Consider the following 45,256-nt stretch of genomic DNA (forward strand, 5'->3'; position numbering starts at 1 on the left):
TCTAGCTTCGTCGGCAGCGTCAGATGTGTATAAGAGACAGCCCCAGCCCCATCCACCACCGTGATGATGATGGTGATGATCATAATGGTGGTGTCCTCCATGATGATTATGTCCGCCATTATGATGGTGTCCTCCATGATGATTGCGATAATACACTCCGTTATTTTCTATATAATTCATTATTCACCTCTCCCTTTCAATTTCCTCACTTTAATATTGTATGAATAATACGGATCTTGTTGGTAATCTGGATAATAAGCATAATTCGAGTAATATGGATAACCATATCCGCCATGACCAAATCCTCCAATTGGACGACCATACATTTTATTCATCCCTTTTGCTATATAAAGTGAAATTTTAATCGGCGCGGGCTTTGTCCCTCCCCCACTGATTATTAGCCCAAATCAATCGGGCATTTATGGACAATCATTTCCCGCCTAACTTCCTTGCACTCATCGAATTTTGAGATGGGATTTTTACTACCCAGCAAATAACGGGATAACAACGTAACAATATACTGTATGTAGGACAAATGCGGAAAGTATAGGACAAATGTCTATATTTTGTAAAAAAAACAAAACACTTTATAATAAGGATGTCAGATTATATCTTCTATTTAAGAAGTCTATATTTAAGAAAGATTAGAGGAATTATATAGAAATGAAGAAACCTATCGTTCAATTATTATTAATATTTACAATCGTATCTATCGTTCTTTTCCTATTAAATACATCGGTTATTTCGTTATATACGTTTGTCGGTGCTCTATGGTCCATCACAATCGTAGGAATTTCATTCGTTATTTTTATAGAAAATAGATCTCCCCAAAGTACTTTAGCTTGGTTTTTAGTATTAGCACTTCTTCCCGTTGTAGGTGTACTTTTATACTCTATTTTCGGGCGTAGCCGTTGGAGAAGAAAAAAACATCTCCATCGTTCAGAAGAACAAAGAAAATTATTCCGCGAAATATTAGAAGGAAGACGACTAGAATTATCACTCACAGTCCCATTACATGAACGTTCCATACGTTTAACAGAAGTCGTACAAAAATTTGGAGGCGGGCCTGCCGCAGATAGAACGACGACAAAACTTTTAACAAACGGGGATCAAACCTTTTCAGAAATTTTGCAAGCAATCGAGAATGCAAAACATCACATACATATTCAATACTATATTTATAAATCTGATGAGATTGGTACAAAAGTACGAGATGCTTTAATACAAAAGGCAAACGAGGGTGTTATTGTACGCTTCCTTTATGATGGACTCGGAAGTAATACGTTAAGACGACGATTTTTACAACCTATGAAAAAAGCTGGAATTGAAATTGTCGAATTTGACCCTATTTTTTCAGCTTGGTTACTGGAGACAGTTAATTATCGTAATCATCGTAAAATCGTCATTGTAGATGGAGAAATTGGTTTTACCGGAGGGCTTAACGTAGGTGATGAATATCTTGGTCGCTCAAAAAAATTCCCTGTTTGGCGTGATAGTCATTTAAAAATAGAAGGAAAAGCATTGTATAAATTACAAGCCATCTTTCTAGAAGATTGGCTTTATGCGTCTAGTGGATTGAATACTTATTCTTGGGATCAATTTATGAATAGACAATACTTCCCAGGAAAAGAAATTCTGGATGCAACAGGTGCGGTGCAAATTGTAGCAAGTGGACCAAGCTCAGATGATAAAAGCATTCGTAATACATTACTAGCTGTTATGGGCTCAGCCAAAAAATCTATTTGGATCGCTACACCATACTTTATTCCGGATCAAGAAACTTTAACATTATTACGCTTAAGTGCAATATCTGGCATAGATGTACGCATTTTATATCCTGGTAAGAGTGATAGTATTATTAGCGATCAAGCATCTCAATCCTATTTCACTCCACTTTTAAAAGCCGGTGCTTCTATTTACAGTTATAAAGATGGATTTATGCACGCAAAGATTGTACTCGTTGACGATAAAATTGCAACAATCGGAACAGCAAATATGGATGTACGTAGCTTTGAATTAAATTATGAAATTATTAGCGTACTCTATGAGTCAGAAACCGTTCATGATATTAAACGCGATTTTGAAGAAGACTTTAAACACTCTACTGAAATTAAATGGAACTCATTCCAAAAAAGAAGTATCAAAAAAAGAATATTAGAGTCCTTTATGCGACTGATTTCTCCTTTACTATAAGCAATCAATGTGATATTGATTGCTTTTTCTTTTATATTTCCCCCTTCTCCTTTTCTTTGCATACCATATTAAAACAAGTTATCATAAGATGTATTACTTTATGAAAATAATGTTAGGTGGGAAATACATGTTAGAACAATTTCATATACATTCTGATTTAAAACAGCAGCTTTCTACAATTCATGAAAAGAATAAACAAGAAGCTGGTGAAAATGCTCATTTAATCGGTACTAAAATATATAAAGCATCTGATAACAGCATTATCGAAGATGCTATTACGGCACTTCTTCTTGGCAAAAATATTCTATTAAAAGGACCAACTGGTAGTGGTAAAACGGTACTAGCGGAAACTCTTTCTTCTTTATTCCAAAAACCAATGCATAGCATTAACTGTTCTGTCGATTTAGATGTGGAAGGTATTTTAGGATACAACACATTACAAACGAAAGACGGGGCATCTGAAGTTACGTTCGTTAACGGTCCTCTTATGAAAGCAATGAAGAACGGTCACTTCCTATATATTGATGAAATCAATATGGCAAAACCTGAAACGTTACCACTTCTTCACGGTGCACTAGATTACCGTAAAATGATTACAAACCCATTTACACAAGAAGTTGTATACGGTGATGACGAATATCGCGTAATTGCTGCGATTAACGAAGGTTACGTTGGGACAAGTGAACTAAACGAAGCATTAAAAAACCGTTTTGTTATTATTGAAGTTCCTTATATTCAAGGTGACACATTAAAAGAACTATTACTATCTGAATCAAAATTAAATGATGTTGCAACAATTGAAAAGTTCGTTGCATTTGCAAGCGACCTTATGCCTTTAGCTCGTGATGGCCGTGTAAGTGAAGAAGCAGCAAGTATTCGTGGTATTATCGACGCATGCGATTTAGGTGTATATATTCCTGTTATGCGCGCTATTGAGCGAAGCATTATTGCGAAATTAAATGATGAAACAGAACAAATGACTGTCCGTGAATTAGCAGAAAGTTATTTCTTTGAGGGATAATTCATGAGACAAATTTTTAGTGACAAAAAAATTGATGCGTCGCTGTTTCTACAAATGGAAAACTTAATGTATGCCCTTCTAAAAGAAGACGATGCCTATCTTGAATATGGCTATAAAGCATACTACGACGAAATTGAAAAAAAGGTTGTCATTAGTCACTTTTGGGATGATCGAAAAGAAGAAGATACAGTAATCGGATTAAAAAGCGAAGTGTTCTTAAAAGCACTTGGTAATAAACATTACTCGGACATGGCTTTAATTCGTTCTTACGCGATTGAATTACAAGAATCGCCCCTAAAGAAGTTCTTAACACAATTATTTGTTCTATTAGAAGATTTACGTGTCGAGGAAATCGTAAAAAACTTACGACCTGGCACGAAACATATTTTTAAACGCCGAAAAGAAATGTACCGCAATTACTTCGGCTCACAAAATGAAATAAACCGCGTTCGTAACTATCACGGTGATCGTCTATTTTGTCTATGTTACCTTTCATTAACGAGCGATAAATATGAAATGTTTACTAATGAATATTTCGAGCAAATTGAAGTAATTTTGCATGAGACATTCCAAGCCCGTAATACGGAAGATATTATGTATATCGTTGAGAAAATTCGCTACCGCTTAGAGGAGCTTCTTGAAAATGATATGCTTAACAATTATTTCGGACATGCTCCGCTTTATTTATCTGTCATTGCAGATGAAAAGAACTGCCGCGTTGAAGATTTAGCAAATGATGATACACAGCTCATAGATGACGATGACAATAAAAACAAAATGGATGAAAGCTTCTCCACATGGCATCGTGAAAATAAAAATAACGAAAACGAGAACTTTTTACGCTTTGAATTAGAAAGCGGAACAAAAACAAACATGATGGGTGATACTGCTCGTGAATCAGAAGATGGCGATCAAGCACTTGGTTCTGTACAAGGTACTTCTCAAAAAAGTACACAATCCAACTTTGATGGTGCTGATACAGAAGAAGCAAGAGCTTCACACGCTTCTAGCCAAAGCGAGGGTGCATATGGTAAGTATAATGTAGGTGCCTCTCATACATTTAAAGAAGCTCGCAAATCAAATCCTGACGAGAAAAAAGATTACCAAGCTATCAAATCAGTCGTTAATAAAGATGTAAAAGAATTAAAGAAAATTATCGAAAAAACGATTGAAAATAAAACGAATGCAAATAGTGATAAATACTACGGAAGACTTCGGAAGAAATTCCTTCGTATTTATACTGAAAAGCAGCCGCGCATGTTTTATAAAAAAGGACAAGAATCGCAAGAGCTCGACGTTGCATTCCAACTATTAGTGGATTGTTCTGGTTCTATGTATAACAAAATGGAAGAAACGAAGAAGAGTGTTGTCTTATTCCATGAAGCGTTGAAATCTTTAAAAATCCCGCACGCTATTAGCGGATTTTGGGAAGATGCTTCTAGTGCTAAACCTGAAGATAAACCGAACGTTATCCATGAGGTTGTAAATTATAAAAACTCAACGTTACCAAACGTTGGTCCAGAAATTATGCAACTTCGTGAAGAAGAAGATAACCGCGACGGATATATTATTCGTATCGTTTCTGAAAAGCTTGCGAAAAGACCAGAAAAACATAAATTTCTATTAGTCTTCACAGACGGTGAACCTTCTGCCCTAGACTATCAACAAGACGGAATTTTAGATACGCATGAAGCTGTGAAACTCGCTCGTAAAAGTGGTATGGAAGTAATCGGTATCTTCATCGAAGAAGGCGAAGTGAAAGAAGCAACTTATCAATTAATGAAAAACATTTATAATCATCACTTCTTAGTTGCAAATCATGCTGAAGATTTACGATTGAAGATTAAACCATTGCTGAAAAAACTATTACTGAAGACGATTGAATAGAAAAAGGAGCCTTTTGGCTCCTTTTTCTCGTTCAATTACTTTTTTTCTGGTTGAAACTTGTATGGAATAGCTACTTCTAACAATGACTCGAATCCTCCATCGTAGAATGGGAATCGTTCATTTGCGATTGTTCGCTCCACCCACTCTATCGCAGAAATTTCTCCCTCATCTTCTGCATGTACCTCGCCCGTTAGTACTTTCGCTCGAAATGTAAAAAGTAGTGCGTGATTCCCGGATTCTTCAAAGAATTTTTCATTGATTGCAACAAGTCCACCTGCCATAGCAGTTAAACCTGTCTCTTCTTTTACTTCCCTTACTAGAGCTTCCTCTAACGTCTCACACTTTTCAACAGCCCCGCCTGGCAATGACCAAACGTTTTGTTCTACATTATGTACCATTAATATTTTATCTGTTTCTTCGTCATGTATTAGTGCATATACGACATCAACTCTTTGCATGTTGCTTTTCTCCTTCAATTAACTCGGCCATTGTAAATAAGGAATGCAACTGCAATCCATCTTCTAATAAGTTATCTCTCCATTCTTTTGTACGATCAATGACACCTAGTACATGTTTCACATTCGCACCTAATTCTCTCAAATCTTTCGTGCTTAATAATATTTGACCACCTGTCGTGATAACATCTTCAACAACACAAACATTTTTCCCAGTAATAACAACGCCTTCCGCTAGCTTACATGTACCGTATTTCTTCGCTTCTTTTCTTACAAATACAACTGGTATACCTGTTTGTAAAGATAATGCTGTTGCTACTGGAATTCCTCCCATCTCTAAACCCGCGAGTACTTCTGTCTCAGGAGGAATGAGCTCTTTCAATTGTTTAGCAATTTCTAATAACAGTACTGGATTAGATTCAAATAAGTACTTATCAAAGTATTGATTTGATACTTGTCCTGATCGAAGTTTAAATGTTCCCGTTAAACGTGATGTATTGTAAATTTCCTTTGCTAACTCCCATTTCTCCATTTTATCTCTCCCCTTTATGCACAAATTAACTCATTTTATCACATTTGTAATTATTTGTATATTCCTAAAATACAAATAAAAGGGCCGATTCCTAAGAATCGACCCTTCCTATTAATTCATCACTAACTCAGCTGTGAGCTTTTTTTTTAACTTAGCCAACATGTCCGTTGTCATTTTGTCTAAATCGTATTCTGCTTTAAAGCCCCACTCTTTCATTGCTGCTGTTGCATCAATAGAGTTTGGCCAGCTATCAGCGATTGTTTGACGAGCTGGATCTACTGCGTAATCCATTGTAAACGTCGGAATGTGTTTACGAATTGATGCTGCAATTTGCTCTGGCTCGAAGCTCATTGCTGTAATGTTGAACGCATTTCTATGCACTAGCTTACTTGAATCAGCTTCCATTAATGAAATGATCGCTTGTAAAGCATCTGGCATATACATCATATCCATGTACGTTCCTTCAGCAATGTATGAGGTGTATGCACCTTTTTTAATCGCCTCATAATAAATTTCAACTGCATAGTCAGTTGTTCCGCCTCCTGGAGGAGCTACGTAAGAAATTAAGCCTGGGAAGCGTACACCGCGCGTATCAACGCCAAACTTTTGATGATAATAATCACATAGTAATTCTCCTGCTACTTTGTTTACCCCATACATCGTAGTAGGACGCTGAATTGTATCTTGTGGCGTATTATCTTTCGGCGTTGATGGGCCGAATGCACCGATAGAACTTGGCGTGAAAAACTTACAGTTTAATTCACGAGCTGCTTCTAATGCATTTACAAGTCCACCCATATTTAAATTCCAAGCAAATAACGGATTTTTTTCTGCTGTTGCTGAAAGTAAAGCTGCTAAATGAATAATTGTATCTACTTCATTACGCTTTGCAATATCATGTAGTTTTTGCCCATCTGTTACATCTAACGTTTCAAATGGACCAGACGTTACTACTTCACTATCTGTTTCACGAATATCTGTTGCAATAACGTTTGATGCGCCGTATACATCACGAAGTTTCATTACTAGTTCAGAACCAATTTGCCCTAAAGAACCGGTTACTAGAATTTTTTTCATTTTCCCCACTCCTCATTTGCAAGCTATTCAAAAGATGTCGTTACTTAAATGATGCCCATTTCTTTCCCTACTTTTTCATATTTAAGAATTGCTTCATCTAGCATTTCCTTCGTATGAGCTGCTGTAGGCATATTACGAACGCGTCCTGTTCCTTTAGCTACAGTTGGGAACACGATAGATTTTGCGTATACGCCTTCTTCATTTAGACGTCTACTAAATTCTTGTGTTAATACTTCATCACCAATAATACAAGGTGTAATTGGCGTTTCACTTTCTCCGATGTTAAAGCCAAGTTCTTTTAACCCTTGTTTTAAATAGCGACCATTTTCCCATAAACGATCGTGTAACTCTGTGCTTTCCATTAAGATTTCAATTGATCTCATGCAAGCTGCTGCATCAGCTGGTGTTAATGCTGTAGAGAATAAGAATGGACGTGAACGAACTTTTAACCAATCAATTAAGTTTTGTTTCCCTGCTACATATCCACCAATTACCCCAATTGCTTTTGATAATGTACCAATTTGGAAATCAACTCTATCAGAAAGACCGAAGTGCTTCACAGTACCTGCACCTTTTCCAAGTACCCCTGAACCATGTGCATCATCTACATATGTCATTAAATCTAGCTCTTCTGCAATCTCAACAATTTCTGGTAATTTTGCAATATCTCCATCCATTGAGAAAACACCGTCTGTAATAACCATTAATTTATTGTAAAGACCTGATTCTTTCGCCGCGATTGCTTTTTGGCGTAAATCTTCCATATCAGAATGTTTATAAACGATGATTTTCGCTCTTGATAGACGACTACCATCAATAATAGATGCATGATTTAATTCATCTGAAAGAATCGCATCATTTTTATCCATAACAGCTGAAATCGCTGCCATATTACAATTAAATCCTGATTGATAAGCAATTGCTGCTTCTGTATGTTTAAACTTTGCAATTGTTTCTTCTAATTTAATATGCAAATCTAAAGTACCGTTAATTGTACGAACAGCTCCTGCTCCAACACCGTACTTATGAATTGCACCAATCGCTGCTTCTTGTAAGCGATTATCAGTCGCTAATCCAAGATAGTTGTTTGAAGATAAGTTAATATATTCTTTGCCGCCAATTGTAATAATCGGTCCATTTGGACTTTCAAGCGGATCAATTACGTTATAAAGCCCCTTTGATTTTAAATCCTCTAAATTTTCTTCTAAAAATTTCGCAAGTGTTTTACTAGACATCGTGAAGCCTCCCATCGTTCATGTAAGCGGATTATTGTCTTAATAGTTCTAATAATCCCTCTACTAGCTTAACACGTTTTCAGAATTTATTATAGAAAAATAGTTTAAAGAAACCGCTTACAAATTTTAATTATATATGATTCATTACAAGAAATCTATCATTTACATTCCATATTTGATAGAATTAAAAAAATATTTAGGGAGGCTTCAAACATGGCATTTACAGAATCTGATGTATATAATAACGAAGCTTTTTTTGAGCAATATATGAAACGAAGATACCGCGAAAATAGCCCCAATGAATCCATTGAAAAGCCAGCATTCTTTCAACTCATTGGTGATGTAAAAGGAAAACAAATTCTCGATTTAGGTTGTGGCGATGCTAAGTTTGGCAAGGAATTATTAGAAAACGGATGCCACTCTTACACTGGCATTGAAGGCTCTCAGCTTATGTATGAAAAAGCTAAAAAACAACTAGAAAATAAAAATGGATCTGTTCATTTGATAAACCTCAAAGATTATACATACTCCCCATCTACTTTTGATTTAGTCACATCTAGACTCGCTTTACATTATATTGAACATCTTCATATCATTTTTCAAAATGTGTACAAAACTTTAAAAACAAATGGAACCTTTATCTTTAGCGTTCAACATCCTGTTATTACCTCTTCATTTGAAAGCTTGCAAACGAGTGGTAAAAGAACGAACTGGTTCGTCGATGATTATTTTAAACTAGGCAAACGGGTTGAACCATGGATTGACCAAGAAGTTATTAAATATCATCGTACAACGGAAGAGTATTTCACATTATTACAGCAAGCCGGATTTACCATTATAAATCTAAAAGAAGCTACACCAAATCAAACCTATTTTCAAAGTGAAGAGGAATATGAACGACGTTTACGAATTCCCCTCTTTCTATTATTTTCTTGCAAAAAATAAAAAGACGATGAATCCCCATCGTCTTTTTTCGTTATCTCATTGCTTGAGCAACTTCTTTAACTAATCGTCTTCCTCTTCCGTGCGGGATACATAGTGGTGTTCCAAACAACGGATCCGTACTGATTTGACACTCCATACGGAATACATCCCGAACTAACTTCTGGTCAATAACTTCTTCTGGTTTACCTTGTGCATATATTCGTTTATCTTGAATAGCTACAATGTTGTCTGCATAACGGCATGCCAAATTCAAATCGTGTAATACCATAACAATTGTTCGTTGCTCTGTTTCATTTAATTCGAATAATAAATCTAGCACTTCAATTTGGTGAGTCATATCTAAATATGTAGTTGGCTCATCTAGTAAAATAATGTCTGTATCTTGTGCAAGCGTCATTGCAATCCAAGCACGTTGACGTTGCCCACCTGAAAGAGCATGCACATCCCGCTCAGCAAATTCTGTCATACCTGTTGCTGCAAGTGCCTTCTGTACCATTTCCTCGTCTTTTTCTGACCATTGCTTTAACCAAGTTTGATATGGATAACGTCCTTGCTTTACAAGTTGCAATACTGTAAGCCCTTCTGGTGCTTGAGGTCCTTGCGGTAAGATTGCCATTTGACGAGCAATTTGCTTCGTTTGCATACTTTGTAACGCTTGATTATCTAACAAAATGTCACCATTTGTTGGCTTTAATAATCTAGCTAGTGAACGTAATAAAGTTGATTTTCCACAACCGTTAGAACCGATGAAGATTGTAATTTCACCTTTTGGAATTTCTAAATCCAACTCATCGATAATAATTGTTTCACCATAAGACAGCGTCAAACGTTTTGTCTCCAATGCTTTTTGCATATTCATCTCCCTTTATGAATTCCGACTTTTATAAAGTAAATAAATAAAATAAGGTGCACCAATTGCTGATGTAAATACCCCTGCTGGAATTTCAAGTGGTGTGAAAATTGTGCGCCCAATTAAATCCGCAGCGAGTACTAAAATTGCACCGACAATAGCTGCAACTGGGAGTAATGCACCGTATAAAGAACCAACTAATCTTCGCGAAATATGAGGTGCCATTAAACCAACAAACCCAATCCCTCCGGCAAAGGCAACCGCCCCACCAATTAAAGCTGTACTAAGTAATAACATAAATACACGCGACTTCGTTAAAGGAACACCAAGTCCTACCGCTATATCATCCCCTAGCTCTTGTGCATTTAAATGTCTAGCAGCGATAAAGGATATTACCGTTAAAATGAGAACCCAAGGCGCAAGTACCATCACATTTTGCCATGAAGAGCCGTAAACAGTACCTGTAATCCATACATTTGCTTGGCTCGCTTGATAAATTGGTGCTAATAACATAAATAACGTTGTTGCCGCTTTCGTTAACGCCCAAAATCCAACACCAATTAAAACAAGACTAATCGGTGATAAGCCATCATTTTTCCATGCAAATAAATATACAAAAAGCGCTACAATCGTCGCTCCAGCAAAAGCTGCGAGTGGCATATAATGAATGCTTACTGTTAGCGCATTGTTTTTATCACTAAATATAGCTAAAAAGAGTACAACTGCTACGCTTGCACCACCTGTAATTCCAATGATATCAGGGGAAGCAAGCGGATTTCTAACGAGCCCTTGTAAAATACAACCTGCTACAGCAAGTGCAATTCCTACAAGGATCGCAATTAAAATACGCGGCATACGAAACTTATTTACAACCATATTTGACATCGCATCGCCATTTCCAGTAATCGCTTGCCATACGTCATAAGGAGCAATCTTCATATCTCCCATACCTGCACTTGCAAAAAATAATCCTATTAAAATTACTAATAAACTCACCAAGACGAGACTAGCTCGTTTATACATTAAAAACGAGAATCCATCTTTTCCTATACGAAACGGGATATACTTCTTCATTTGCTAAGCCCTCTCTTACGTGCAATATAAATAAAGAATGGGGCCCCGATAAATGCTGTCATAACCCCTACTGGTACTTCTTGTGGCATAATGACATATCTTGCGGCTATATCCGCTAAGATTAATAGTATTGCACCTAACAATCCGCTATAGGGCACTCTCCATCTGTGGTCAACTCCAACAAGAAATCTGGCAAAATGCGGAGTTACAATTCCTATAAATCCTATTGGGCCAGCAACCGCAACTGAACCACCCGACAACAATACAATAATGAGTAGTACGAATGATTTCATTAAAATTGTTCGTTGTCCGAGACCTTTTGCAACATCTTCTCCCATCATCAATGTATTTACTTTCCCTGCCATCATAAGAGAGGCAATCCATCCTACTAATAAATACGGAAATACAGATTGTAAAATTTCTATTTTTCTTCCTTGTACAGATCCGGCAAGCCAAAACAATACTTCTTCCATTGCCTTTTCATTCAAAACAAGCAACCCTTGTGTTAATGATGAAAATAAAGCACTTATCGCGACACCTGCTAATGTTAACTTAAGAGGAGTCGTCCCTTCTTTTCCTAAAGAACTAGAAGCAAATACAAGTACAGCTGCAATTGCCGCTCCTAAAAAGGCAATCCACGTGAAAGCCGATAATGACGTCACGGAAAAGATAACAATTGCTACAACTATGAAGAACGCAGCGCCTGAATTTAATCCAATAAAATCTGGTGAAGCAAGTGGATTCTTAGTTAAAGTTTGCATAAGACAGCCTGCAATGGCTAAACTAGCACCAATACTAGCTGCAATTAACGCCCTAGGCAGACGTACATTTTGAATAATAATATGTTCATTGGAACCATTAAAATGGAAAAAAGCATCCAATGCTAGTTTCCAACTCGTATTTGTATATCCGAAAATAATACTTCCCCAAATACAAATAACGACTGCAATGATTCCAACAAATAATCCAATCCATTTTGCTCGATTTGTTTTTAATAACATGCAGCGTTTCCCCTTCAATGTATAATGATACGTTGTTAGTGTATTTCAACTTAATTCTCATTGTCAACGGAAATGAGAATTATTTTCAGCCATATGTATTGACAATCAAAAGATAAAGGCTTAATATCATGCTTGCTATTGAAAAATATTCTCAACATGTAGGGGGTACATAATGAATTTCATGCGGAAGAAATCGTTTACAGTATTTGTATTTTTACTAGCATTTTCAATGCTTTTAAGTGCTTGTGGAAAATCAAATAACAAAGAAGAATCTACAAAAGAAGATAATAAAAAAGAAGTGGTTACTGTAGAACATGCAATGGGTAAAACAGAAGTTCCTGCTAATCCAAAACGTGTAGTTATCTTAACAAATGAAGGAACTGAAGCTTTACTTGAATTAGGTGTGAAACCAGTTGGTGCTGTAAAGTCTTGGACTGGTGACCCATGGTATCCACATATTAAGGATAAAATGAAAGATGTAAAAGTTGTTGGTGATGAAGGACAAGTTAACGTTGAAACAATTGCTTCTTTAAAACCGGACTTAATTATTGGTAACAAAATGCGCCACGAAAAAGTGTACGAACAACTAAAAGCAATTGCACCTACTGTGTTCTCAGAAACATTACGTGGTGAATGGAAAGATAACTTCAAATTTTATGCAAAAGCATTAAATAAAGAAAAAGAAGGCCAAAAGGTTTTAGCTGATTACGAAACACGTATGAAAGATTTAAAAGGCAAACTTGGTGATAAAGTAAATCAAGAAATTTCTATGGTACGCTTTATGCCTGGTGATGTTCGTATTTATCACGGTGATACATTCTCTGGTGTTATTTTAAAAGAACTTGGATTTAAACGTCCTGGTGATCAAAATAAAGATGATTTTGCAGAGCGTAACGTATCTAAAGAACGTATTTCGGCAATGGATGGCGATGTATTATTCTACTTCACATTCGATAAAGGCAATGAGAAAAAAGGTTCTGAACTAGAAAAAGAATATATAAACGATCCTCTATTTAAAAACTTAAATGCAGTAAAGAACGGAAAAGCATACAAAGTTGACGACGTTATTTGGAATACAGCTGGCGGTGTAATGGCTGCTAACTTGCTACTAGACGACATTGAAAAACGCTTCGTTAAATAAATTTATTCTAACCAGCTCCCCTCTTTTATGGAGCTGGTTTTTTCATTTCACTGAAGTGTCACATTATTTCATTTTGTATTTTTATTCCCAATATGTTATATTATAAAAGTAAATAGAATATATTTTCTCTATATCAGAATAAATATTTTAATCTAAATTTTCTGATTAATCACTATTTTAAATTCGTTTAGAATTCAATTACTACATTTGAAAACGCTTATTATCAAGTTTTCAGGGCAAAATACAATAACGGTTGAAGAAAATAGAACTTTTTTAGAAATTTTCTTTCTATTTCCATATAATTCTATTGACTTCTAAATATTTTGTAAATTAAAATGATTACATAAATATCCGTTATACAGGATTAGGGGGAAACAAAAATGGATGCAGCTTTAAAATTAGACAAAGCTGGAGAGCAACAATCACCAAAAAAACATCCACCAGGGTTATACTTGTTGTTCTTTACAGAAGCATGGGAAAGATTTAGTTATTACGGAATGCGTGGCTTATTAGTTCTTTATTTAACAACGAGCTTAGTAAGCGGCGGTTTAGGCTTTGATAAAGCAGTTGCAGTTCAAATTTACGGTATTTTCACAATGCTTGTATATTTCACACCTATTATTGGTGGCTGGTTAACTGACCACTTCATTACGAAACGACACGCCATTACTATTGGCGGTATCATTATGGCGATTGGTAACTTCGTACTATTTTCAATGAATACGAAAACTGGACTATTTTTAGGATTAGGATTATTAGTTATCGGTAACGGATTCTTCAAACCAAATATTTCGACTTTACTAGGTCAATTATATAGCGACAACGATTCTCGTCGTGATAGTGCCTTCACTATCTTCTACATGGGAATCAACTTAGGAGCTCTTATCGCTCCATTCATTTGCGGTTACTTCGCAGATTACAGATACGGTTTCTTAACAGCTTGTATCGGTATGATTATTGGGCAGATTGCATTTAACTTATTAGCACCTCGTTACTTAGGATCAGCTGGAACAACAGTTGTGGGTAAAAAATCTAAAGAACAAAATGCAAAAGCTGTTGAGAAAAAACCTTTAACACCACAAGAGAAAAAACGTACTGTTGCAATTTTAATTTTAACTTGTTTCGTTGTATTCTTCTGGGCAGGATTTGAACAAGCTGGTAGTTCTTTAACACTTTACACAGATAAGTTCGTAGATCGTACAATTGGTGGATTTACAATTCCAACACCTTGGTTCCAATCTGTAAACCCATTATTCATTATCTTATTAGCATTACCAGTTTCTGCATTATGGATTAAACTTTCAAAAACAAAAAATGGTGATTTAAAAATCCCTACAAAAATGGCTTTTGGTATGATTTTACTAGGAGTCGGGTACTTAGTTTTAACTTTAGCTGTTCTAAAAACTGGTAGCGATGAAGGTAACATTACAATGAAAGCAAACTTACTATTCATTGTATTCACTTACATGTTCCACACAATCGGTGAACTATTCTTATCACCAATTGGATTATCTATGGTAAGTGCGATCGCTCCTGTTAAATTAGCATCATTATTAATGGGTGTATGGTTAGCTGGTACTGGCTTTGCAAACTTATTAGCAGGACAATTAGCTGCTTTCACTCAATCTTTAGGATATTTAGAAGTATTTGCAAGCATCGGTGTTATCGTAATCGTACTAGGATTAGTACTTCTTATGTTCTCTAAGAAAATTGCACATATGATGGAATAACAAAAAGACGCTTCTAAAATTAGAAGCGTCTTTTTTATTATTTTTCCTCTAAAGCCGTCACGTCCACATGAACGCTCTCACCAGGATTAGATACGTCATACACTTGGGCACTCCCCTTCTGCTCATCACAGCTCTCAATCCATACTGGTACGCCCTCATATGTAACGTCAATTCTACTTGAAGAAGATAAGATTTGTTTCACACGTTGCACATCCATACTACTATCCCTCCTTTTGCTTACTACACTCCTTTGTATTTTTTCTTTTCCTTTTAGAATATATTCCGTAAGGCAGCATGTTGATTGATAGTCATTTCTTCCTCACATGTTAATATTTACTCTATCGCTACCTTTCTGACAAATAAAAAAAGACGTATATTCCACACGTCTTTTTCCATAATATTCAAATTTTAAGAAAATAATGTTTTTACTACTGCACTTACTTTATCATTATGGATTTGATAATACACTTCTAATCCTCGTCTCTCAAAGCGTACTACCTTATTTTGCTTTAACTTCGTTAAATGTTGTGAAACCGTTGATTGCGGAATTTCTAATACTTCCTGTAGTTGTGTTACATTACACGTTCCACGTTGCATTAGTTCCATTACTAGGCGTAGACGCAACGGATGCGCTAACGCTCTTAACATTTGTACATCTTCTTCTGAAATACGACATTCGAATTGATTTTGGCTCATAAAGTTCCCCTCATTTTCGTTTTTATTTTCGTTTTTATTTTCTTTTTATTTATTTATATATCTGTTCTTATATTTCCTGTTACGACATAACTTTATCAACCTATAACGCTGAAAATTTTTTCCACCTTCATCAGCATAGAATTCAGGAAAAAATCCTTACTGATTTTGAATATTATACTATATGATATAACGAAAAAGCAAAACAAAGGGCTACAAATACTTTGCTTGCAAACGTTGTTTTATCAGGCTTTTTGTTATATTTTCACCTCATTGAAATGCAAAGTAATGATATTGTAAAATACCGTCTATAATTGATAAACTTCCGTAAAGTAGTTGGAGTATACTTAACCTCTTTGTTACACTAAAAGGAATTTTCAGTAAAAAGAGATGCTCTAGTATTAAGAATTTGCTTCTTATTTTTTATTCATATTACATTTGGCTGGAATGTTATTTAAAACCTCATAATGAAATAAACCACTCCTTCCCCCACTAGATCAAACAGGACAGATAAGTGCAATATATCAAACTTTATATTCGATACAAAAGACGGCATCTACTATACACCTATTGGGACAATGACATATGAACAATATACTCACTGAATAAAGTTTCACTTTAAAAAACGCACTCAAATACATTTAAGTGCGCTTTTTTGTCTACTTTATGAACAAAGCTTTCTTTTAACACTATTATGGAATAATTATACTTTTTTACGTTGACAATAGTGTTGAAGGAGAATATACTAAGCATGTAAGTTGATTGTGAATTGTTTCACAAATAATGTGAATTTCTTCACATAAAATAGATAGGAGTTGTCATTATTATGAGTACTTGGACACAAATTTATGACCCATTAAACAATATTTGGCTATCTGCACTAATCGCAGCACTTCCAATTTTTTGCTTCATTATTTGTTTAGTGGGATTCAAAATGAAAGGTTACATGGCTGGGCTTTACAGTGTAATTGTTGCTATTATTCTTGCTATATTTGTTTATAAAATGCCTACAACTGCAGCAGTAGCATCTGCCGGATTTGGTGTTTTATCTGGATTTTATCCAATTTGTACTATCGTTATCGCAGCTATCTTCCTTTACAAATTAACTGTTAAAACAGAACAATTCAATGTCATTCGTGATAGCATTTCAAGTATTACAAATGATCAACGTTTACAAGTATTATTAATCGCTTATTCTTTCGGCGCTTTCTTAGAAGGCGCAGCTGGTTTCGGTGTTCCGGTTGCTATTACAGCTGCATTACTTGTAGGTATGGGCTTTAATCCATTAAAAGCAGCGGGCATTTGCTTAGTAGCTAATATCGCTGGTGGTGCTATGGGGGCTATGGGTATTCCAGTTACAGTACCTGCACAATTAACTGGAATAGATGCATTAACTGTCGGTCGTCAAGCAGTTTACATTTTGCCATTCATTAGCATTGTTTTACCGTTCTTACTTGTTTCAATGGTAGATGGATTTAAAGGCATTAAAGAAACTTGGCAAGGTATTCTTGTAAGTGGTGTTTCTTTCGCAATTACTCAGTTCGTTGTAACTTACTTCTTAGGCGCTGAACTTACTAATATTTTCGCAGCAGTCATAAGTATGGTCGCTCTTGCATTATTCTTACGTGTTTGGCAACCAAAGTCTTCTGCTAAAGAAGAAAAACAAGAAGAAAAAGAATCTCATACATTCAATCAAATTTTATATGCTTGGTCTCCATTCGTATTCTTAACTGCATTTGTAACAATCTTTAATTTAAAACCAATTAAAGCTTTATTTGCTCCGGATGGTCCATTAGCAAACTTAGTATTTAACATTCAATTCCCTGGTCTTCATAATCAAGTTATAAAAACTGCACCAATCACAAAAGCTGATACACCTTTCGCAGCGATTTTCAAACTAGATGTATTCTCTTCTACAACTACTGCGATTGTATTAGCAATTATCGTTTCACTTATCGTTTACCGCGTAAAAGGTAAAATGGTTAAAGAATTAATGATTGAAACAATAAAAGAATTAAAGGTTCCAGTATATACAATTTGTAGCGTTATCGCTTTAGCTTACGTAGAAAACTACTCTGGTATGTCATCTACACTTGGACTTGCATTCTCTTCTACTGGAAATGCATTCCCTATTCTTTCTCCAATCTTAGGATGGATTGGCGTATTCATTACTGGTTCAGTAGTATCTAGTGGTTCACTATTCGCACCACTTCAAGCAGTAACTGCCGATCAATTAAACATCGTCCCATCTACTCTCGTTTCATTAAACGTAGTTGGTGGCACAATAGCAAAAATGGTTTCACCACAATCCATAGCAGTTGCTTGTGCGGCAGTTGGACTAGTTGGTAAAGAATCTGCTCTATTTAAAACAGTGATGAAATATAGTTTAATCTTCTTAGCTATTATTAGCTTACTTCAATTAAATGCTGTATTTAATATCTTTTAAAAATAAAACACCGATCCAAATGGATCGGTGTTTTTTCACATTACATCTTCTTATTCTTTAATAAAGAAGCACCAGCAATTTCAGGATGCGTCATTTCGAATGGATCTAAAATAATATCCAATTCTTCTTCTGTCAGTACACCATGTTCTAAGCATAACTCCCTAACAGATTTTCCTGTTTCAATTGCTTCACGTGCAATACGAGATGCTGCTTCATAACCAATGTGAGGGTTAACTGCTGTAATAATTCCAACACTTTTCTCAACATATTGCTTCAGCAATTCTTCATTTGCTGTAATTCCTTTAATACAGTATTCACGGAATACACGGAATCCGTTATTCATAATACTAATAGATTGAATTAAATTAAATACAAGCACAGGCTCCATTACGTTTAATTCTAATTGTCCTGCTTCTGATGCCAAGCAAATTGTATGATCATTACCAATTACTTGGAAAGCAACTTGATTAATTACTTCTGCCATAACTGGATTTACTTTACCTGGCATAATAGATGAACCTGGTTGGCGTGCAGGCAATTGAATCTCTGCTAATCCGACACGTGGCCCAGACGCCATAATACGAAGATCGTTTGCAATTTTAGACATATTCATCATACATACTTTTAATGCCGCAGATACTTCTGTGTATGCGTCTGTGTTTTGCGTTGCATCAACTAAATGCTCTGCGCCGACAAGTGGGAATCCGCTAAATGTTCGTAAATGTTTTACCACTTGTTCAATGTACGTAGGATTTGCATTTAATCCCGTACCAACAGCTGTCGCCCCCATATTCACTTCATATAAATGTTGACGAGACTGTTTAATTCTTTTTATATCACGCGCAAGCACGCGGCTATACGCTTCAAATTCTTGTCCAAGGCGAATTGGCACTGCATCTTGTAAATGTGTGCGTCCCATTTTAATGACGTGATCGAACTCTTTTGCCTTTGTACGGAAAGCAGCATGAAGTTCTTCCATTGTAATAAGAAGCTCTTCTAACATCATAAGAGTTGCAATATGAATTCCCGTTGGAAACGCATCATTTGTTGATTGAGCCATGTTCACATGCGTATTTGGACTAATTTTCGCATACTCACCTTTTTCGTATCCCATACGTTCTAATGCTCTATTCGCAATTACTTCATTTGTATTCATATTAATGGAAGTTCCAGCACCACCTTGAATCGGATCTACAATAAATTGATCATGGAACTTTCCGTCAACAATTTCTTGTGCTGCTTCCGCAATTTCTTGCCCAATATCTTTAGCTAAATAACCAGTATCCATATTCGCAAGTGCCGCCGCTTTTTTCACAATTGCCATTGCCGTAATGAGTGACGGATGAATGCGATATCCTGTAATTGGAAAGTTTTCTACGGCACGTAATGTTTGTACACCATAATAAGCTACACTTGGTACTTTCTTTTCACCTAAAAAGTCTTTTTCTATACGTATATCCTTCGTTGCTATCATTTGCATCACCTATACTTTTTTCATTCTAAATCCTTATCTAAAAAAATCCGCCATCTCAAAATACGAGTATTATTCAGAAGAATTTTTCAGTATCCACCTTCACTATATAGCACCTCTTTTGAAAGCGCAAACATTTAATTTTCTATATATCCTTTTTATTAAAGTTTATAGCAAATCATTCTTCTACTTTCTTTATCTCCACTCGTTTAATTTGATGCATATCCTTTTCAAGGACTTTAAAATAAAAGCCATGTTTCTCAATAACATCCCCTTCAGCAACGACTTGTTTTTGTACCATGATCCAACCACCAATTGTATCTACATCATCTGCAACCAAATGTATGCCAAATAAATCATTTACTTCACTAATAAGCACTTTTCCCTCTACAATTTTACATCCTTCGCTTATGTGTTGGATAGGCGGGTGTTCATCTTCATCGTATTCATCTCGAATTTCTCCAACAATTTCTTCTAAAATATCTTCTAGCGTGACAATGCCTGCTGTACCACCATATTCATCATATAATACAGCTAACGGAATTCGCCTTCTTTGCATTTGTAATAGCAAATCATGAATTGGGATATTTTCTAATACTTCAATAACTGGCCTTGTATATGGTGTAATCGAGCACTCTTCCTCTCGATTACCATCCATATAACGAATAAATAAATCTTTTACATTAACCATTCCGATAATCTCATCTTTATCTTCACCAAATACAGGATATCTCGTATATTTTTCTTGCGCAATTACTGTAATATGTGTTTCAAACGGCTCGTCCTCATATAATCCTACAACTTCCGTACGAGGTACCATAATTTCCTTTGCTACTCTATTATCGAATTCAAAAATATTATTTACGTATTTAAATTCCCTTTGATTAATCTCTCCGCTCTCATAGCTCTCCGATAAGATTAACCTTAATTCTTCTTCTGAATGAGCTACTTCATGTTCAGAAGCTGGATGTAATCCAAATAAACCTGTTACGAGCCTTGCCGAACCATTTAAAGCCCAAATAAACGGATACATAACTCGGTAAAAATAAATAAGTGGCTTCGATAATAATAAGCTAACTTGCTCTGACCTTTGTATAGCTAATGTTTTTGGGGCAAGTTCCCCAATAACAACATGTAAAAATGTAATCACTGCAAAGGCAATAATAAATGAAATTGTACTAGCAATGGCAGGAGATAATTGTAACTTTAAGAACAATGGCTCGAGTAAATGTTTTATAGTTGGCTCTCCTAACCACCCGAGCCCTAACGCAGTAATCGTAATACCTAACTGACATGCTGATAAATACTCATCTAAATTTGCAGTTACTTTTTTAGCAGCCAATGCACCTCGTCGTTTTTCAGTAACGAGTTGATCAATGCGACTGCTACGCACCTTAATAATTGCAAACTCAACAGCCACAAAAAAAGCTGTTAATGCAATAAGAATGGCTACCATCAATAATTTTAAAATATCCACATATGTCCTTTAGCTTTCTTAGCTAAAGTTACACCTCCTTTTAAAAAGAAGTTTCACTTTAGTTTCTTCAATTATTAGAAAGCAACCCTATATAAAATTCACCAATTTTCAAACCTCATATAATTCTAAAGGTAAACCGTCAGGATCTTGGAAAAAGACGAATTTCTTCCCCGTCATTTCATCAATACGTATCGATTCCGTCTCAACACCACATTGATTTAAATGTGTCACAGCTTCTTCTATATTTATAACTGCAAATGCTAAATGTCTAAGGCCAGCTGCTTCTGGAAAACTTGGGCGCTCAGGCGGACTTGGAAATGAAAATAATTCTATTTGATACTCTTCTCCTACACATAAATCCAACTTATAAGAATCGCGTTCCTTTCTATATACTTCATTTATCACTTTAAAACCTAATATTCTAGTATAAAAATCCTTTGACACTTCATAATTCGAACAAATAATTGCAACGTGATGCACTTTACATATATTCATGATTTCTCTATTCCTTTCTTTACCAAAGATGCATATTCTCCCTTGAAATGAAAAACATATATAGCAGAACATCTCTTTTAGGGGGCTTACTATGAAATTTATCACTTTTTTTGTCGGACTTATCGTCGTTTTCTTCCTTGCTTATATTGCTAGTAATAATAAGAAACACATTAAATTCAAACCTATTTTCATCATGCTTATTATACAGTTAATTTTAACCTATTTATTATTAAATACAGAAATTGGTCTCATACTTATTCGGTTCATTTCCAGCCTTTTCACAAAGCTACTCGAGTATGCTGCTGATGGTATAAACTTTGTGTTTGGCGGTCTTGCAAATAAAGGTGAGATGTCGTTTTTCCTTACTGTATTATTACCGATTGTCTTTATTTCCGTCTTAATTGGTATATTACAACATTTCAAAATACTACCATTTTTTATTCATTGGATTGGTTTCTTTCTTAGCAAGATAAATGGTCTTGGGAAATTAGAATCTTACAATGCCATCGCTTCCGCTATTGTCGGCCAATCAGAAGTGTTTATTACGGTAAAAAAGCAATTAGCACAAATTCCAAAACACCGTCTTTATACACTTTGTGCATCAGCCATGTCAACAGTATCTATGTCTATCGTAGGTGCCTATATGACGATGATTGAACCTAAATATGTAGTAACCGCACTCGTTCTCAATTTATTTAGCGGTTTTATTATCATACTCATCATTAACCCTTACGACGTTAAAGATGAAGAAGATATTTTGGAAATAAAAGGTGAAAAGCAAAGTTTCTTTGAAATGCTTGGCGAATATATTCTTGATGGTTTCCGGGTAGCCATTGTCGTTGGCGCCATGCTCATCGGATTCGTAGCATTGATTAGCTGCATTAATGACCTGTTCCTCATTATATTCGGCATCACTTTTCAGCAATTAATCGGCTACGTATTTGCACCTATTGCATTTCTTATCGGTGTACCAAGTTCTGAAATTGTCGCAGCTGGTAGCATTATGGCAACGAAGCTTGTAACGAATGAATTTGTAGCAATGATGGATCTTAGTAAAATTTCCAATAGCCTTTCTCCCCGTACAGTTGGTATCATTTCTGTTTTCCTCGTTTCTTTTGCCAACTTTTCTTCTATTGGAATTATTTCCGGTGCAGTAAAAGGGTTAAACGAAGACCAAGGAAATGTTGTGGCAAGGTTTGGGCTTAAATTACTATATGGAGCTACTCTCGTTAGTATTTTATCTGCAATTATCGTAAGTATTATGTTGTAATTAGGTAAAATTTTATCATTTTCTTATCCCTATCTTTTGTATACAATAACGAATAGGTGTCTTATAAAGTGAAACTTTACTCAGAGGGGACTATCCCCCTCTGAGTATTAGCCTTCACCAATCGGGCTTTTACGGGCAGTTAACTCCCACCTAACTTCCTTGCATTCGCTGGACTTTGAGGTGGGAGTTTTACTGCCCGTTAATGCGGGATAAATAATCAAGACATCTATTTTTTATACATGTACAATCGCTTTTATTTAGCGTAAAATATTTTTTATGTGTTTTAATACACCTAGATGTATACACTTTGATAGTTTTAAAGGAGAAAAAATGATGAAATCCGACACAAACAACAATATGCGAGCCAAAAAAGGACGCTCAAAGAAAAAACGCCTACTTTGGTTCCTTCTTATTCCATTACTAATTGTAGCACTTGGAGCAGGAGGTTACTCCTTCCATATATACAGTAAAGCAAAATCCATTTTAAATAACGCTTATTCTGAACTAGGTCGAGGAGATAAATCCAACAAACGTGAAAAAGCAGTTAAACCTATGACTGATAACATTTCCGTACTTATTATGGGTGTTGATGAAAGTGATATTAGAGAAAAAAATTATGGAAAAGCAACTCGTACGGATGCGCTATTACTTGCAACAATTAATAAAAACGATAAATCCGTTAAACTTGTAAGCATTCCACGTGACTCACGCGTCTACATTAAGTCACGTGATAAATACGATAAAATTACACATGCACACGTATTCGGCGGTGTAGACAGCACGATTGATACAGTAGAGAACTTTTTAGACGTTCCTGTTGACTACTACGTAAAATTTAACTTTAAATCCTTTATCAAAATCGTTGATTCCCTTGGCGGTATTACTGTCGATGTTCCTGTTGAGTTTACAGAACAAAATAGTAAAGACGAAGCAAATGCAATTCATCTTAAAAAAGGACGTCAACATTTAAACGGAGAAGAGGCACTTGCACTAGCTAGAACTCGTCACATCGATAGCGATTATATGCGCGGTCAACGACAACAACTTGTTTTAGAAGCTATTGCCGAAAAAGCACTATCTCTTAATTCCATTAATAAAATCGGTGGCCTACTAGATGCTGTCGATAATGATTTAAAAACAAATTTAACTTTTGATGATATGATGACAATTGCAAAAAATTCAATGGATTCAAGTTTAAAAATGGACAAATTTCAAGTGGAAGGTACAGATAAATATATAGATGGTATTTATTATTACGTTCCAAACGAAAAAAGCGTCAATAATATATCGACAACACTTCAAGAACATCTCGGTGTTACGAATAAAAATGAGCATAAAAAATTATAATAAAAAGGCTGCTAGATTTTTCTAGACAGCCTTTTTATTATAATTTTCAACAAATTTTTCATGCATATTGTGACAAAAAGAGACAATTATTACAACAGTGTAACATTTTTTATAAAAACATTACACACACAGTGGAAATAATAGTATACTAGAACTTACATACTGTTATTTTCATCATTTTTATACAAAAAATGTAATACATATATTTATACACAAATTTCTGGGGGGAAATAAATGAAGCTAAGTAAAATACTGATCGGTTCTGCAATTGCAGGGGGCATATTACTTTGTGTAGGCGGTATTGGTGGATATCAATATGTATCCAAATTAAATAATCAATTAAATAACACCGCATTACCAAATACTACGTTTGAAGGTATTTCTCTTGATGGAAAAAATAAAGCAGATATTCAAGCAATTATTAATCAAAAAATAAATGAATTAGATCAAAAATCCCTTACCTACATATTCCAAGATGATAAACAAACTTACATATGGAAAGATTTAGGTATAAATTATAAAGAGAAAGATATCGTAAACAAAATCTTTAAAGAACAAGAAGGAAACGTAATGAGTCGTTACAAAATGCGGAAGCAAGCTGAAAACGATGAATTAAAACGTGACTATAAATTAACACCACAATTAAATACAACAGCTTATGAAACCTTTATAAAAGATAAATATAATGAAACATTAAAAAATCCTGTTAATGCAGAATTAAGTATTGAAGGCTCTACTGTAAATGTTAGTCAAAGTCAAAACGGAGAAAAAATTGATAAAGGCAAACTACGCGATTTAACAAACGAAGCTATTACTACTGGTAAATCAGATGTTACATTACCGGTTACATTAATAAAACCAGAACGTTCTACAGAAGATATACAGAAAATGGGGATTAAAGAAGTAATTGCTGAGTACTCTACTCCAATGGCTGGCCGTAATGGTAATCAATCCTTTAACGTAAATAAATCAGCTAATACTTTAAGTGGAGTTATTGTAGCACCTGATGAAACGTTTAGTTTTAATGGCCGTGTTGGTGTAACTGATGCTGCACATGGTTATAAATCTGCCGCAGTATATTCACAAGGTAAAGTTATACAAAGTGCAGGCGGAGGTGTTTGCCAAGTCAGCAGTACTTTATATAGCGCAGCTTTAAGGGCAGATTTAGGAATTGTTTCTCGAAGTAATCATTCTATGCCCGTAAATTATTTACCACTTGGGCAAGATGCAGCAGTGGCAGACTATGGTCCGGATTTAAAATTTAAAAACAATACAGGTAATCATATTTATATTCAAGCTTTTTCAAATGGAGGTAGTATTACTACACGCATTTTCGGTACAAATACTGGTAAAAATGTTGAAGTTTCTTCTCAAGTAATTAGTAGAACTAATGATAAAATAACAGCGGTTACGTATAAAAAAGTAACACAAAACGGCGAAGTACTATCAAATGGACAAATTTCAAAAAGCGTATATAAAAGTGCCCCAAAACAATGAGATACTATCAAACGGACAAATTTCAAAAAGCATAAAGAAAAAGGCGTAATCTACTCACGCCTTTTTCTTTTGCAGTAATAGTAAAAAAGTTTCAAGATGATCCTTCGTTTCTTCTAAAGACCATATACGATTCCCTTGCTTCGCAGCTAGTACGCACGCTTCTTCCCACGCGTTCTTGTTCTTCATATATACTAATTCATCGCGTAATTTCAAAACAATTTCTTCATCTTCTTGCTCTATAAACTCTGCCATCACGCTTACTATTTCATCCTCATGAATACTTAACGTATAGTATGATTTAAGAAAGTATTGTAATGTCGTATACATATGTACTCCCCCTTCTTATTTGTCAGATGGATAAGAAGTAATAATCTTATATCCTAAATCTCCTGACTTATCTCTCGCTAAAACAGTAACAGTTTTTACTAACTTATCTTTTACATTCATATTTTTCTTTATTACCGTTTTCCCGACCGGGAATGAATGAGTTGTATTTAATACGAGACGAGCCTCTTTAGAATTTTTTAACCAATCTTGAATTTCTTTATCATGTTGCTTCAAACTATCTTTTACAGCTTTCGTCGCTGTTTCTTTATCATAATATGTACTTGCCGCTGATACTTTATCTGTCTTCAAACGATTCTTCAAATCCTCTTCTGATTTACCTACATGCCTTTCAATCGTATGACCATTTTTAGGCGGCCCTTCCATTTCATCTAAAATATTATCACTAATTTTTTCTACTGACGTACCTTGATTCCCTGTTTGTTTCTCAGTTTTTTGTTCTTTTCCTGCACATCCACTTAAGATCAGCATCAATGCCAGTAAACTACTGAAGAAAAGACTATTTATTCGTTTCATCATATCACCTCTTCCATGATTATTATCGTAACTTCACTAAAAGTCAATTTCACAACGAAAAAACACATACATTTTTTAAACCCTTCAGCTATTTTGCTATATTTACCACTCTATCTTCATCAAACCACTGTTTTTTACCTACTTTAAAATATACCCCTATGATTTTCTAATTATTTCCCGAATTAAAACACCATTTAAAACACTGCATAAACCCTTTAAAAATAGGGTTTATGCAGTGTTTTTCAATAAATTAAAATATACCCCCATTTTTATATACCCAATACCTATATACGGTATACAAACGCCGTTCTGTCAACGTTTTCTACATTATGTAAATTTCTCCTTGCCTATCCATTCGAAATATGGTGTAATGCAAAAAAAGATAAAGGATTTTATAATATGGCAGAAACGATTCAAAATTTCCTAACAGAATACTATTCAATCGCAATTCCACTTAGCATCTTAATCAATATCATCATCAGTCTTTTAGGTTTTATCCCTAGCATCTTTTTAACCGCCATTAATATACAGCTATTTGGTGTTACAAATGGCACACTCATTTCGATCGCAGGCGAAGCATTAGGGGCTATTATCTCGTTTTATATTTATCGCATAGGCCTTCAAAAGTTCACTCACGATAAAGTAAATAAGTATCCAAAGGTAGAGCGTCTTCTTTATGTAGAAGGTAGAGAGGCCTTTCTACTCGTTCTATCGTTTCGATTGATACCTTTCATCCCATCAAGTATCGTGACTTTATTTGCAGCTCTAGGGAAAATGTCATTACTCTCTTTCAGTATTGCCAGTACAATAGGTAAAATACCGGCCTTATTGATTGAAGTATATTCGGCATATCATGTTATGAATGGAACAAATGAAGCGAAGTGGATTGTAACAATCGCAGGTTGCATTGGATTGTTCTATTTGTGGAAAAAATGGAGAAAAAAATAAAGAAGGAGCCTATGCTCCTTCTTTATTTTTGAAGTATTTTATTAATATCTATCCCTTAAATCCTTAGTTTACACCAACAGCACTAAATGATTGCTTCACTGCATTTACTTCTGCAGAGCTAGCACCATATAAATCCGCTGCAGCTTGTACTGCACCAGCACGAGCTTGACTAAATGTAGTAGATTGCGTGAAATACTGTGTATTTGCACGGTAGTAAATCGCACCTAATTTATCTTTACCAATACCAGTTACAGTTACACCAGAATGCGTACCGCCATTTGCTAATAAATAAGCTTGCTTGTTAATAATACCACTGTTCGTATGAACCCCACCGTTATCACTAGTACCAGTGTAACGCTTAGAATAATGGTCTGGGTCACCATATTTCGCTGGATCACTCATAGAGCGAAGTGCATCTCCTGCTTTACCAGGCGTGTAAATATCTTCACCAATTTCCCAATCTGGATTACGATTATCATAGTATTCTACTAAAGTACCAAAGATATCAGAAATTGCTTCATTTAGCGCTCCTGATTCATTTTGATAAATTAGATCCGAGCTATTTTCCGTAACAGCATGCGTTAATTCGTGACCAATTACATCAATTCCACCAGATAATGAAGTGAATGTTACACCATCACCATCTCCGTATACCATTTGTGAGCCGTTCCAGAATGCATTATTATACTTACTTCCGTAATGAACTGTTGATTTTAATGGTGCTCCTGCATCATTAATAGAGTTTCTATTAAATGTAGCTTTATAATAATCATATGTTTTACCTGCATAGTAATGAGCATCTACTGCCGCTGCATCATACGCTGCATTGAAAACATTATCTGCATCTACCCATAATGTTCCCGGTAATGTAGTACGATTTTTCGCATCATATGTGAAAATTGTTGCCCCGCGCGTATTATCTTGCAAGTAGTAAGATGATCCAGATAACGTTGTATTAAGCGATTTCGTATCTCCTAATACACCTTTACCAGTTCCCACTTTATTCGTTCCTGTTACTGGCTTTACAACAGCTTTTGCTTCCTGTTTAGGAGCACCTTGCTTAACTGGTGACTTATCTTCATTTGTTACATGATCAAGTTTATTATATTTATTTAACACTTTACCGCTGTCTGCTTCAATGAAATAGTAGTAGTTTCCTGGGCTCGGATCTAAGAAGTTTAGATTTACAACGTATGCATATGTTGTTTCTTCACCGTTTTGATATACATATAAGTCCGCTTTCGGTTCTACCTCATATTTCGGTGTTACACCTAAATCTTGCTGCGCGATTGCAATCGCTTTTGCGCCTTCAATCTTATTTTTATTTTTCAACTTTTCTTTCTTGTCTAAATCAGGTGCAACTGTTCCAGACAATACTTTTAAAGAACCATCTTTACTTACGTGAGCTACTTGAGTAGAACCCCATACAGGTACTCCTTCGTAAACTTGTTGCATACGTACTACTGTTGAATCAGTTACAGCATCTTTTTTCACTTGTTTCACTTTGAAAGAATCTTGCGCACTCTTTTCCCCTAGCTTATAATCACCTTTTGCTGCATTTAAATAATCAAACACAACAGATTCCGCTTTCTTGCCAGTTGCTCCAGTTAGATCACCAGAAATAAACTCAGGCGACTTCACTGTCTCATTGTATTTCTTCGTAGAGAGCACATTTTTTGAATCTGCAAACGCAGAGCCTGTCCCTCCAAATGTAGTAACTGCCATTCCTGCCGCTAACACTAACGCTAAACTTTTCTTTTTCATGAACCTTCCCCCTAATAAAAATTTTTTTGAAAAAGAGTAGTTTCATATTAGCATTATGTTTCCACTATTAATATACTAAAAATTCAAATAATTATTTTCTCAAGTTTTGTAGAATTTTGAGGAACAAATATTGAAAAAAAAGACCTCCTGAATTTGCATACTTAGTATGCAAATTCAACGGTACAGAATCAGTAGTATTCCCTCATCGATCGGAGCTTCAATTCAAAGCTTCAGCACCAAATGAAAAGTGGTTTATCGATATGACGTATCTATTATTTGGAGAGCGTACATTGTATTTATCAACGATTATGGATGCCTTTAATCGCGAAATTATTAGTTATGTCATAAGCGAATCACAAACACTGACATTAGCGATGAAGACATTAAAACAAGCAATGGGAGGGTAAAAAGTAAAAGATGTCATCCTTCACTCTGATCAAGGAAGTATTTATACAGCGAAGGAATTTCAAGCATATATTAAAGAAAAAGGCAATATCACCAGCATGTCCCGGAGAGGAAATTGCCATGATAATGCCGTCATGGAAAGCTTCTTTAGTCATTTAAAAAGTGAAGCTTTTTACTCACAAAAGATAACAAGAGTATCCAACACAACTTTGCGAAAGATTGCGCTAGAATACATTCATTACTACAATTGTGCGCGAATTCAAGAAAAATTAAACCACCTATCGCCTAAAGAATTTAGGCGATAGGTGGTTTAGATGTTTTGATATGTGTCCCACTTTCGAGGTTCACTTCAGTTTTTTATTAAGAGTTTACCACTTCAACTACATTCTCTCCTTGGCCATAGATATCCGATGTCCAAGCATACTGAGGTTCCAATACCACCAATACAGCTATCAAAGCTAAAGCACCAATAATTATTTTCTTCATATTATTTTCCTCCCTTTTCTTCTAATAAATTAATTGCTAATTTATAATAGTTATTACTTTCTCGAAACTCTAATAATTCTTCATGATACCCTGCCAGTTCTAAATACACCATTTTTAAATCCTTTTTATTCTCTGCACCTCTAAAAAATGGGATCGCCTCAACTTCTAAAAATCTTTTATAAACATCTTTAGTTTCAAAGTATTTATACTTAAGTACCAATAGTATATATAGCATACTTTTATACTTTTCATCCCTCTTCGCGACATCTATCCCTTTACTGATCCACTCTTTTGCCTCTTCAAATTCTTTTAATTCTATACACTGTAAAGCAATCTCATACACTGCATCAATATAATTTAAATCCTCTTCCTTCTTATACTGTAAGCATTGCAAATAATAATCTTTAGCCTTTGCATAGTCTTTTAAGTTATAGTACAAAAATCCTAAGTTATTTAAAGCAATAGCTGTTATGCTTTCTTTATCAGCAAAAGAATTTGCCTCTCTCAAAATATTATTATAAATAGAAAGCGCTTCATTATATTGCCTTTTCTGTATATAACTCAATGCAATAAGCAATTGACAATTTATTACATGCCGAAACTTATATTCATTCTTAAATCCTTCCATTGCTAAATTAGCAAAATGTAAAGTCATATGTTCAACTTCTAATTCATTGTAAACAAGAGCTAAATTGAAATATATTCCATTTTCGCGATACCCTTGCTCCTTCGCCATTACTTCCGTTCGAGCCAAGTACTCCAACGCTGTCTTATATTTATGTTGTAAGAAATAATATAACCCTTTGCTATACGTATATAATAATTTCTGGAATGGTGAATACTTTTTATACATCTTCTTTAAGCTTTCTAACTCTTCTTCAACAGCAGGAAAATCCCTTTTCATAATTAAATAACGTGTATACAGCAGTTTATAATAATTTATAATTTCAAAATCCAAAACATGCTTCATTTCACCTTGCAACTCTTCATATATGCGTTCTACTTGTTGCTTGTCCAAATGAACTAGTGCATTCAACCATTCATCCAGCTTCCCCTTCACATCTTCTTCTACATCTCTTAAATCCGTTACAGCAATCTCTAATCTTGCGCAGAGCAATTGTAGAATTTCTTCTGATGCTTCGATCTTTCCATTTTCGATCTTACTTAAGTATGAGACAGAACAAATGCCCTGACATAATTCTTCTTGTGTCATTTTTTGCTGTAGCCGTTTATAAAAGACTTGTTTGCCTATTTTTTCTAATGTTTGTTGCATTGTCCTCCTCCATTCTCATTACCCCCATTACTCTAATAATACATAAAATCTAGAGAAATATAAATTGATAAATGTTAATTTTCTAAAAAATATGCATTATTTCATTTTTTTCTCTCTTGACTTCGCATCAATATCTCTTCTTTGCTACGAACGTCGTAAAATTGGTATACTATAACCAAATTACGGAGGTGTTTTCGCAATGAATTATTATAAAGACGATAGTTATGCCTTACATACAGATTTATATCAAATCAACATGGCTTATACATATTGGAAAGATGGTATTCATAATCGCCGTTCTGTTTTTGATTTATATTTTCGAAAGCTTCCATTTGAGAATGGCTACGCTGTTTTTGCTGGTCTTGAAAAAATTGTAGAGTACATAGAAAATTTCAGTTTTACCGAGAGCGATATCGCTTATTTAGCAGAATTACAATTTGAAGAAGAATTCCTTCATTATTTACAAAATATGAAATTCACTGGGGTTATTCGTAGTATGCAAGAAGGTGAAGTTGTATTCAATAACGAGCCTTTATTACGTGTTGATGCACCACTCGGTGAAGCACAAATTATTGAAACTGCCCTTTTAAACATTGTGAATTACCAAACATTAATTGCAACAAAAGCTGCTCGTATGAAGCATGCTGCAAATAACGATGAACTTTTAGAGTTTGGCACAAGACGTGCTCATGAATTTGATGCTGCCCTTTGGGGAACACGCGCTGCCTTTATTGGCGGTTTCTCATCTACAAGCAACGTTCGTGCTGGAAAACGCTTCGGGATACCTGTAGCCGGCACACATGCTCACTCTTTCGTTCAAGCGTATCGCGATGAATATGTCGCGTTTAAAAAATACGCTGAAACTCATAAAAAATGTGTCTTTCTCGTCGATACATATGACACATTAAAATCTGGTGTTCCAAATGCGATTCGTGTTGCAAAAGAATTTGGAGATCGTATTGATTTCTATGGCATTCGTCTTGATAGTGGTGATATGGCTTATTTGTCTAAAAAGGCAAGAATATTACTAGATGAGGCTGGGTTTACAAATACAAAAATTATCGCTTCTAGCGATTTAGATGAATACACAATTATGCACCTTAAATCTCAAGGAGCAAAAATTGACGTATGGGGTGTTGGAACAAAATTAATTACATCCTTTGAACAACCAGCATTAGGGGCTGTTTACAAACTAGTTGCGATTGAAGATACTGACGGGAAATTAAATGACACGATTAAAATTTCATCTAACCCTGAAAAGATTACAACTCCAGGGCTTAAACGAATTTATCGTATAGTCAACAGGGTTAATAATCATGCTGAAGGCGATTATATTGCGTTAGATTCTGAAGAGCCTGAAAAAGAAGAACGCTTAAAAATGTTCCACCCTGTTCACACATATATAAGTAAATTCGTAACAAACTTTGAAGCACGTGAACTGCATAAAGACATTTTCGTTAACGGTGAAAGAACATACGAACTACCAAGTATATTAGATATTCAAAAGTATAACGAACAGAGTCTCGCTCTATTTTGGGAAGAATACATGCGAACTTTAAACCCCGAAGAGTATCCTGTGGATTTAAGCCAAGAGTGCTGGGATCATAAAATGAATTATATTCAAACTGTTCGTGAACAAGTTGAAAAAAACATCCAAAAATAAACAGAGAAGTTTCCTCCTTCTCTGTTTTTTCAATACTATATGGATATTTGTAAAAAATATATTAAAATAACAAGGTGAATATTTTTTTATTTGTAAAATTTAATATTACGTTATTAAAAACTAAAATAATATTTGATATTATTTTATTGAGTCACTTTCAACAAAATAACCGATAAAAAAGAGGACGCAATTGCGTCCTCTTTTTTATAAATCTTTCACTCTTAGTACACGCATTGCATTTAATACTGCAATTAACGTCACACCCACATCTGAGAAAACAGCTTCCCACATTGTCGCTATACCAAAAGCACCAAGTAATAAAACTAATCCTTTTACACCTAATGCAAATATAATATTTTGCCATACAATGCTTCTTGTGCGTTTTGCAATTTTAACAGCTGTTGCAATTTTTGAAGGTTCATCAGTCATTATAACGATATCTGCAGCTTCAATCGCTGCATCCGATCCTAAGCCACCCATAGCAATACCAACGTCCGCTCGTGCTAATACTGGCGTGTCGTTAATACCATCACCAACGAAAGCAACTTTTTCTTTTCCACGCTTAGCCGCATCAATTTTTTCAATCTCTTCTACTTTTTGTTGTGGTAGTAGTTCTGCGTGAACTTCATCTAAACCTAATTCTTTTCCAACAGCTTCACCAACTGCTTTTGCATCCCCAGTTAACATCACTGTCTTCTTGATGCCTAGTTCTTTTAACTTTTGAATCGCTTGTTTTGAATCCTCTTTTACCTCATCTGAGATAACAATATAACCTGCGTATTTACCATCTACAGCAACGTGAACTAATGTACCTACTGTTTCTGGTTGCTTAAATTCAATATTTTCTTTTCTCATTAATTTAGCATTACCCGCGAAAATTTCTTTTCCTTGCACTTTTACAACTGTACCATGACCAGAAATTTCACTATAGTCTTCAATAGCATTTTCATCGATTGATTTTCCATATGCATTTCGAATAGATTGTGCAATTGGATGGTTTGAATATACTTCTGCAAACGCTGCATACTCTAACAGTTCTTCACTAGTAGTACCTTCACTTGGCTCCATTTTTGTAACTTTAAAGACACCTTTTGTTAATGTACCTGTTTTATCAAAGACGATATATTTCACATCATTCAATGCTTCTAAATAGTTACTTCCTTTTACTAAAATCCCACTTTTGGATGCACCACCGATACCTCCAAAGAATCCAAGAGGAATGGATACGACTAACGCACATGGACAAGAAATAACTAAGAATACTAACGCTCTATAAATCCACTCGGAGAATGTAGCACCTTCTAAAATAAGCGGTGGAATAAACGCCATGATCGCTGCTGTAATAACTACAACAGGAGTATAGTAGCGCGCAAATTTCGTAATAAAGTTTTCTGTCGGTGCTTTTTTACTACTTGCATTTTGAACTAAATCTAAAATTTTTGATACAGTAGATTCACCAAATTCTTTTGTAACTTCAATTGTTAATACACCATTTTGGTTTACAAAACCACTTAATACGTCATTACCAACTTCTACTTCACGCGGTACAGATTCACCTGTAAGTGCTGAAGTATCCATCATTGATGTTCCCTCGACTACTTTTCCGTCTAATGGTACTTTCTCACCCGGTTTTACGATAATATAATCGCCGATTTGTACATCTTCCGGTGATACTTGTTTCGTTTCATTTCCAACCTTTACATTCGCATAATCAGGGCGAATATCCATTAATGAAGTAATTGATTTTCGAGAGCGATTTACTGCAATACTTTGGAATAGTTCCCCTACTTGATAAAATAGCATTACCGCAACAGCTTCTGAATATTGTTGAATTGCAAAAGCTCCTACAGTTGCAATTGCCATTAAAAAGTTTTCATCGAATACTTGGCCGCGAGTTATGTTTCTTACCGCTCTCCAAACGATATCTCCACCTATTAATAAATACGCAAGGACGAATAATGGAATTGTTATCATTTGTGGTAAATCAGCTAAGGCAGCAATTCCTGTCAAAATTCCACCGACTACTAATCGCCCTATCATCTTTTTCACATTTGCTTCACCATGGTCGTGACTATGTCCGTGGTCATGGCCGCTCTTTTCTTCACGAACAACTTTCACATCTGGTTCTAACTTTTGAACGACATTCTTTATATCTTCTACAGTCGATTCTAACTCTCTTTTATTCGCAACTTCTACTCGTAATTTCTTTGATACGAAATCAACAGTTGCTTCTGAAACTGTCGGCATTTCCTTAACTTTATTTTCAATCTTCATTGCACAGTTCGCGCAATCTAAACCTTCTAATATAAAAACTTCTTTTGCAACTTTATTTTTTTGCTCTTCTTGCACTTTAATATGTGGTTCTAACTTTGTAACAAGCTGTTTTGCTTCTGTCACAACTTCATTTTCTTTATTTTGTGCTGTTTCTAAAACCATCGTCTTTGTTGCAAAGTTTACAGAGCAAGAATTTACTCCTTCTATATTCCCAACGCCTTTTTCAATTTTCATTGCACAGTTCGCACAATCTAAACCTTCTAACATCAGTTTCTTTTTCACTAATGCTTCTGCCATCGTTCTCCCTCCTCGCGTTTTTATTCTTCCTCGTTTACGTGTTCAAACGCTTGCTCGAAGATATGAATTACGTGCTGGTCAGCTAACGAATAATAAACGACCTTTCCTTCTTTACGATTCTTTACAAGTTTCGCTTGCTTTAACACACGTAGCTGATGTGAAATAGACGATTGTGTCATTCCTAATAAATAAGCTAAATCACAAACGCACATTTCAGCTTCAAATAATGCATGTAATATTCTCGTACGCGTACGGTCACCTAATACTTTAAATAGTTCTGCTACTTTACTTAAACTTTCATCAGTCGGAATTGTTTGCTTCACTTGATCCACGACTTCCTCATGAATTACCGTTTGAGAACAAGTTTCCTGCGGTGTTTCTACTTTATTTTCAGCCATTATAGCTCACCTCTTTAATTGAACATATGAACAACTGTTCATATATCTTATACTTTTATTATATGAGCGCCTACTCATATGTGTCAATAAAATCCGAAAGATTTTTTTGACAATTCCATTCATATTTCAACATATACATATCAATATTCTCCGCACCTATCATACTCTTCATACAAAAAGGATACACGAAAACTATCGTGCATCCTTCTCTTATTTCCCCTACATTAGCTACCCGTAAAAGCCCGATTGTTGAAGGCTAATAATCAACAGGAGATGAAGAACCCCCACTGATTAAAGTTTCACTGCATCCACAATTAACGAAGCAAATTCTAATGTACCATCTTGATTTCTATGATCAAAACGTTTCGAGCGATAAATAAAACCATCTTTCTCATTCCAATCATTATAATGAAACTTACCATTCTCATCACAGTATTCTAAAATCCTAACTTGAAAACCTGCCGATTCAAACATGGACGTGATTGTTTTATAGTTATGAACGATTTTATGACTTGCTGCTGGATGATCTAATGGCCCTGGTCCACCTACTTGTACACCTTGCTGATATTCTTCATCTGGGAAAAATGCATCTGGCACTGCACAACGAATATATCCACCCTCCGTTAAAAACTCATAACAAATTTTTGCAGCTTCGATTCCTTCTTCGTACGATAAATGCTCCCATACATGTTCCGCTAAAATTGCTGATAAAGAATTAGGTTGAAATTTATCAAGCCAAGTTTCTCTTCGCAATAAATTTAATTCTTCTTCATTCGTATGTAACCAACCAGGGTTATTATTATACTCCTCTGCTCCAACAACCACTTTCGTTTCTAGCATTCCTCTTCTCCCCTTTTTTCATATTCCGACATAAAAATTCGACAATTTAACATTTATTTCCTTCCTTATCCAAAAGAAAAAGCCTTGTGCGCTCCCTAGACGCACAAGGCTTACTATTTTATATCCCTTTAATTAGCTTGATCTAAATTATCCTGCGAACTTCCATCTTCTTTTAAATGACTATGTTTTTTCGAATAAACAAAGTATACAACTACTCCGATTGCTAACCAAACACCGAAGTATATCCATGTTTTTAATGGTAAATTTACCATTAAGAATAGACAACATGCAACTGAAATAATCGGTAAGATCGGTACAAGTGGTACCATAAATCCACGTTGTAATTTCGGATGCGTTTTACGAAGAATGATAACAGTTACACCCACCATGGCGAATGTTAATAACGCTCCAATATTCGCTAAATTCGACAATTCTTTTAAATCGATAAATCCAGCAATTAAAGCACTACCAATTCCCGTTAACCACACTGAAAATGTTGGCGCTTCAGTCTTCTTGTTAATTTTCGCAAAAGATTTTGGTAATAAACCGTCACGGCTCATTGCGAAGAATACACGCGTTGTCGCATAAATGTAAGCGAAAATTACAGCCATAATACCGATTACAGCTCCAATAGCAATTACACCAGCCACTTTATCTTGTCCTACAACTTCTAACACATATGCCATAGCTTCAGGTACATCTAATTCCTTATAAGAAACCATACCTGTCATAACGAGACAAACTACAACATAAATGATTGTACAAATAACTAACGAGGCAATAATACCAATTGGTAGATCACGTTGCGGATTTTTTACTTCTTCAGCAGAAGTTGCTAATGCATCAAATCCTAAGAAAGCAAAGAATACTGCTGCTCCCCCTGCGAACACTCCACTTAAACCGTAAGGTGCAAATGGTATCCAGTTTTCTGGTTTCACGTAGAATACACCAACTGCAATGAATAAAACAACAATACCAATTTTAATTAATACCATTATGTTATTCACACGCTTACTTTCTTTTGTACCTCGTGATAATAACCAAGTTATCACTAAGGTAACGATAACTGCCGGTAAGTTTACCATACCACCTTGCGCTGGAATCGTTAGCAATGCTTTTGGGATTTCAAGTCCCAATCCACTCACTAAATTATTGAAATAACCCGTCCATCCGCCAGCTACTGCGGCAGTCGTTACGACATATACGGATAACAATGTCCATCCCATTAAATGAGCAACAAACTCACCAATTGTTGCATACGAATATGTGTACACACTACCTGAAACAGGGAGTGTAGATGCAACTTCCGCATAACATAAAGCTGCAAATCCACAAACAATTGCTGCAATCATAAATGAAAAAATAACTGCTGGACCAGCATCTCTTGCTGCTACTAATCCAGTTAATACTAGAACTCCTGTACCAATTATCGCACCAATTCCTAGCATTGTTAGGTCGAATGCCCCTAGCGTTTTCGTTAAAGTTTTACTTTTACTTTCCCCTAACAATTGCGTAACGGATTTCTTTTTAAATAGGTTGGCCACGATGAATGCCCCCTTTTGCCAAGAAGAGCTAAGAGGTATTATCTCTTAGCTCTTATCATGTTGTTTTATATATTGTTCGATTTTGTTTTGTATAATGCTTCTATTAGCAAGATACTGTTTCTGCCTCTAATAATTCTTTAGCACCTTTGTACTCTACACCGTGAGCTTCTGCAACAGCTTCAAATGTTACATAGCCATCTAATGTGTTAATACCTTTTAATAATGCAGTGTTGCCTAGGCAAGCAGCTTTGTAGCCTTTGTTAGCAATTTGTACTGCATATGGTACTGTTACGTTTGTTAATGCAAGAGTTGATGTACGTGGAACCGCACCTGGCATGTTTGCAACTGCATAATGAACAACACCGTGTTTTTCGTAAGTTGGGTTATCATGAGTTGTAATACGGTCAGTTGTTTCGAAAATACCACCTTGGTCAATCGCGATATCTACAACAACAGAACCCGGTTCCATTGATTTAATCATTTCTTCTGTTACAAGTTTTGGCGCTTTTGCACCTGGGATTAATACTGCACCAATTACAAGATCAGACTCTTTTACAGCTTCTGCAATATTGTAAGGATTAGACATTAAAGTTTTTACTTGGTTTCCGAAAATGTCATCTAATTGACGAAGACGTTCTGCACTTAAGTCGATGATTGTTACATCCGCACCTAGTCCAACTGCAATTTTAGCAGCATTTGTACCAGCTTGTCCACCACCGATAATTGTTACTTTACCACGTTTAACCCCTGGAACACCTGCAAGTAAGATACCTTTACCGCCTTTGTTTTTCTCAAGGAACTGTGCACCAATTTGTGCAGCCATACGACCAGCTACTTCACTCATAGGTGCAAGTAATGGTAATGAACGGTTTTCTAATTGTACTGTTTCGTACGCAATAGCTACTACTTTCTTCTCGATTAAAGCTTTTGTTAATTCTGGTTCTGGAGCTAAGTGTAAGTATGTGAATAAGATTAAACCTTCACTGAAGTGTTTGTATTCGCTTTCAATTGGTTCCTTAACTTTCATAACCATTTCCATGTTCCAAGCTTCTTCAGCTGTATCAACAATTTTTGCTCCAGCTTCAACATACTGAGCATCTGTGAAACCAGATCCTAAACCTGCACCCTTTTGAATAAATACTTCATGATTGTTACGAATTAAATGTACAACACCAGCTGGTGTCATTGCCACACGGTTTTCGTTGTTTTTAATTTCTGCTGGTACCCCAATACGCATAATGAAATGCCCCCTTATAATTAACAGAAAAAAGAAAGTCTTTTTTCTTTTTGTAATAATTAATAACTTATGTCCTTATTCTAGCATAACTTAAAAGTTATGAAAACGCTAACATATCATTTTTCTAAAGTTTTTATATTTAGAATAGTGTAAATATATAAAACATTGATTCTATTAGGAAGTTCGTTCTATTTCATTATCTATTACTCTATTTTTATTATATCCCTTCAAAATAAGCAGTAATCATTTATTATTTGACAATAATATAACAATGTAAAAACTCCAAATGAAGACGTATACATATACAGTTATTACTTTACACAATATTTTAGAAATATATTCTTTTTACAAAAAACAGCTGCTGGCATTTAGCCAGCAGCTGGATAACTTATAAATAACTTTGAAAACAAATCATCTGTTGTTTCAGTAATTTTATCAAACAGATCACTTTCTTCCGCTTCTTGCTCTTTTAACTCCTTAATTGTTTCACGTGCATCTTCAGGATAATCGGTAATGATACCATCTACGTTTAACTTATAATATGCCTTTAAACTCTCCATATCATTTACTGTCCATACGTAAATTGGCTTATTTAACTTCCTTGCTTCTTTTACTAATTTCTTATTTAACATGTATTCTTCTGCTACATAAAAGTCAGCTTTTACATTCTTTAAGTTAGCTCTACTTGCATACAGTATATATCCTACTTTTATATCTGAATTTGCACGCTTAAACTCTTTAATGAGTGGATAGTGTAACGTTTGAATTACACATTGCTTCTCAAATTCATTATCTTTAATCGCTTTTAATACTTTATTTACAAAGTCTTTTTCGCCCCCATGAAGCTTCACTTCAATATTGAGTTTGATTTTCCCCTTTGCAAGCTTAATGATTTCATCAAGTGTACTTATTTGTCCTGAAAATCCATCTTGACTAAGAGTAAGCTGTCTTAATTCATCCATCGTTAAATCTGACACATGCACATTGGCATTTGCAAGACGTTTTAACTTCAAGTCATGTATAACCGCTAGCTCACCGTCTTTCGTTTGTAATACATCTATTTCAGCGTAGTCTGCTTTTGCATCAATAGCACCTTGCACAGCTTCTTTCGTATTTTCTACCCCTTTTGATATATATCCGCGGTGCGCCATAATAATCGGTTCTTTATACGAATTTGAAATAAACGTTACAATGAAGGCAACGACCATTCCGGCCGTAATAATCCCTACAATATATACACTAATAAATTTCCAACGATGTTTTTGGAAAAAACATTTATCCGCTTTCGTTTTCGAATAATCTAATCCTTCTTCTAATAAAACATCTTCAACCGGAACCTTTTGTAAGTACAATCTTGTTATAGCCATAATATAAAATGGTGTAACGATAAAGCTAAATAAATACAATGTACTTGTTAGGAATACAGAAATCGTTGATTCAGCTAATAAAGCAAATGTTCCTTCTGGGTTTGTAAATTCATACACACCCCATAGACACAATAAATATATTCCAAAAAACACAATATAAACAATTCCTATTGAAATAAAAAACCCTACTAAAAAGAATAGTACTTTAAAAAAGCTTTCTTTTACTAAAGCTGCACTTTTACGCGCTGCTGTGCGAAACGGCTTTTGTTCTAAAACAACAATAGGTAGAACGAAAATCCAGCGAAGGTTCAAATACGCAACTACGGCAAAGAACGTGTAATAGCCTACTTGTCCCATCGTCGTTTTAAACAGTTCTCCTGTAATAAAGTTAGGAATTTGGATTTGCGGAATTAATGCCGTTTCATATCCCATATTTAAAAGAGGTAGCAATACGACAGCATATAAAATAAATCCCGGTAAGCAATATGTGAAAAGCGTAGGTAAGTACGTTACTGTTTTATATAAAATCGGACGTAATTTCACCTTTTGTCTTTTATGAGCGAAATACGAAATAATAATAAGCACCGCAAATTCCGTAAAGATAAGAAACAGTGCTAACAATGATAAAATTACGATTGCCAAAATGCCGTATGGTGTTTTCAAAAATGCTAATAATTCATCATTTGTCGCATTTGCGTAACCACCAAAATACAATAATTTATTAAAAATGATCCCAAACAGTGGAACAAATACAATCGCTGCTAACAATTTATAAGCAAGTTGAAAGGTTAATACATTCCAAAAAGCAAATTTTACTGTTTGAAAGGAATGGCTCATTACTCCTGGTATAGATAGTCTTTTACGGTGTTGCATATATTCCTCCACATTCTAAAACGATATTTGAGATGGATTCCACATTTCCATTTCTAATCCATCTTTTTAATAATAATATATTCCGCTTAACATGAACACTCTTATACATATAATGAAAAAAGTGATGGCTACTTCCCATCACTTTTTTCATCTACTCTATTTTTTCTCTAATCCTTGCCCAAATGCTTTCAAAAAGCTAAAACCGAATGTGATCGCTCTATTGATATCTGGATCTTTTAATACTTTAAAGAAATCCATCACTTTTGTTTTTTTACCACTATTTAATTCATCTGTTGCAAATTGCAATCCAGTAACTAAGCTCGATGTGATTTGTTTTGTTACCTCTGGGTCAACTGAAGATAAAGCCTCTCCTGCCCCCATCATATTGTTCAGTGCATTTTTCACTGGTTCACGATTTAATTGCTCAACAGCAATTTTCGAAACATCTTCTTTCGCAGCAAGTAAACTAATCGCCGCATCTAAAATACCAGCTTTCTGTAATTGCGCTAGTAATTGCATCGTTTCCTCAACTGCTTCACGGTTATTCGCTAATTCCGTGAACAGTTCCTCTGCTAATTGCTGTTTCTTCTCTTCTTCTGTTACAACTTTCTTTTTAATTAACGTAATTTCTTTTGCCACTATCTCCGCCCCCTAGTCCACCAGTGATACGTATTGTTTTCTTTGCCATTTTTGCTGAATTTCAACACCATTTTGTGGATGGCGTTTTTTATCTCGTGGGTTTGAAGATGGTAATGGACGATTTCCTTTTTCACGTAATACGCGCAGTTTCACCATCGTTTGTTTATAAGCTGGTGTACACGTATAAATGTCTGTCGCTGTTCCTGTTAAAATATTAATAGCCTCTTCATTTACTGTCGCATGCATTGGTAAATATAACTCATTTCCCGTTACACGGTCTGTAACAAGTGCTTGTACTTTAATCTTACCAAACGGCGATGCTAATTCTACAAGACCACCATCTTTCACATTACGCTCTTTAGCAAGTTCAGGTGAAATTTCAACGAATACTTCAGATACTTTAGATAAAATACCAGCCGACTTATTCGTCATATTCCCTTCATGGAAATGCTCTAGCATACGACCATTATTTAATAGTAAATCATACTCATCCGGCGCCACAACTGGTGGTACCCATTCATCTAATGATAAACGAGCAAGTTTATCTGGGAAGTTAAATCCATCTACATATAATAGCGGTGTATCGCTACCATCATGGCTACCCCAACATAAACTATTCCATCCTTCTAAACGATCATATGTTGCCTGAGAATATAACGGTGCAAGCGATGCTATTTCATCCATAATCTCACTTGGGTTTTCATAATTCCAATCTCCGCCTAGTGCACGAGCTACTTTTTGTAAAATCCACCAGTCTGGTTTTGAATCACCAAGCGGCTTCAATACTTCATATAATCTTTGAATACGACGTTCTGTATTCGTAAACGTCCCTTCTTTTTCTAAGCTCGGTGCTGCCGGTAAAATAACATCAGCAAAACGAGCTGTTTTTGATAAGAACATATCTTGAACAACAAGGAAATCTAAATTCGCTAAAATATGTTGCACATGGTTCGCATTTGAATCTACTAAAGCCATTTCTTCACCCATAACATACATACCGCGCAGTTTTCCTTCTTCCGCCGCAAGTAACATTGCAATATTATTTAATCCTGGCTCTTTCGGAATCGTCGTACCGTACGCTTTTTCAAATTTAGCACGGAGCGTATCATCAGATACCGCTTGATAACCTGGAAGCCAATTCGGTAAGGTCGCCATATCACAAGCGCCTTGCACGTTATTATGTCCTCTTAATGGGTATGCACCTGCACCGGGACGACGGTAGTTACCCGTAACAAGTAATAAATTTGAAATTGCAGCTGAAGTTGTACTACCTCCTGTATTTTGAGTTACACCCATTCCCCAAAGTACGCAAGTACCATCTGCTTCATATACCATACGAGCCATTGCTTTCAGGTTTTCTTTAGAAATCCCCGTAATTTCTTCTGTGTAATCAAGCGAATACTTTTCTAACATTTTGCTATATTCATCAAAGTTCTTTACATTTTCAGCTAAGAATTTTTTATCATGCCAGTCTTGATCGATAATATATTTCGTAATACCAGCAAGCCATACATAATCAGTTCCTTGACTCGGATGAACAAATATATCCGCACGCTCAGCCATTTCATGTTTACGAAGGTCTGCTACAATTAATTTTTGTTCGTGTAATTTATGAGCACGTTTCACACGCGTCGCAAGTACAGGATGTCCCTCTGTTGGATTCGCACCAACGATAATAACAAGACCTGCTTCAGCGATATCTTTCACTGTTCCAGCATCCCCACCCATACCGACAGTTTTAAATAAGCCGTCTGTTGCTGGAGATTGACAATAACGGGAACAGTTATCTACATTATTTGTTCCATATATTTGACGAGCTAGTTTTTGCATAAGATAATTCTCTTCATTCGTTACTTTCGAAGAAGAAATAAACCCAAATGCATCGCTGCCGTATTCTGATTTGATATGCTGCATGTTAGATGCAACAACTTCAAGAGCTTCTTCCCAAGAAGCTTCAACAAACATATCTCCTTGGCGAATTAATGGCTTTGTAATGCGATCTTCACTATTTACAAAGTCCCATCCAAATTTACCTTTTACACATGTAGAGATACCATTAACCGGTGCATCTGAAACAGGTTGTACTTTTAAAATATGACGGTCTTTCGTCCACACTTCAAACGAGCAACCGACACCGCAAAATGTACAAACTGTTTTCGTTTTTTTAACCTTCGTCTTGCGCATCGCAGATTCCACTTCTGAAACTGCTAAAATACTGCTATATCCTGGCTCTACATCTTTTACAAAATCAATCATCGGATCTAACACATCTGGTTTTAATCCTGTCATAAACCCAGCTTCACCTAGCATTGTTTTTTCCATTAACGCATTACATGGACAAACTGTTACACATTGCCCACAACTCACACAAGACGAGTCATTTATACTTACACCATTGTCCCAAATAACACGCGGGCGGTCTAAATTCCAATCTATCGATATAGTTTCATTGACCTGTAAGTTTTGACATACTTCTACACACTGTCCACAAGCAATACATTGATTTGGATCATACCGGTAAAACGGATGTGACATGTCCACTTCACACGC

General features: G+C 35.4%; 38 protein-coding genes and 2 pseudogenes. 13 read left to right on the forward strand and 27 right to left on the reverse strand.

Features of this window, described 5'->3' with window-relative positions:
• Together JDS92_RS18615 and JDS92_RS18620 are read right to left on the reverse strand one after the other, a co-directional pair.
• A pseudogene (locus tag JDS92_RS18615) lies at positions 1–180 on the reverse strand (hypothetical protein); the annotation flags it as partial.
• Positions 180–326, reverse strand: a complete 147-nt coding sequence (locus tag JDS92_RS18620) for a hypothetical protein (protein ID WP_000274355.1) — start codon at positions 324–326, stop codon at positions 180–182. The pseudogene JDS92_RS18615 and the gene JDS92_RS18620, both read right to left, overlap by 1 nt.
• Positions 327–663: 337 nt before the next feature.
• Here JDS92_RS18620 and JDS92_RS18625 point away from each other — a divergent pair, with 337 nt between their 5' ends.
• The 3 genes from JDS92_RS18625 to JDS92_RS18635 all read left to right on the forward strand — a co-directional run bounded on the left by JDS92_RS18625 (position 664) and on the right by JDS92_RS18635 (position 5,101).
• The gene (locus JDS92_RS18625) at positions 664–2,193 is read left to right on the forward strand and encodes a cardiolipin synthase (RefSeq protein WP_199632312.1); all 1,530 of its coding nucleotides are present in this window, start codon (positions 664–666) and stop codon (positions 2,191–2,193) included.
• Between the two features lie 127 nt (positions 2,194–2,320).
• Positions 2,321–3,214: an ATP-binding protein gene (locus JDS92_RS18630; RefSeq protein ID WP_000892990.1), complete on the forward strand. Its 894-nt coding sequence runs from the start codon at positions 2,321–2,323 to the stop codon at positions 3,212–3,214.
• Between the two features lie 3 nt (positions 3,215–3,217).
• Positions 3,218–5,101 carry a vWA domain-containing protein gene (locus JDS92_RS18635; RefSeq protein WP_098711634.1) on the forward strand — a complete coding sequence of 628 codons (1,884 nt, stop codon included), beginning with the start codon at positions 3,218–3,220 and terminating at the stop codon, positions 5,099–5,101.
• A gap of 35 nt (positions 5,102–5,136) precedes the next feature.
• Here the strand turns inward: JDS92_RS18635 and JDS92_RS18640 are convergent, their stop codons facing one another.
• The 4 genes from JDS92_RS18640 to JDS92_RS18655 all read right to left on the reverse strand — a co-directional run bounded on the left by JDS92_RS18640 (position 5,137) and on the right by JDS92_RS18655 (position 8,400).
• Complete coding sequence (locus tag JDS92_RS18640; RefSeq protein ID WP_199632313.1) at positions 5,137–5,559, reverse strand: NUDIX hydrolase; 423 nt, start codon at positions 5,557–5,559, stop codon at positions 5,137–5,139.
• Positions 5,546–6,088: an orotate phosphoribosyltransferase gene (gene pyrE / locus JDS92_RS18645; RefSeq protein WP_140158443.1), complete on the reverse strand. Its 543-nt coding sequence runs from the start codon at positions 6,086–6,088 to the stop codon at positions 5,546–5,548. Before pyrE ends, JDS92_RS18640 begins: the two co-directional genes overlap by 14 nt.
• 111 nt (positions 6,089–6,199) lie before the next feature.
• Complete coding sequence (locus JDS92_RS18650; protein ID WP_000723133.1) at positions 6,200–7,165, reverse strand: L-threonine 3-dehydrogenase; 966 nt, start codon at positions 7,163–7,165, stop codon at positions 6,200–6,202.
• Between the two features lie 44 nt (positions 7,166–7,209).
• Positions 7,210–8,400, reverse strand: a complete 1,191-nt coding sequence (locus JDS92_RS18655) for a glycine C-acetyltransferase (protein WP_000095899.1) — start codon at positions 8,398–8,400, stop codon at positions 7,210–7,212.
• 213 nt (positions 8,401–8,613) lie between these two features.
• On the opposite strand from JDS92_RS18655, the gene JDS92_RS18660 reads away from it, so the two are divergent.
• Positions 8,614–9,345, forward strand: coding sequence for a class I SAM-dependent methyltransferase (locus JDS92_RS18660; RefSeq protein ID WP_087969011.1), 732 nt, complete (start codon positions 8,614–8,616; stop codon positions 9,343–9,345).
• Positions 9,346–9,376: 31 nt separating this feature from the next.
• On the opposite strand, the gene JDS92_RS18665 is transcribed toward JDS92_RS18660, so the two are convergent.
• The 3 genes from JDS92_RS18665 to JDS92_RS18675 are packed head-to-tail and all read right to left on the reverse strand — an operon-like array spanning position 9,377 to position 12,270.
• Positions 9,377–10,198, reverse strand: a complete 822-nt coding sequence (locus JDS92_RS18665) for an ABC transporter ATP-binding protein (RefSeq protein ID WP_001167946.1) — start codon at positions 10,196–10,198, stop codon at positions 9,377–9,379.
• Between the two features lie 12 nt (positions 10,199–10,210).
• Entirely contained in the window at positions 10,211–11,269 is a 1,059-nt protein-coding gene (locus tag JDS92_RS18670; protein ID WP_000760041.1) for a FecCD family ABC transporter permease, read from the reverse strand.
• On the reverse strand, positions 11,266–12,270 hold the full coding sequence (locus JDS92_RS18675; RefSeq protein WP_199632314.1) for a FecCD family ABC transporter permease: 1,005 nt from the start codon (positions 12,268–12,270) through the stop codon (positions 11,266–11,268). The genes JDS92_RS18670 and JDS92_RS18675 overlap by 4 nt, the downstream gene beginning before the upstream one ends.
• A gap of 172 nt (positions 12,271–12,442) precedes the next feature.
• Between JDS92_RS18675 and JDS92_RS18680 the strand changes: the two genes are divergently transcribed.
• Positions 12,443–13,411, forward strand: coding sequence for an ABC transporter substrate-binding protein (locus JDS92_RS18680; RefSeq protein WP_001010273.1), 969 nt, complete (start codon positions 12,443–12,445; stop codon positions 13,409–13,411).
• Positions 13,412–13,791: 380 nt separating this feature from the next.
• Positions 13,792–15,141 (forward strand): peptide MFS transporter, encoded by a 1,350-nt coding sequence (locus tag JDS92_RS18685; RefSeq protein WP_000338302.1) that lies wholly within the window; start codon positions 13,792–13,794, stop codon positions 15,139–15,141.
• 37 nt (positions 15,142–15,178) lie between these two features.
• Here JDS92_RS18685 and JDS92_RS18690 read toward each other — a convergent pair whose 3' ends face one another.
• A complete protein-coding gene (locus JDS92_RS18690) occupies positions 15,179–15,358 on the reverse strand; it encodes an acid-soluble spore protein H (protein WP_000383125.1) in 180 nt (59 codons plus the stop codon).
• Positions 15,359–15,549: 191 nt separating this feature from the next.
• Complete coding sequence (locus JDS92_RS18695; protein ID WP_000081428.1) at positions 15,550–15,837, reverse strand: ArsR/SmtB family transcription factor; 288 nt, start codon at positions 15,835–15,837, stop codon at positions 15,550–15,552.
• Between the two features lie 823 nt (positions 15,838–16,660).
• Between JDS92_RS18695 and JDS92_RS18700 the strand changes: the two genes are divergently transcribed.
• Positions 16,661–18,280, forward strand: a complete 1,620-nt coding sequence (locus tag JDS92_RS18700) for a lactate permease LctP family transporter (RefSeq protein ID WP_087969010.1) — start codon at positions 16,661–16,663, stop codon at positions 18,278–18,280.
• 40 nt (positions 18,281–18,320) lie between these two features.
• On the opposite strand, the gene aspA is transcribed toward JDS92_RS18700, so the two are convergent.
• The 3 genes from aspA to gloA2 all read right to left on the reverse strand — a co-directional run bounded on the left by aspA (position 18,321) and on the right by gloA2 (position 21,723).
• Positions 18,321–19,754, reverse strand: coding sequence for an aspartate ammonia-lyase (gene aspA, locus JDS92_RS18705; RefSeq protein ID WP_173781527.1), 1,434 nt, complete (start codon positions 19,752–19,754; stop codon positions 18,321–18,323).
• Between the two features lie 175 nt (positions 19,755–19,929).
• Entirely contained in the window at positions 19,930–21,228 is a 1,299-nt protein-coding gene (locus JDS92_RS18710) for a hemolysin family protein (protein ID WP_087969008.1), read from the reverse strand.
• Between the two features lie 108 nt (positions 21,229–21,336).
• Positions 21,337–21,723 carry an SMU1112c/YaeR family gloxylase I-like metalloprotein gene (gene gloA2, locus JDS92_RS18715; protein WP_087969007.1) on the reverse strand — a complete coding sequence of 129 codons (387 nt, stop codon included), beginning with the start codon at positions 21,721–21,723 and terminating at the stop codon, positions 21,337–21,339.
• A gap of 91 nt (positions 21,724–21,814) precedes the next feature.
• On the opposite strand from gloA2, the gene JDS92_RS18720 reads away from it, so the two are divergent.
• The 3 genes from JDS92_RS18720 to JDS92_RS18730 all read left to right on the forward strand — a co-directional run bounded on the left by JDS92_RS18720 (position 21,815) and on the right by JDS92_RS18730 (position 25,837).
• On the forward strand, positions 21,815–22,993 hold the full coding sequence (locus JDS92_RS18720) for a NupC/NupG family nucleoside CNT transporter (protein ID WP_000668851.1): 1,179 nt from the start codon (positions 21,815–21,817) through the stop codon (positions 22,991–22,993).
• Between the two features lie 330 nt (positions 22,994–23,323).
• On the forward strand, positions 23,324–24,340 hold the full coding sequence (locus JDS92_RS18725) for an LCP family protein (RefSeq protein WP_002105716.1): 1,017 nt from the start codon (positions 23,324–23,326) through the stop codon (positions 24,338–24,340).
• Between the two features lie 234 nt (positions 24,341–24,574).
• Entirely contained in the window at positions 24,575–25,837 is a 1,263-nt protein-coding gene (locus tag JDS92_RS18730; RefSeq protein WP_085451050.1) for a VanW family protein, read from the forward strand.
• A gap of 54 nt (positions 25,838–25,891) precedes the next feature.
• Here the strand turns inward: JDS92_RS18730 and JDS92_RS18735 are convergent, their stop codons facing one another.
• Complete coding sequence (locus JDS92_RS18735) at positions 25,892–26,164, reverse strand: hypothetical protein (RefSeq protein ID WP_199632315.1); 273 nt, start codon at positions 26,162–26,164, stop codon at positions 25,892–25,894.
• A 15-nt stretch (positions 26,165–26,179) separates the two neighbouring features.
• Complete coding sequence (locus tag JDS92_RS18740) at positions 26,180–26,698, reverse strand: RNase A-like domain-containing lipoprotein (RefSeq protein WP_000822375.1); 519 nt, start codon at positions 26,696–26,698, stop codon at positions 26,180–26,182.
• A gap of 399 nt (positions 26,699–27,097) precedes the next feature.
• Here JDS92_RS18740 and JDS92_RS18745 point away from each other — a divergent pair, with 399 nt between their 5' ends.
• A complete protein-coding gene (locus JDS92_RS18745) occupies positions 27,098–27,646 on the forward strand; it encodes a TVP38/TMEM64 family protein (RefSeq protein ID WP_000852219.1) in 549 nt (182 codons plus the stop codon).
• Between the two features lie 63 nt (positions 27,647–27,709).
• On the opposite strand, the gene JDS92_RS18750 is transcribed toward JDS92_RS18745, so the two are convergent.
• Positions 27,710–29,410: a M4 family metallopeptidase gene (locus JDS92_RS18750; protein WP_097855205.1), complete on the reverse strand. Its 1,701-nt coding sequence runs from the start codon at positions 29,408–29,410 to the stop codon at positions 27,710–27,712.
• Between the two features lie 176 nt (positions 29,411–29,586).
• On the opposite strand from JDS92_RS18750, the pseudogene JDS92_RS18755 reads away from it, so the two are divergent.
• Positions 29,587–30,120: pseudogene (locus tag JDS92_RS18755) on the forward strand (IS3 family transposase); the annotation flags it as partial.
• Between the two features lie 55 nt (positions 30,121–30,175).
• Here the strand turns inward: JDS92_RS18755 and JDS92_RS18760 are convergent.
• Positions 30,176–30,301 (reverse strand): NprX family peptide pheromone, encoded by a 126-nt coding sequence (locus JDS92_RS18760; protein ID WP_000720171.1) that lies wholly within the window; start codon positions 30,299–30,301, stop codon positions 30,176–30,178.
• Between the two features lies 1 nt (position 30,302).
• Entirely contained in the window at positions 30,303–31,574 is a 1,272-nt protein-coding gene (locus JDS92_RS18765; protein ID WP_001187935.1) for a tetratricopeptide repeat protein, read from the reverse strand.
• A 199-nt stretch (positions 31,575–31,773) separates the two neighbouring features.
• On the opposite strand from JDS92_RS18765, the gene JDS92_RS18770 reads away from it, so the two are divergent.
• The gene (locus JDS92_RS18770; RefSeq protein ID WP_001110357.1) at positions 31,774–33,237 is read left to right on the forward strand and encodes a nicotinate phosphoribosyltransferase; all 1,464 of its coding nucleotides are present in this window, start codon (positions 31,774–31,776) and stop codon (positions 33,235–33,237) included.
• Between the two features lie 204 nt (positions 33,238–33,441).
• Here JDS92_RS18770 and JDS92_RS18775 read toward each other — a convergent pair whose 3' ends face one another.
• The 8 genes from JDS92_RS18775 to fdhF all read right to left on the reverse strand — a co-directional run.
• The gene (locus tag JDS92_RS18775) at positions 33,442–35,808 is read right to left on the reverse strand and encodes a heavy metal translocating P-type ATPase (RefSeq protein ID WP_199632316.1); all 2,367 of its coding nucleotides are present in this window, start codon (positions 35,806–35,808) and stop codon (positions 33,442–33,444) included.
• Between the two features lie 20 nt (positions 35,809–35,828).
• Positions 35,829–36,206: an ArsR/SmtB family transcription factor gene (locus tag JDS92_RS18780; RefSeq protein WP_000829679.1), complete on the reverse strand. Its 378-nt coding sequence runs from the start codon at positions 36,204–36,206 to the stop codon at positions 35,829–35,831.
• A gap of 291 nt (positions 36,207–36,497) precedes the next feature.
• A complete protein-coding gene (locus tag JDS92_RS18785; RefSeq protein WP_000894486.1) occupies positions 36,498–37,046 on the reverse strand; it encodes a class I SAM-dependent methyltransferase in 549 nt (182 codons plus the stop codon).
• 128 nt (positions 37,047–37,174) lie between these two features.
• Positions 37,175–38,590 carry an amino acid permease gene (locus JDS92_RS18790; RefSeq protein WP_097957591.1) on the reverse strand — a complete coding sequence of 472 codons (1,416 nt, stop codon included), beginning with the start codon at positions 38,588–38,590 and terminating at the stop codon, positions 37,175–37,177.
• A gap of 103 nt (positions 38,591–38,693) precedes the next feature.
• Positions 38,694–39,827, reverse strand: coding sequence for an alanine dehydrogenase (gene ald, locus JDS92_RS18795; protein WP_001219740.1), 1,134 nt, complete (start codon positions 39,825–39,827; stop codon positions 38,694–38,696).
• 368 nt (positions 39,828–40,195) lie between these two features.
• Positions 40,196–42,067, reverse strand: a complete 1,872-nt coding sequence (locus tag JDS92_RS18800; RefSeq protein WP_087969864.1) for a glycerophosphoryl diester phosphodiesterase membrane domain-containing protein — start codon at positions 42,065–42,067, stop codon at positions 40,196–40,198.
• A 156-nt stretch (positions 42,068–42,223) separates the two neighbouring features.
• Positions 42,224–42,706 carry a helical membrane plugin domain-containing protein gene (locus JDS92_RS18805; RefSeq protein ID WP_001040512.1) on the reverse strand — a complete coding sequence of 161 codons (483 nt, stop codon included), beginning with the start codon at positions 42,704–42,706 and terminating at the stop codon, positions 42,224–42,226.
• Between the two features lie 12 nt (positions 42,707–42,718).
• The coding region (fdhF, locus tag JDS92_RS18810) for a formate dehydrogenase subunit alpha (protein ID WP_199632317.1) at positions 42,719–45,256 on the reverse strand (2,538 nt) is incomplete at its 5' end.

Source organism: Bacillus cereus group sp. N12 (assembly GCF_016483575.1).
In the GTDB taxonomy this organism is placed as follows: Bacteria; Bacillota; Bacilli; order Bacillales; family Bacillaceae_G; genus Bacillus_A; species Bacillus_A toyonensis.

Coding starts and splice junctions, on each gene's coding strand:
- JDS92_RS18675 (WP_199632314.1), bottom strand. CDS start 12,270: ATGTTATTAAAAACAAATCGAGCAAAATGGATTGGATTATTTGTTGGA.
- JDS92_RS18655 (WP_000095899.1), bottom strand. CDS start 8,400: ATGTCTAGTAAAACACTTGCGAAATTTTTAGAAGAAAATTTAGAGGAT.
- JDS92_RS18700 (WP_087969010.1), top strand. CDS start 16,661: ATGAGTACTTGGACACAAATTTATGACCCATTAAACAATATTTGGCTA.
- JDS92_RS18735 (WP_199632315.1), bottom strand. CDS start 26,164: ATGTATACGACATTACAATACTTTCTTAAATCATACTATACGTTAAGT.
- JDS92_RS18725 (WP_002105716.1), top strand. CDS start 23,324: ATGATGAAATCCGACACAAACAACAATATGCGAGCCAAAAAAGGACGC.
- JDS92_RS18740 (WP_000822375.1), bottom strand. CDS start 26,698: ATGAAACGAATAAATAGTCTTTTCTTCAGTAGTTTACTGGCATTGATG.
- JDS92_RS18785 (WP_000894486.1), bottom strand. CDS start 37,046: ATGCTAGAAACGAAAGTGGTTGTTGGAGCAGAGGAGTATAATAATAAC.
- JDS92_RS18620 (WP_000274355.1), bottom strand. CDS start 326: ATGTATGGTCGTCCAATTGGAGGATTTGGTCATGGCGGATATGGTTAT.
- JDS92_RS18670 (WP_000760041.1), bottom strand. CDS start 11,269: ATGAAGAAGTATATCCCGTTTCGTATAGGAAAAGATGGATTCTCGTTT.
- JDS92_RS18640 (WP_199632313.1), bottom strand. CDS start 5,559: ATGCAAAGAGTTGATGTCGTATATGCACTAATACATGACGAAGAAACA.
- JDS92_RS18680 (WP_001010273.1), top strand. CDS start 12,443: ATGAATTTCATGCGGAAGAAATCGTTTACAGTATTTGTATTTTTACTA.
- JDS92_RS18625 (WP_199632312.1), top strand. CDS start 664: ATGAAGAAACCTATCGTTCAATTATTATTAATATTTACAATCGTATCT.
- JDS92_RS18660 (WP_087969011.1), top strand. CDS start 8,614: ATGGCATTTACAGAATCTGATGTATATAATAACGAAGCTTTTTTTGAG.
- JDS92_RS18690 (WP_000383125.1), bottom strand. CDS start 15,358: ATGGATGTGCAACGTGTGAAACAAATCTTATCTTCTTCAAGTAGAATT.
- JDS92_RS18650 (WP_000723133.1), bottom strand. CDS start 7,165: ATGAAAAAAATTCTAGTAACCGGTTCTTTAGGGCAAATTGGTTCTGAA.
- JDS92_RS18685 (WP_000338302.1), top strand. CDS start 13,792: ATGGATGCAGCTTTAAAATTAGACAAAGCTGGAGAGCAACAATCACCA.
- aspA (WP_173781527.1), bottom strand. CDS start 19,754: ATGATAGCAACGAAGGATATACGTATAGAAAAAGACTTTTTAGGTGAA.
- JDS92_RS18635 (WP_098711634.1), top strand. CDS start 3,218: ATGAGACAAATTTTTAGTGACAAAAAAATTGATGCGTCGCTGTTTCTA.
- JDS92_RS18765 (WP_001187935.1), bottom strand. CDS start 31,574: ATGCAACAAACATTAGAAAAAATAGGCAAACAAGTCTTTTATAAACGG.
- JDS92_RS18780 (WP_000829679.1), bottom strand. CDS start 36,206: ATGGCTGAAAATAAAGTAGAAACACCGCAGGAAACTTGTTCTCAAACG.
- ald (WP_001219740.1), bottom strand. CDS start 39,827: ATGCGTATTGGGGTACCAGCAGAAATTAAAAACAACGAAAACCGTGTG.
- pyrE (WP_140158443.1), bottom strand. CDS start 6,088: ATGGAGAAATGGGAGTTAGCAAAGGAAATTTACAATACATCACGTTTA.
- JDS92_RS18730 (WP_085451050.1), top strand. CDS start 24,575: ATGAAGCTAAGTAAAATACTGATCGGTTCTGCAATTGCAGGGGGCATA.
- JDS92_RS18775 (WP_199632316.1), bottom strand. CDS start 35,808: ATGGCAGAAGCATTAGTGAAAAAGAAACTGATGTTAGAAGGTTTAGAT.
- JDS92_RS18800 (WP_087969864.1), bottom strand. CDS start 42,067: ATGCAACACCGTAAAAGACTATCTATACCAGGAGTAATGAGCCATTCC.
- JDS92_RS18750 (WP_097855205.1), bottom strand. CDS start 29,410: ATGAAAAAGAAAAGTTTAGCGTTAGTGTTAGCGGCAGGAATGGCAGTT.
- JDS92_RS18770 (WP_001110357.1), top strand. CDS start 31,774: ATGAATTATTATAAAGACGATAGTTATGCCTTACATACAGATTTATAT.
- JDS92_RS18745 (WP_000852219.1), top strand. CDS start 27,098: ATGGCAGAAACGATTCAAAATTTCCTAACAGAATACTATTCAATCGCA.
- JDS92_RS18760 (WP_000720171.1), bottom strand. CDS start 30,301: ATGAAGAAAATAATTATTGGTGCTTTAGCTTTGATAGCTGTATTGGTG.
- JDS92_RS18695 (WP_000081428.1), bottom strand. CDS start 15,837: ATGAGCCAAAATCAATTCGAATGTCGTATTTCAGAAGAAGATGTACAA.
- JDS92_RS18720 (WP_000668851.1), top strand. CDS start 21,815: ATGAAATTTATCACTTTTTTTGTCGGACTTATCGTCGTTTTCTTCCTT.
- gloA2 (WP_087969007.1), bottom strand. CDS start 21,723: ATGAATATATGTAAAGTGCATCACGTTGCAATTATTTGTTCGAATTAT.
- JDS92_RS18665 (WP_001167946.1), bottom strand. CDS start 10,198: ATGCAAAAAGCATTGGAGACAAAACGTTTGACGCTGTCTTATGGTGAA.
- JDS92_RS18630 (WP_000892990.1), top strand. CDS start 2,321: ATGTTAGAACAATTTCATATACATTCTGATTTAAAACAGCAGCTTTCT.